The sequence below is a fragment of the Halomonas salinarum genome (assembly GCF_012062845.1).
Lineage (GTDB): Bacteria > Pseudomonadota > Gammaproteobacteria > Pseudomonadales > Halomonadaceae > Onishia > Onishia salinarum.
Window position 1 is genome coordinate 1 of the sequence record NZ_WWNB01000017.1, and the last position, 57,671, is coordinate 57,671.

Annotated in this window: 44 protein-coding genes (1 of these 44 running past the window's edge); 20 read left to right on the forward strand and 24 right to left on the reverse strand. The window is 62.8% G+C overall.

Features of this window, described 5'->3' with window-relative positions:
* Positions 1-531: 531 nt before the first annotated feature.
* Positions 532-1,821 carry an aromatic ring-hydroxylating oxygenase subunit alpha gene (locus tag HF027_RS11980; RefSeq protein ID WP_168015982.1) on the reverse strand — a complete coding sequence of 430 codons (1,290 nt, stop codon included), beginning with the start codon at positions 1,819-1,821 and terminating at the stop codon, positions 532-534.
* Positions 1,822-2,171: 350 nt separating this feature from the next.
* Here HF027_RS11980 and HF027_RS11985 point away from each other — a divergent pair, with 350 nt between their 5' ends.
* From HF027_RS11985 to purU, 8 genes are all read left to right on the forward strand, one after another.
* A complete protein-coding gene (locus tag HF027_RS11985; protein WP_168015984.1) occupies positions 2,172-3,278 on the forward strand; it encodes an FAD-binding oxidoreductase in 1,107 nt (368 codons plus the stop codon).
* Between the two features lie 344 nt (positions 3,279-3,622).
* Positions 3,623-4,663, forward strand: a complete 1,041-nt coding sequence (locus HF027_RS11990; RefSeq protein WP_168015986.1) for a GlxA family transcriptional regulator — start codon at positions 3,623-3,625, stop codon at positions 4,661-4,663.
* Between the two features lie 328 nt (positions 4,664-4,991).
* The gene (gene glyA / locus HF027_RS11995) at positions 4,992-6,287 is read left to right on the forward strand and encodes a serine hydroxymethyltransferase (protein ID WP_168015988.1); all 1,296 of its coding nucleotides are present in this window, start codon (positions 4,992-4,994) and stop codon (positions 6,285-6,287) included.
* A gap of 49 nt (positions 6,288-6,336) precedes the next feature.
* A complete protein-coding gene (locus tag HF027_RS12000) occupies positions 6,337-7,587 on the forward strand; it encodes a sarcosine oxidase subunit beta family protein (RefSeq protein ID WP_136253537.1) in 1,251 nt (416 codons plus the stop codon).
* A gap of 22 nt (positions 7,588-7,609) precedes the next feature.
* Positions 7,610-7,978: a sarcosine oxidase subunit delta gene (locus HF027_RS12005; RefSeq protein WP_168015990.1), complete on the forward strand. Its 369-nt coding sequence runs from the start codon at positions 7,610-7,612 to the stop codon at positions 7,976-7,978.
* The gene (locus HF027_RS12010; protein WP_168015992.1) at positions 7,975-11,013 is read left to right on the forward strand and encodes a sarcosine oxidase subunit alpha family protein; all 3,039 of its coding nucleotides are present in this window, start codon (positions 7,975-7,977) and stop codon (positions 11,011-11,013) included. The genes HF027_RS12005 and HF027_RS12010 overlap by 4 nt, the downstream gene beginning before the upstream one ends.
* A complete protein-coding gene (locus HF027_RS12015; RefSeq protein WP_168015994.1) occupies positions 11,006-11,641 on the forward strand; it encodes a sarcosine oxidase subunit gamma in 636 nt (211 codons plus the stop codon). Before HF027_RS12010 ends, HF027_RS12015 begins: the two co-directional genes overlap by 8 nt.
* 74 nt (positions 11,642-11,715) lie before the next feature.
* Positions 11,716-12,582 carry a formyltetrahydrofolate deformylase gene (gene purU / locus HF027_RS12020; protein ID WP_168015996.1) on the forward strand — a complete coding sequence of 289 codons (867 nt, stop codon included), beginning with the start codon at positions 11,716-11,718 and terminating at the stop codon, positions 12,580-12,582.
* A 262-nt stretch (positions 12,583-12,844) separates the two neighbouring features.
* On the opposite strand, the gene HF027_RS12025 is transcribed toward purU, so the two are convergent.
* Positions 12,845-13,618, reverse strand: a complete 774-nt coding sequence (locus HF027_RS12025) for an EAL domain-containing protein (RefSeq protein ID WP_168015998.1) — start codon at positions 13,616-13,618, stop codon at positions 12,845-12,847.
* Positions 13,619-14,174: 556 nt separating this feature from the next.
* Between HF027_RS12025 and HF027_RS12030 the strand changes: the two genes are divergently transcribed.
* From HF027_RS12030 to HF027_RS12040, 3 genes are all read left to right on the forward strand, one after another.
* A complete protein-coding gene (locus tag HF027_RS12030; RefSeq protein ID WP_168015999.1) occupies positions 14,175-14,567 on the forward strand; it encodes a DUF4168 domain-containing protein in 393 nt (130 codons plus the stop codon).
* 159 nt (positions 14,568-14,726) lie between these two features.
* Positions 14,727-16,619, forward strand: a complete 1,893-nt coding sequence (locus HF027_RS12035) for a DUF294 nucleotidyltransferase-like domain-containing protein (RefSeq protein ID WP_168016001.1) — start codon at positions 14,727-14,729, stop codon at positions 16,617-16,619.
* 25 nt (positions 16,620-16,644) lie between these two features.
* The gene (locus HF027_RS12040; protein ID WP_168016003.1) at positions 16,645-17,373 is read left to right on the forward strand and encodes a 3'-5' exonuclease; all 729 of its coding nucleotides are present in this window, start codon (positions 16,645-16,647) and stop codon (positions 17,371-17,373) included.
* A 165-nt stretch (positions 17,374-17,538) separates the two neighbouring features.
* On the opposite strand, the gene HF027_RS12045 is transcribed toward HF027_RS12040, so the two are convergent.
* The 4 genes from HF027_RS12045 to HF027_RS12060 form a co-directional block, all read right to left on the reverse strand.
* Positions 17,539-19,212, reverse strand: coding sequence for a BCCT family transporter (locus HF027_RS12045; RefSeq protein ID WP_168016005.1), 1,674 nt, complete (start codon positions 19,210-19,212; stop codon positions 17,539-17,541).
* A 50-nt stretch (positions 19,213-19,262) separates the two neighbouring features.
* Entirely contained in the window at positions 19,263-19,691 is a 429-nt protein-coding gene (locus HF027_RS12050; protein ID WP_168016007.1) for a universal stress protein, read from the reverse strand.
* 388 nt (positions 19,692-20,079) lie between these two features.
* Positions 20,080-21,768, reverse strand: a complete 1,689-nt coding sequence (locus HF027_RS12055; protein ID WP_168016008.1) for a BCCT family transporter — start codon at positions 21,766-21,768, stop codon at positions 20,080-20,082.
* Positions 21,681-22,052: a hypothetical protein gene (locus HF027_RS12060; RefSeq protein WP_168016010.1), complete on the reverse strand. Its 372-nt coding sequence runs from the start codon at positions 22,050-22,052 to the stop codon at positions 21,681-21,683. Before HF027_RS12060 ends, HF027_RS12055 begins: the two co-directional genes overlap by 88 nt.
* Positions 22,053-22,574: 522 nt before the next feature.
* On the opposite strand from HF027_RS12060, the gene HF027_RS12065 reads away from it, so the two are divergent.
* The 3 genes from HF027_RS12065 to HF027_RS12075 all read left to right on the forward strand — a co-directional run bounded on the left by HF027_RS12065 (position 22,575) and on the right by HF027_RS12075 (position 27,457).
* Positions 22,575-24,293, forward strand: a complete 1,719-nt coding sequence (locus tag HF027_RS12065) for an NAD(P)H-dependent oxidoreductase subunit E (RefSeq protein WP_168016012.1) — start codon at positions 22,575-22,577, stop codon at positions 24,291-24,293.
* An 11-nt stretch (positions 24,294-24,304) separates the two neighbouring features.
* The gene (gene fdhF / locus HF027_RS12070; protein ID WP_168016014.1) at positions 24,305-27,139 is read left to right on the forward strand and encodes a formate dehydrogenase subunit alpha; all 2,835 of its coding nucleotides are present in this window, start codon (positions 24,305-24,307) and stop codon (positions 27,137-27,139) included.
* 63 nt (positions 27,140-27,202) lie between these two features.
* A complete protein-coding gene (locus HF027_RS12075; RefSeq protein ID WP_168016016.1) occupies positions 27,203-27,457 on the forward strand; it encodes a hypothetical protein in 255 nt (84 codons plus the stop codon).
* A gap of 178 nt (positions 27,458-27,635) precedes the next feature.
* Here HF027_RS12075 and HF027_RS12080 read toward each other — a convergent pair whose 3' ends face one another.
* The 12 genes from HF027_RS12080 to HF027_RS12130 form a co-directional block, all read right to left on the reverse strand.
* On the reverse strand, positions 27,636-29,237 hold the full coding sequence (locus HF027_RS12080; protein ID WP_168016018.1) for a gamma-glutamyltransferase family protein: 1,602 nt from the start codon (positions 29,235-29,237) through the stop codon (positions 27,636-27,638).
* Positions 29,238-29,245: 8 nt separating this feature from the next.
* Positions 29,246-30,079 carry a sulfite exporter TauE/SafE family protein gene (locus HF027_RS12085; RefSeq protein WP_168016020.1) on the reverse strand — a complete coding sequence of 278 codons (834 nt, stop codon included), beginning with the start codon at positions 30,077-30,079 and terminating at the stop codon, positions 29,246-29,248.
* 270 nt (positions 30,080-30,349) lie between these two features.
* A complete protein-coding gene (locus HF027_RS12090) occupies positions 30,350-31,516 on the reverse strand; it encodes a PQQ-dependent sugar dehydrogenase (protein WP_245184777.1) in 1,167 nt (388 codons plus the stop codon).
* 86 nt (positions 31,517-31,602) lie between these two features.
* A complete protein-coding gene (locus tag HF027_RS12095) occupies positions 31,603-32,865 on the reverse strand; it encodes an alkaline phosphatase D family protein (protein WP_245184778.1) in 1,263 nt (420 codons plus the stop codon).
* Positions 32,837-33,286, reverse strand: a complete 450-nt coding sequence (locus tag HF027_RS15630; RefSeq protein WP_245184779.1) for a PhoD-like phosphatase N-terminal domain-containing protein — start codon at positions 33,284-33,286, stop codon at positions 32,837-32,839. The genes HF027_RS12095 and HF027_RS15630 overlap by 29 nt, the downstream gene beginning before the upstream one ends.
* Positions 33,287-33,450: 164 nt before the next feature.
* Positions 33,451-34,329: an AEC family transporter gene (locus tag HF027_RS12100; RefSeq protein WP_168016022.1), complete on the reverse strand. Its 879-nt coding sequence runs from the start codon at positions 34,327-34,329 to the stop codon at positions 33,451-33,453.
* 192 nt (positions 34,330-34,521) lie between these two features.
* Positions 34,522-35,451 carry an SMP-30/gluconolactonase/LRE family protein gene (locus tag HF027_RS12105; protein ID WP_245184780.1) on the reverse strand — a complete coding sequence of 310 codons (930 nt, stop codon included), beginning with the start codon at positions 35,449-35,451 and terminating at the stop codon, positions 34,522-34,524.
* 55 nt (positions 35,452-35,506) lie between these two features.
* Positions 35,507-36,121: a 2-dehydro-3-deoxy-6-phosphogalactonate aldolase gene (locus HF027_RS12110; RefSeq protein WP_168016024.1), complete on the reverse strand. Its 615-nt coding sequence runs from the start codon at positions 36,119-36,121 to the stop codon at positions 35,507-35,509.
* Between the two features lie 66 nt (positions 36,122-36,187).
* On the reverse strand, positions 36,188-37,222 hold the full coding sequence (locus tag HF027_RS12115; protein WP_168016026.1) for a 2-dehydro-3-deoxygalactonokinase: 1,035 nt from the start codon (positions 37,220-37,222) through the stop codon (positions 36,188-36,190).
* A gap of 65 nt (positions 37,223-37,287) precedes the next feature.
* Positions 37,288-38,436, reverse strand: a complete 1,149-nt coding sequence (dgoD, locus tag HF027_RS12120; protein WP_168016028.1) for a galactonate dehydratase — start codon at positions 38,434-38,436, stop codon at positions 37,288-37,290.
* Between the two features lie 52 nt (positions 38,437-38,488).
* The gene (locus HF027_RS12125; RefSeq protein WP_342448740.1) at positions 38,489-39,301 is read right to left on the reverse strand and encodes a FadR/GntR family transcriptional regulator; all 813 of its coding nucleotides are present in this window, start codon (positions 39,299-39,301) and stop codon (positions 38,489-38,491) included.
* A gap of 251 nt (positions 39,302-39,552) precedes the next feature.
* Positions 39,553-40,122, reverse strand: a complete 570-nt coding sequence (locus tag HF027_RS12130; protein WP_168016032.1) for a PRC-barrel domain-containing protein — start codon at positions 40,120-40,122, stop codon at positions 39,553-39,555.
* 372 nt (positions 40,123-40,494) lie between these two features.
* Between HF027_RS12130 and HF027_RS12135 the strand changes: the two genes are divergently transcribed.
* Positions 40,495-42,165: a multidrug ABC transporter permease/ATP-binding protein gene (locus tag HF027_RS12135; protein WP_168016034.1), complete on the forward strand. Its 1,671-nt coding sequence runs from the start codon at positions 40,495-40,497 to the stop codon at positions 42,163-42,165.
* Between the two features lie 119 nt (positions 42,166-42,284).
* On the opposite strand, the gene fhuB is transcribed toward HF027_RS12135, so the two are convergent.
* Genes fhuB through HF027_RS12150 form a run of 3 tightly spaced genes read right to left on the reverse strand, consistent with a single transcriptional unit; the run spans position 42,285 to position 45,926 of the window.
* Positions 42,285-44,291 carry a Fe(3+)-hydroxamate ABC transporter permease FhuB gene (gene fhuB / locus HF027_RS12140; protein WP_168016035.1) on the reverse strand — a complete coding sequence of 669 codons (2,007 nt, stop codon included), beginning with the start codon at positions 44,289-44,291 and terminating at the stop codon, positions 42,285-42,287.
* Entirely contained in the window at positions 44,281-45,144 is an 864-nt protein-coding gene (locus HF027_RS12145; protein ID WP_168016037.1) for an ABC transporter substrate-binding protein, read from the reverse strand. Before HF027_RS12145 ends, fhuB begins: the two co-directional genes overlap by 11 nt.
* A 14-nt stretch (positions 45,145-45,158) precedes the next feature.
* Positions 45,159-45,926, reverse strand: coding sequence for an ATP-binding cassette domain-containing protein (locus HF027_RS12150; RefSeq protein WP_168016039.1), 768 nt, complete (start codon positions 45,924-45,926; stop codon positions 45,159-45,161).
* A gap of 417 nt (positions 45,927-46,343) precedes the next feature.
* Here HF027_RS12150 and HF027_RS12155 point away from each other — a divergent pair, with 417 nt between their 5' ends.
* Positions 46,344-48,512, forward strand: a complete 2,169-nt coding sequence (locus tag HF027_RS12155) for a TonB-dependent siderophore receptor (RefSeq protein ID WP_168016041.1) — start codon at positions 46,344-46,346, stop codon at positions 48,510-48,512.
* A gap of 349 nt (positions 48,513-48,861) precedes the next feature.
* On the opposite strand, the gene fhuF is transcribed toward HF027_RS12155, so the two are convergent.
* The 3 genes from fhuF to HF027_RS12170 all read right to left on the reverse strand — a co-directional run bounded on the left by fhuF (position 48,862) and on the right by HF027_RS12170 (position 51,481).
* Positions 48,862-49,614: a siderophore-iron reductase FhuF gene (gene fhuF / locus HF027_RS12160; RefSeq protein ID WP_168016042.1), complete on the reverse strand. Its 753-nt coding sequence runs from the start codon at positions 49,612-49,614 to the stop codon at positions 48,862-48,864.
* Between the two features lie 77 nt (positions 49,615-49,691).
* Positions 49,692-50,642: a ferredoxin family protein gene (locus HF027_RS12165; RefSeq protein WP_168016044.1), complete on the reverse strand. Its 951-nt coding sequence runs from the start codon at positions 50,640-50,642 to the stop codon at positions 49,692-49,694.
* The gene (locus HF027_RS12170) at positions 50,639-51,481 is read right to left on the reverse strand and encodes an ABC transporter ATP-binding protein (RefSeq protein WP_168016046.1); all 843 of its coding nucleotides are present in this window, start codon (positions 51,479-51,481) and stop codon (positions 50,639-50,641) included. The genes HF027_RS12165 and HF027_RS12170 overlap by 4 nt, the downstream gene beginning before the upstream one ends.
* 437 nt (positions 51,482-51,918) lie before the next feature.
* Here HF027_RS12170 and HF027_RS12175 point away from each other — a divergent pair, with 437 nt between their 5' ends.
* The 4 genes in view from HF027_RS12175 to HF027_RS12190 are tightly spaced (at most 46 nt apart) and all read left to right on the forward strand, a layout consistent with a single transcriptional unit that may run on beyond the window.
* Complete coding sequence (locus tag HF027_RS12175; protein ID WP_168016048.1) at positions 51,919-53,730, forward strand: IucA/IucC family protein; 1,812 nt, start codon at positions 51,919-51,921, stop codon at positions 53,728-53,730.
* Positions 53,723-55,030, forward strand: coding sequence for a type III PLP-dependent enzyme (locus tag HF027_RS12180; RefSeq protein WP_168016050.1), 1,308 nt, complete (start codon positions 53,723-53,725; stop codon positions 55,028-55,030). The genes HF027_RS12175 and HF027_RS12180 overlap by 8 nt, the downstream gene beginning before the upstream one ends.
* A gap of 46 nt (positions 55,031-55,076) precedes the next feature.
* Positions 55,077-56,972, forward strand: a complete 1,896-nt coding sequence (locus HF027_RS12185; protein ID WP_168016052.1) for an IucA/IucC family protein — start codon at positions 55,077-55,079, stop codon at positions 56,970-56,972.
* On the forward strand, positions 56,966-57,671 hold the 5' portion of the coding sequence (locus HF027_RS12190) for an HpcH/HpaI aldolase family protein (RefSeq protein ID WP_168016054.1). The gene runs 110 nt beyond the window's last position; 706 of the gene's 816 nt are visible here — the first part of the coding sequence; its start codon is at positions 56,966-56,968; the stop codon falls past the right edge of the window. The genes HF027_RS12185 and HF027_RS12190 overlap by 7 nt, the downstream gene beginning before the upstream one ends.

Sequence of the window (57,671 nt, forward strand, 5' to 3'; positions counted from 1 at the left end):
CACGCCAGGATGTCAACGGGAAATGGGCGAGGCCCTTGGTGGAATGCCGGTGCCTCGCACATGAATCAGGCCCTGCCGCGGAGGTGGCTTGAGCAGCAAGGCCTGATCTCGGTACTTGATACGGTAAAAGGGCTTAGCCGTTCTTCATGAACCGCCGTATACCGAACGGTACGTACGGTGGTGTGGGAGGGCGCCGGGGGGAACCCCGGCCCCTACCCGATTGGGTTCTGCCTGATGGGTTGCTGTATCGCCACCTCATGAAGAGGCAAAGGTGGCGCTGGCGTCGTTGAGTGTGCTCATGCGCTGTCTGGAACGACCAGGGCGCTGTCACGACCAGGCGGGTGGCAATCGGCGCGACAGATTCAGCGGATAGCTCGCTACCCATTCGTAGTCGGGACGTTGCCTGGAGGGCGCTTCAGATGTGTTGCAACGAGCGTGCTGGTCGCTATCTGACGCTGCAATAGAAAGGCCCCGCTAGATGCGGGGCCTTGTGGGGTCTTGCGGTCACTCCTTGGGAGAGTGAGGTGAGACTCAGCTCTTGGCCGCCTTGAGGCGTGACTCGCTATGCCCCAGGTTTTCGCGCATGCGCTCGCTGTACCAATCGACGAAGTCGATGACACCGAACTCGAAGGTCTCCGAGTAGGGGCCAGGCTCATAGCTCTTGGAGTTGATGCCGCGCTGGTTTTCCTCGGCCAGACGACGGTCTTGGCTGTTGGTGGCGTCCCACACCTTGCGCATCTGCTCGGGCTGGTAGTCGACCCCTTCCACGGCGTCCTTGTGTACCAACCACTTGGTGGTCACCACCGTCTTCTGCGGGCCCAGTGGCAGCACGCGGAAGACCACGGCATGATCGCCCATGAAGTGGTTCCAGGAGTTGGGCAGGTGCAGGATACGCAGCGATCCCAGGTCGGCGCTCTCAAGGTTGCCCATCAGCTTCTGGCTGGCCCGCTTGCCGTCCATGGTCATCGACTCCGCACCGTCCAGTAGCGGGGTGCGAGTCAAACGGTTACGACGGCCGAGGCGTGTAAGCTTGAAAGGCACGCCCTGGGCTTCCCAATCGGCCTGCTTGCGTGCGACCAGTTGCTTGTAGGCCGGGGTAGCGCGGGGGTCGTCGGTGTCGTCGAACTCTTGCAGGGAGTTGAGCAGCTCCGGGTGCGCGCCATTACAGTGGTAGCACTCGCGGTTGTTCTCGATCACCAACTTCCAGTTGCACTCTTCGATCAGGCTGGACTCCACGGCGACCTTGAGGTTCTCCATGTCGTAGGGGGCCAGATAGTGATCCAGATTCGCGACGAACTCGTCGATCTCTGGGGCTTCCTCGGCCAGGCTGATGAAGATATAGCCGCCGCCGGTGCGAACGTGAACCGGCTTGAGGCCGTGGTTCGCGAGGTCAAAGTCCTTGCCCATGTCGCTGCCGGCGAACAGCAGGCGGCCATCCAGCTCGTAGGTCCACTGGTGGTAAGGGCAGACCAGCTTGGCCACCTTGCCCTTGTCGGTGACGCACAGGCGCGAACCGCGGTGACGGCAGACGTTATGGAAGGCGTGCACTTCGCCGTTGTTGCCACGCACGATCACGATCGGGTTGTCGCCGACATCAAGGGTCATGTAGTTACCCTTGCTGGGGATCTCGCAGGTCATGCCCGCGAATAGCCATTCCTTTTCGAAGATCTCCTGCATGTCGAGGGCGAACAGTCGCTCGTCATTGTAGAAGGGCTGGGGCAGCGAGTGTTGCGGCTGGCGATTGGCCAGCATTTCGGTGGTGGCCTCACGTGCCGGGGCCAGGGGATCATCCAGCAGGTGGAGGGAAGAAATGGAATCCATGGGGCGTTTCCTCATCAAGCAGGGTCAACGTATTGGTCGACCGGACAGGCGCGGTTGGAGTTATGAGGTGTAGGGCGTGAGGCTGGGCCGTGGGGGCCCGCGCCATGGCCGAGAGTTTGGGGCGGGTTGCCGGTTGGCAGTTGTCTGCCGACGACATCTTATGGTTTCCAGGCGACGAGGCCAGGGGGTGTCAGGGCAGGCACTGGATATGATAAGCATGTGTGTGTCGTAGACAGGCAAGTGAGTAGGCTTGTCGGTGGCGCAAAATTCTATCCAGGCCTCACCGGCCAAGACCCCAGTCGCGGCACTCCCTCATTGCAGCCGCCGGCACGCTCAAGCGAGAAACCACCATGTTGTCAGAATTCCTCAACCCGGTAACCACGCAGACCTGGACCAACGGTCGTCACCAGGTGCGTTGCGTCAAGGTGATTCAAGAAACCTCGGATACGCGTACCTTCTGTTTCATGGCCGAGCAGCCGGTGATGTTCTTCTTCAAGCCGGGGCAGTTCGTGACCCTGGAGCTGGAGATCGCCGGCGAGCAGATCATGCGCTCCTATACCATCTCCAGTTCGCCATCGGTGCCCTACAGTTTTTCGATCACCGTCAAGCGCATCCCTGGGGGCAAGGTATCCAACTGGCTGCATGACAACCTGAAGGCCGGCGACAAACTGGCCGTGCACGGGCCGGTCGGTCAGTTCAATTGCATGGACTTCCCAAGCGACAAGGTGTTGATGCTCTCTGGTGGCGTGGGCATTACCCCTCTGATGTCGATGATGCGTTGGTATTTCGATACCAATGCGGCCGTGGACGTGGAGTTCGTGCACAGCGCCCGCACGCCATCGGATATCATCTACCACCGTGAACTGGCACACATCTTTTCGCGTATCCCCGAGTTCAAGCTGCATATTGTCACCGAGCGCAGTGACGAGCTTGGCGAAGCCTGGTCGGGCTTCCGGGGCTACTTTAATCAGTCGATGATGGAACTGATGGTGCCGGACTTCATGGAGCGGGAAATTTTCTGCTGTGGCCCGACGCCCTACATGAATGCAGTGAAGGCTCTGCTCAGGAACAATGGTTTCGACATGAGCCATTACCACGAGGAGTCTTTCGGGGCCACCCCGCTGGATGTGCAGGAAGATGTCATCGAGAACGTCGAGCAGGCCGAGGCCGAGGCCGAGGAATTCGACTCCGCCGACCTGCTCAGCGTCGAGTTCAGTTCGACCGGCAAGAGCGTGCGTATCCAGCCCGGTGAGACGGTTCACGCTGCCGCGGCCAAACTTGGGCTGCACATCCCCAAGGCCTGCGGTATGGGTATCTGCGGTACCTGCCGGGTATCGCTCAGCTCTGGCGACGTCGATATGGACCACAACGGCGGCATCACCGAAGAAGACGTGGCCGATGGTTATATCCTCTCGTGCTGCAGCAAGCCGCGTGGCAACGTCGTAGTAGATTACTGAGCAGGCCTTCAGTCGCTATTGGTCTGGCAGCGTGTCAGGCCGCGGATGTCGCTTATGCCTCCCGATATGAACGTCGGGAGGCATACATGCGATAGGGGTAATCGTTCGATCAGTGGTCGTGTTACTGCCAGATCGTTGAGCCGTATCAATAAGGTATCGTCCTAGCGCCTCGGGCCGGCAGTCTCAGCCAACAAGCTGTGGTTGCTGCCCGGGGCGCGCTACGTTTTCGGACAGTGGCGCGGTGATACGCCTGCGTTACGCAAAGGTCTGCTCCGGATTTTGCGTTCCAAGCCGAGCTGCCGGACACTGAATGCTACGCCATCGATAGTGAAGAGTGTCGACCCATGAGTCAGTCCCGCGAAGGAGAGCCGCTGTCAGTCGGCTTCGTCCTGTTACGTCGATTCACTATTCTGCCCTTTGCGGCCTTCGTCGACTGCCTGCGCTTGGCCGCGGACGAGGGCGACCGTAGCCGTCAGCTCCGTTGCCACTGGGTCTTCATGACCAGTGCCGGGCAAGACGCCATTTCCAGCTGTGGGGCTGCTGTCACGCCCTGTACAGCCTTCCGTGTCCCTTCAGACTTTGACTACATCGTGGTCATCGGTGGAGTTCAGGACGAGCATGATTATGTCGACGAGACCGCGATCACCTACTTGCGCCGGGTGGCCGATGCTGGTGTGCCGCTGGTGGGGGTGTGTACCGGTGTCTTCGCACTGATTCAGGCCGGGCTGATGGATGGTCGTCGCTGCTGCGTCAGCTGGTATCACCATGGCGATCTCACGCGGCGTTTTCCTGCGATAGAGCCGGTGGCAGACCGCCTGTTCATCGATGATGGTGACCTGCTCACGTGTGCGGGGGGGGTTGCCTCCGCCGATTTGGCCGCACACCTGGTTGAGCGCCATCTGGGCAAGGCCTGGGCCATGAAGAGCCTGCATATCATGCTCATCGACGAGGCCCGTCGCGGTGAGCACCCCCAGCCACAGCCGGTGGTCTTCGATAAGGTCGAGGATCGGCTGGTGCGCCGTGCCATCGCCATCCTGGAGCAGCACTTGGGCGAGCCTCTCAGCGTGGATGCCCTTGCCGAGCGGCTCGGCACCTCGCGACGCAATCTGGAACGGCGCTTTCGCGAGGCGTTGGGAGTGGGGCCTCGCAAGTTCGCTCGGGATTTGCGCCTGCGTTATGGCCTGTGGTTGCTACACTACACGGCGAAGAGTATTACCGAGATCGGCGACCGCTGCGGGTTTGCCGATACTGCTCATTTCTCTCGGCATTTCCGTGACGCCTTCGGCGCTACGCCGTCGGCCATGCGCAAGTTGGCGGGGGAAGGCAATGGCGATACGGTCGATCCCTTCTTCCTGCATATCGAGGCTCGGCCGACTCGTGACTAGAGGTGGGTGGGCGACGTGTCGAGGCGGGTGGTTGGGCGTCGGCTTTTCCCTGTGGTCGGCAAAAGATACAAAATAGGCGTAAAATATAAAATCTTTTATAAACAAGTGTTTACAGCTTTCTGTCGCGAACATTACGTGAAAGATGTCGCAAACGTTCAATCTTTTGGTGTGCAGGTTGGCTTTCAATGACACCCATAGTGAGAACGCGGCGTCCAGCGCGTGACGGCTGCCCGAAGGTTGTCTGTCGCGACGATGTTGGCGTCGTTTCCAGAATGTTGCGCGTTCTCCTTTTTTATAACGTTGTGGAGCTAATCCTCAGGGTGACGAGATGAACGCGAATAACCTTACAACGACTGATCCCCAGATCGCCGCCGCCATCGCCGATGAAGTGCTGCGCCAGGAAGCGCATATTGAGCTGATCGCCTCGGAGAACTACGCGAGCCCGCAGGTCATGGAAGCCCAGGGGAGCCAGCTGACCAACAAGTACGCCGAAGGCTATCCCGGCAAGCGCTACTATGGGGGCTGCGAGCACGTCGACGTGGTCGAGCGCTTGGCCATTGAGCGTGCCTGCGCACTGTTCAGCGCCAACTATGCCAACGTCCAGCCCCATTCCGGTGCCCAGGCCAATGCCGCCGCCTTCATGGCGCTGGTATCTCCGGGTGACACCGTGCTGGGAATGAGCCTGGCCCACGGCGGCCACTTGACCCACGGCGCGGCGCCAAACTTCTCCGGCAAGAACTACAATGCGGTGCAGTATGGCCTGAATCCGGCCACTGGCGAGATCGACTACGACGAAGTCGAGCGTCTCGCCCATGAGCATCAGCCCAAACTGATCATCGCGGGTTTCTCGGCCTACTCCCGGGTCGTCAACTGGCGTCGCTTCCGCGATATCGCAGACGCCGTGGGCGCCTGGCTGTTGGTCGATATGGCCCATGTCGCTGGTCTGGTGGCCGCTGGACACTACCCGAGCCCGCTGCCTCATGCCCACGTGGTGACGACCACTACCCACAAGACCCTGCGCGGTCCGCGTGGTGGTCTGATTCTTTCCGCCAGTGGTGATGAGTCGCTCTACAAGAAGCTCAACGGTGCGGTCTTCCCGGGGCAGCAGGGTGGCCCGCTGATGCACGTCATCGCCGCCAAGGCGGTCGCCTTCCGTGAGGCCATGAGCCAAGACTTCGTGCGCTACCAGGCCCAGGTCATCGACAATGCCCGGGCCATGGCCAACGTCTTCCTCGAACGAGGCTTCGACGTGGTCTCCGGAGGCACCGACGATCACCTGTTCCTGGTCTCGCTGATCAAGCAGGGTGTAACGGGCAAGGACGCGGATGCCGCTCTGGGCCGCGCCCTCATTACGGTCAACAAGAATGCCGTGCCCAATGACCCCCAGAGCCCTTTCGTGACCTCGGGCCTGCGCATTGGTACCCCGGCGGTGACAACCCGTGGATTCGACCAGGCTGACTGCAAAGCCCTGGCTGGTTGGATCTGTGATCTGCTCGACGCTCTGGCCGAAGGTGGCGATACTACGGAGGCCGAGTCCGACGTTCGGGGCAAGGTCGCCGAGCTGTGCGCCCGCCATCCGGTCTACGGCAAAGTCGCCGAGGCTACCGAGACGTCCTACGCGTGAGCCCGATCCCCGCCGGTAGGCCGGTGGGGTCCTTTGAGGAGAAAATTCCATGCAACGATATTCAGGCTTCGGGCTGGTCAAGCACGCGCTGAGCCACCACGAGAACTGGCAGCGACAGTGGCGTAATCCCACGCCCAAGAAAGAGTACGACGTGATCATCGTCGGCGGCGGCGGCCATGGTCTGGCCACTGCTTACTACCTGGCCAAGGAACACGGCATCACCAACGTCGCGGTGATCGAGAAAGGTTGGCTGGGTGGCGGTAATACAGCCCGTAACACCACCATCGTGCGTTCCAACTACCTGTGGGACGAGTCAGCGGCGCTCTACGAGCACGCCATGAAGCTGTGGGAGGGACTCTCCCAGGACATCAACTACAATGTGATGTTCTCTCAGCGTGGGGTGCTGAACGTGGGGCATACGCTCCAGGACATGCGCGACATTCAGCGCCGGGTGAACGCCAACCGCCTTAATGGCATCGACGGCGAGGTGCTCGACGCCAAGGGCGTGCAGGATCTGGTGCCGATCATGGATTGCTCCAAGAATGCTCGCTACCCGGTGATGGGTGCCTCCTGGCAGCCGCGCGCCGGTGTGGCCCGCCATGATGCCGTGGCCTGGGGCTATGCGCGCGCCGCAGACGCCCTCGGCGTAGACCTTCTGCAGAACACCGAGGTCACCGGCTTCAAGATTCGCGATGGCCAGATCCATGGGGTTCACACCAATCGTGGCGATATCGGCTCCAAGACCGTAGGCTGCGTTACCGCCGGTAACTCCGGGGTGATGGCGAAGATGGCAGGCATCAAGATGCCGCTGGAATCGCACCCGCTCCAAGCGCTGGTCTCCGAGCCCATCAAGCCGATCCTCGATACCGTGGTGATGTCGAATCACGTGCACGGCTACATCAGTCAGTCCGACAAGGGTGACCTGGTCATCGGTGCCGGTATCGATGGCTACAACGGCTATGGCCAGCGCGGCAGCTACCCGACCGTGGAGCACACCCTGCAGGCGATCGTCGAGATGTTCCCGATCTTCTCGCGGGTGCGCATGAACCGCCAATGGGGTGGCATCGTCGACACCTGTCCGGACGCTTGCCCGATCATTTCCAAGACCAAGGTCAAGGGTCTGTACTTCAACTGCGGCTGGGGCACCGGGGGCTTCAAGGCCACTCCGGGTTCGGGGAATGTGTTCGCGGCGAGCCTCGCCAAGGGCGAGATGCACCCGATCGCCGCACCTTTCTCCATCGACCGTTTCAATACTGGCGCGTTGATCGACGAGCACGGCGCCGCCGGCGTCGCCCACTGATCCACCGCAGAGGAGACCTGCCATGTTCTATATACTTTGTCCCTACTGCGGTGAACACCGCGAGGAAGAGGAATTCCATCCGAAGGGCCAGGCACATATCGCTCGCCCGGAAGACCCGGAAAACACCAGTGACGATGAATGGGGCGATTACCTGTTCTTCCGTGACAACCCGCGCGGTGTTCACCACGAGTTGTGGGTGCACGCGGTGGGCTGCCGCAAGTTCTTCAACATTACTCGCCACACCGTGACCTACGAGATCCTTGAGGTCTACAAGATGGGTGAGCAGCCTTCGATCACAGCAGAGAACTATGCTGCCCATCAAGCCGCTGCATCAGCCGATAACGAGCGCAACGCGTCTCAGGGCAAGCATCAACAAGGAGTCAGGGCATGAGCCAGCCGAACCGACTCAAGACCGGCGGTCGCGTTGACCGCTCACGGCAGCTGACCTTCACCTTCAATGGTCAGCGTTATCAGGGCCATCCGGGCGATACGCTTGCCTCGGCGCTGCTTGCCAACGGTGTCGACATCGTCAACCGTAGTTTCAAGTACTCGCGTCCCCGCGGCATCGTTGCTGCTGGCGCCGCGGAGCCCAATGGCATCGTCCAGCTGGGTAGCACCGAAGCGGGTCAGGTACCCAACGTACGTGCCACTCAGCAGGCGCTCTACGAAGGCCTGACGGCTCGCAGCACCAACGGTTGGCCCAACGTTCAGCGCGACCTGATGGGGCTGATCGGCAAGCTGGGCGGCCAGTTCATGCCGCCGGGCTTCTACTACAAGACCTTCATGGCGCCGGCCTCCATGTGGCTGACCTATGAGAAGTACATCCGCAAGGCCGCTGGCCTGGGTCGCAGCCCCAACGAAAACGACCTGGACATCTACGACCACCGTCACCAGCACTGTGACGTGCTGGTAGTGGGTGCGGGCCCGGCGGGTCTGTCAGCGGCGCTGGCAGCCGGTCGCGCTGGCGCGCGCGTGATGCTGGTCGACGAGCAGGAAGAAATGGGTGGATCGCTGCTGTCGTCTCGCGAAAACATCGACGATGCGCCGGCAACGTCCTGGGTCGAGAAGACGCTGAAGGAGCTCTCAGAGCTCGAGCACGTGACCCTGCTGCCGCGCACCACTGCCAACGGTTATCACGATCATAACTTCGTGACATTGCACGAGCGCTGCACCGAGCATCTGAGTGACCTGGCACCGAGCGTCAACGGCCGCCGCCAGGTGCGTGCTCGCCTGCACCGGGTTCGTGCTGGCCAGGTGGTACTGGCAAGCGGTGCTCACGAGCGTCCGCTGGTCTACGGCAACAACGATGTGCCGGGCAGCATGGTGGCGGGTGCGGTTTCGACCTATATCCGTCGTTATGGCGTGGCGCCGGGCAATCGCCTGGTACTCTCCACCAGCAACGACGATGGTTATCGGGCGGCGCTGGATTGGGCAGAAGCCGGACGCGAGGTGGTGGCAATCGCCGATGCCCGCCAGAATCCGGACGGTGAGCTGGTCGAGCAGGCGCGTTCCAAGGGTATTCGTATCATTGCGGGTAGCGCCGTGATCGAAGCGCGTGGTGAAAAGCGTGTCTCCGCCGCCAAGGTGGCGAAGATCGACATCGCTGGCTTCAAGGTCGCAGGTCCGGTCGAGGAGCTTGCGTGTGACACCATCGCCAGTTCCGGCGGCTTCAGCCCGGTCGTGCACCTGGCGTCGCACACCGGCAGCCGTCCGACCTGGAATGAAGATATCCTGGGCTTCGTGCCTTCCCCGGTGAAGGGCATGACGCCCGCCGGTGGCGCGCATGGTGTCTATGCCCTCGGCAAGGTGCTCGAAGACGGTGTCGCCGCCGGTAACGCCGCGAGCGAGGCGTGTGGGTTCTCAGCTGCCAGCGTCAGCCAGCCTAACGTCAAGAATCTGCGCGAAGGCGCTGCCGTGGCGCTCTATCAGGTGCCGCACCTGAAGGCGACCCTGCGCGGGCCCAAGCAGTTCGTCGACATGCAGAATGATGTCACCTCCGCGGCGATCGAACTCGCTACCCGCGAAGGCTTCGAGTCCATCGAGCACGTCAAGCGCTATACCGCGCTTGGTTTCGGGACCGATCAGGGCAAGCTTGGCAACATCAATGGCATGGCCATCGCCGCGCGCTGCCTGGGCCGCACCATTCCCGAGGTGGGCACCACGGTGTTCCGTCCCAACTACACGCCGGTAAGCTTCGGTGCGATTGTCGGCCGTCACTGTGGCGAGCTGTTCGACCCCGAGCGTTACACCGCCATGCACCAGTGGCATGTCGAGAATGGCGCCGAGTTCGAGGACGTGGGTCAGTGGAAGCGCCCCTGGTACTTCCCGCGCAAGGTCAACGGCAAGACCGAGACCATGCATGAGGCGGTCTCGCGTGAGTGCAGCGCGGTGCGCGAGAAGGTCGGCATCCTCGATGCCTCGACGCTCGGCAAGATCGACATCCAGGGCCCGGATGCGCGTGAGTTCCTGGGTCGCGTCTATACCAACAAGTGGGCCAAGCTGGCTCCCGGCCGCGTCCGCTATGGCCTGATGTGCAAGGACGACGGCATGGTGTTCGACGACGGCACCACCAGTTGCCTGGCCGAGAACCACTTCCTGATGACCACCAGCACCGGCGGCGCCGCCACCGTGTTGGAATGGCTCGAGATCTGGCACCAGACCGAGTGGCCGGAGCTGGACGTCTACTTCAACTCCGTGACCGATCACTGGGCGACCATGACCGTCACCGGACCCGAAGCGCGCAAGCTGATGTCCGAGCTCACCGACATCGACCTGGACAAGGACAGCTTCAAGTTCATGGACTGGCGTGAAGGCAACGTGGCCGGTGTGCCGGCGCGGGTCTTCCGCATCTCCTTCACCGGGGAGCTGGCTTACGAGATCAACGTCCAGGCCAACTACGCCATGCACGTCTGGAAAAAGCTGTTCGCTCACGGTGACAAGTATGGCCTGACGCCTTACGGCACCGAGACCATGCACGTGCTGCGTGCCGAGAAGGGCTTCATCATCGCCGGTCAGGACACCGATGGCTCGGTGACCCCGGAAGACCTGGGCATGCACTGGGCGATCGGCTATGACAAGCCGAACTCCTGGATCGGCAAGCGGGCGCTCACGCGTCCCGACACCAAGCGCACCGATCGTAAGCAGATGGTGGGCCTCAAGCCCAAGGATCCCAAGGTGGTGCTGGAAGAGGGCGCGCAGATCGTGCTCGACCCGAACCATCCGATCCCGATGCCGATGGTGGGTCAGGTGAACTCCAGCTACTACAGCCCGACCCTGGAGTCAGGCTTTGCCCTGGCCGTGGTCAAGGGCGGCCACCAGAAGATGGGCGATACCGTCTATCTGCCCATGGCCGACGGCAAGGTCCATGAGGCCGAAATCGTCAGCCCCATCTTCCTCGATCCCAAGGGAGAGCGTCAGAATGTCTAACGCACAACAGTTTGATACTCGCCCGCAAGGCGAGATTCCCGTCGAGTCGCCGCTTGCCTATAGCATGCAGCGCTCGGGAACCCCGAAGGCCAAGGCCGGCACAAAAGTGACGATGCGTGAGCGCCCCTTCCTGGGTCAGCTGACCCTGCGTGGCGGTGCCATCGTGCTCGATGAGGCACTTCGCGAAGTGCTCGGCCTGGGGCTTCCCGGCGAGCCGCTGGGCCTGGTTCAGGATAAGGCCGGTGAGCGCTCGATTCAGTGGATGTCGCCGGACGAGTGGCTCTTGATCGTGCCGGGTGGCGAAGAGTTCGACGTCGAACGTCGTCTGCGTGAAGCGCTGGGCGATGCCCATTTCGCTATCAGCAACGTCGGTGGTGGCCAGACCGTGCTGGAGCTCGAAGGTGAGGCAGCCAACGAAGTCTTGAAGAAGTCGGTGGCCTATGATGTCCACCCGCGCCACTTCCCGGTGGGCAAGGGCGTGACCACGGTGTTCGCGAAAGCGACGGTGATCCTGCGCCGTCCCAGCGAAGAACGCTGGGAGCTGGTGGTACGTCGCAGCTTTGCTGACTATACCTATCGCTGGCTGCTGGATGCAGGCGAAGAGTTCGATATCGCCGTCGAGAACTGATCCTACTCTTTTTCTTACGTGCGTTTTCAGGCCGGGGCTTTTTGCCCCGGCCTGCTTCGTCAGGAGGCCCCACCATGAGCCGTAATGCCGATACCTGGATTCTTACTGCCCAGTGCCCCAGCCGGCTGGGTACAGTGGACGTGATTACCCGCTTCCTCAAGGAACATCGCTGCTATATCACCGAGCAGCAGTCCTTCGATGATCGCCACACCGAACGATTCTTTATCCGCACCGAGTTTTACCCACAGGATCCGGCGTTTGATGCCGAGGCTTTCCAGGCCGCTTTCGCCACCCGGGCTGAAGCGTTCGAGATGGCATTCGAACTGACCGCCCCGGGTACGCGGATGCCGGTAGTGATCATGGTCTCCAAGGCCGATCATTGTCTGAATGACTTGCTGTATCGCTATCGTATCGGTCAGCTGCCAATTGATATCCGTGCCGTGGTCTCGAATCACCCGGATCTCAAGCCTCTGGCCGACTGGCATGACCTGCCGTATTACCACTTCCCGATCACCGCCGACACCAAGACCGAGCAGGAGGCCAAGGTATGGCAGGTGGTGCAGGAAACCGGTGCCGAGCTGGTGGTGCTGGCCCGCTACATGCAAGTGCTCTCGAGCGAGATGTGCGAGAAACTCTCCGGACGGGCGATCAACATCCATCATTCTCTTCTGCCGGGTTTCAAGGGCGCCAAGCCTTACCATCAGGCCTACGAGAAGGGTGTAAAGCTGGTCGGGGCCACTGCTCACTACATCAACGACGACCTCGACGAGGGGCCGATCATCACACAGGGGGTGGAATCGGTGAGCCATGCCGACTACTCAGAAGATCTGGTTGCCAAGGGCCGCGATGTCGAGTGCATAACATTGGCTCGGGCGGTGGTCTACCACGTGGAGCGTCGCGTCTTCCTGAACAAGCGTCGTACGGTAGTGTTTACCCGCTAATTCTTTGATGAGAGCGATCGCAACGGGCCAGGTGGCCCGTTAGCGGTACATGATCGTCAAGTTCGTTTGGGGCTGAGAATGCCGCAAGGCCGCTGGCCAAGAGTCACCAGTTGAAGGACCGGCTGGGACCAGGCGCTAAGGGCGTTGTGGGCATCGATGTGTTGCTTGGTGGGCCGGGGCTTGTGTTTCTTGTGCGACACGCGCCTGTCTGGAAGCTGTAGCGGCTAGGATTATAGCGGGGACCCAGGGCTCAGGCCGTCGGTCAGGGCCGACGCAATGCTTTCAGCGTGCTGGCGAGTCCCGGGCTCAGCGCTTCCACTGCGGGACGCGCGAAGAAGAACCCTTGTTGCAGAACGATCCCCTGATCGCGAAGCCAGAGCGCTTCCTCTTCCCGCTCGATACCTTCCGCCATCAACTGGATATCGAGTTCTCCGGCGAGCCCGATGACGGCCCTCACCAGCGACTGACGGCGACGATCCTGATCGCAGTCTCTCACCAGTTCCCGGTCAATTTTGAGGATATCGGGCCGCAGGTCGGTCAGAAGATCCAGGTTGGCATAGCCATTGCCAAAGTCATCCAGCGCGGTAGTGAAGCCCATTGCCCGGTAAGTATCGATGATATTACGCAGGTGCTGGCGATCCTGAACCAGCTCGGTTTCGGTGATCTCAAAATTGATGCGTGCGGCAGGCCAGCCGACCCGACTGCAGGCCTCTAGGGTCGCCTGAATACAGGCCTGCGGTTCGTAGACGGCATTGGGCATGAAGTTGATTGACAGGGTCTCGCGCATGTCCAGATGGCTGGCAAGTTCGATGGCCTTGACCCGGCAGGCTTGATCGAAGCGATACATGAGCCCGTCCGTGACCTGGCCGATCACGCTACCCGCCGATTCTCCCTGAGGCCCGCGAACCAGTGCCTCATAGGCGTAAATATTTCCCGCCTCAAGATCCACGATGGGCTGAAAGGCCATCGTGAAGTCAAAGGGAAGTGGCCCTTCGCAGCGGTTACAGGAATGGTCATTTCTCGCACATCGCGCCATGTTGTCATCCATTTCTACATTGATCGGTTTATACACGCTAGGTACCAATGCAGTATCCGCCATGAGATCGACAAGCCTTCCCGCAACATGGCTTATTTCTCTTGGCTACTGCCGGAAACGATTATCGGCATATCTCGGCTTATCTTTAAAGTTTGTGCGGTTTTTCCGAGCAGCTCGTAGCTCGTCACGTCTTATCGCTTTCTTGCCCTTGGGGGGAGCGCTAGGAGGGAAGTTGGCCACTCCATGGCCCCCACATCTGCTGCTCTGCTGCGTAACATGTTGGCGCCAATCATCCTGGTGATTCAGGCCGTGGGGCTATTGCTGGTCATTCTCTTCTCGTCTCTTGTGACCTGGCTGTCAAACTTGGCTTATGGTTAAGCCTTGCGCGAGTCAGGGCCGCCAAGCAGGGGCTTGGTGGCCCCCAGCATGAAGTGGCCGAGCCTTGGGGGTCGGCCACTTCGTTACAAATCACTACACAACACAGTTGAACGGCATGGGGTCTCTGTCGTCCCATGGTTGCGACATAAATCGTTTATACACTGGAGGTACTTTCTAGATGCAACGCCTGACTGCCCTGTTAACGGCTGCGCTACTCAGCGCCGGTATGCTCTCCGCTCCCGCCATCGCGCAAGAAGACGCCTCCTCACAGGCGGCACAAGCCCAAGCGGCCGCACCGGCCACTGACTTCTCCGATGAGAAGCTGCAACAGTTCGCCGAGGCCTCCAAGGAAATCGCCAGCGTGTCTCGTGACTACACGGAACGCCTGCAAAATGCCGAAGACGAAGCCGCCAAGCAGGAAGTTCGCATGGAAGCTAATGAGGACATGGTCAACATCGTCGAGGACAGTGGCCTCGAGGTCAGCACCTTCAATGCCATTGGGCAGGCCATTCAGCAGGACCCGGAACTGATGAAGCGGGTGCAGGGCATGGTCGAGCCGCAAGCCGAGTGATGCCAGTAGCCGGCTTTTCCTGAGTCGAACGTATTATGCAAAGGCCACCTACGGGTGGCCTTTTGCATGTATGAGCGTTTTGACGCGGTGTGGCTCTTTACAGGCTCTGTCGAGCATTAGAGACTGGAGCCAATAGAAACTTGGGCCGAGGCGGTGATCATGGACGTGGAACTGTTGGATATTCGTCAGCACATGGCTGGCAATGCGCCCTTTGATACGCTGAGCGACGACCTGCTCGATGAGGTGGCCGAGTCGGTCGAAGTCGGCTATTTCCGCGCCGATACCATGATCTGCGAGGACGGCCAGGCAGTCGAGAACCTGCACTACATTCGTAGCGGTGCCGTGGAGGTTTATCGGCGCAACGGTGAGCTCTCCAACCGCTTTGGCGAGGGCGATATCTTCGGCTACTCCGACCTGCTCAGGAATCAGCGGGTGCGCTTCCCGGTCAAGTCGATCGAAGATACGCTGGTCTATTTCATTCCCGCCTCACTTTTCAAGCGCCTTTGCAACGAAGATGAACATTTCGCGGACTTCGTCGAAGTGGGGCGACCGCGGCTCGAGACGACGGTCGATCATCAGCACTACGACAACTCCATGATGACGACCCGAGTCCGCAAGCTGATCTCGCGCCTGCCAGTGATGATCGAAGCCGATTCGACCATCCAGTCAGCTGCCGCCAAGATGTGCGAGCAGAATGTGTCCTCGGTGCTGGTGTTGCAATTGGAGAAGGAAGCCTCATCGCATACCTTCGTGCTGGGGGATGGCAAGCAGTGGCGTACAGTGGGCATCCTGACCGACCAGGACCTGCGGACACGGGTGCTGGCCGCGGGGCGCGATGCTAACTTGCCGGTTGCCGACGTGGTGACGCATAACCTGATCGCTATCCAGTCCGATGAGTCGGTCCACGAGGCGATGTTGTGCATGTTACGCAACAACATTCACCATCTGCCTGTGCTGCATCGGCGGCGGCCTGTCGGGGTACTGCATCTCTCCGACATCATCCGCTACGAGACCAACAGCAGTCTGTATCTGGTCGGTAATATTTACCACCAGACCAGCCTCAAGGGCCTGGCGCGATTGAGCGATGACGTGCAGCGCAGCTTTGTGGGTCTGGTCAAGGATGGTGCGAACTCGCAAATGATCGGCAGTGCCCTGTCGACCATAGGGCGCTGTTTCAGCCGGCGCCTGATCGAGTTGGCAGAACAAGAACTGGGGCCACCGCCGGTACCCTACTGCTTCATGGTGATGGGCTCGATGGCCCGCAACGAACAGGCCATCGTCACCGATCAAGACAATGCGCTGGTGCTCGATGACAGCTTCGACCCAGAGCAGCATGATGCTTACTTCCTGGCCCTGGCTCAGCGGATCAGCGATGGGCTGGATGCCTGCGGATATACCTACTGCAAGGGCGATATCATGGCCACCAACCCGCGCTGGCGGCAGCCGCTGCGGGTCTGGAAGCAGTATTTCAGCGACTGGATCAATGACCCCAACCCTGAGCGCCTGCTACACAGCTCGATCTTTTTCGATCTGGATCATGTGTATGGCGAAGAGGGCTTTGTCGAGCAGTTACAGGACCTGGTCGCCGATAGGGCGTCGAAGAGCCCGCTTTTCCTGGCGGCCATGGCGCGCAATGCCGTCAACCGCACACCGCCATTGGGCTTCTTTCGCACCTTCGTGATGGAGAAGGATGGCAAGCAGAACAACTCGATCAACCTGAAGCGCCGTGGCACGGCGCCATTGGTCGATCTGATCAGGGTGCATGCGCTGGCTTGTGGGTCCCGAGCTCAGAATTCCTTCGATCGTCTCGATGATATCGCCAAGACCCAGCTGCTGGTCGGGCGTTCCAGCGAGCGGATACGCTATGCGCTTGAGTTCATCTCCATGGTGCGTATTCGTCATCAATCGATTGACATCGAGGAAGAGCGCGAGCCAGACAACAACATTGAACCGGAGAACGTTTCCGACTCCGAGCGGCATAATCTCAAGGATGCCTTCCAGGTGTTGAGCAACGCCCAGAAGTTCCTGAAGTTCCGCTACCCCCTGCCCTAGGGGCCCTCAACTGCTGCGAAGAGTCATGTATAAGCTTCCATTTCGTAAACACAAGGTCAGCCCGAACGCCTGGCCGGAATATCTGGCCGCTCAGGCTGACCGGGTCAGTGATCCTGCGTTGAAGCGTTTCTACGCTGCCTATGATCTCGACCCGAATACACCGATCGGTGAGGTGCCGCTGGTGGCGCTGGATATGGAAACCACGGGTCTTGATGAGCGGCGTCATGCTATCGTCAGCATCGGCCTGGTGCCCTTTACCCAGCAGCGTATCCATCTTCCCCAGCGGCGCTACTGGATAGTGAAACCCCCGCGTCCACTGAACAGACAGTCGGTCACTTTTCATCGTATTACGCACTCCGAAATCGCCAACGCACCGGATCTTGACGAGATTCTCGATGAGTTACTCGAGGCTCTGGCTGGCCGCCTGGTGGTGGTGCACTATCGTCACATCGAACGCCCGTTTCTGGACGCGGCCGTGAAGGCGCGTCGGGGGGAGGGGGTGCTCTTCCCGGTGATCGATACTATGTCGCTTGAGGCACGCCTGCATCGCCAGTCGCTCTGGGCCCGCTTCAAGCGCTGGATGGGTCGACCGCCGGCGTCTATTCGTCTTCACGACAGCCGCATGCGCTATGGCCTGCCTCCCTACCAGGGTCACCATGCGGTGGTCGATTCCCTGGCCACTGCCGAGCTATTCCAGGCGCAACTGGCGACGCATTTTGATCCCAAGACCCCGTTGCACCGTCTCTGGCACTAAAGCAGTCTGCCTTGTCCTCGCTGGATAGCCATCGCCTTCACACCTAGTCATCGACCTTATCCCTGGATTTAGCCGAACGCGCCTATAAACGACCACGGGCGGCCCAATGGGCCGCCCGTGGCGTTTTACGTGGGGTCATCAGGCTCCTGGCCTGATGACGTTTCTTCAGTTGCTTCGAGGCTCGGACATCAAGCCCTTGACGATCCCGTAGCAGCCTACCAGCAGCACGATAGTAAACGGCAGACCGGTAGTCAGGGCAGCTGTCTGCAGGGCTGCCAGGCCGCCGCCGAGTAGCAGGGCGATGGCGAGAGCCCCTTCGATCAGCGCCCAGAAGATGCGCTGCGGCTTGGGCGCGTCGACCTTGCCGCCGGCGGTGATGGAATCGATCACCAGTGAGCCGGAGTCGGATGAGGTGACGAAGAACACGATCACCAGCACGATACCGATGAAGGAGGTGAGCTGCGTCAGCGGCAGGTACTCGAGCATGTTGAACAACTGCAGTTCCAGGGCAGCATCCTGCACCGTGGTGATGCCTTGGTTCACCACCTGATCGATGGCGGTGGTGCCGAAGGCGGTCATCCACACGACCGAGGCCAGTGACGGTACCAGCAGAACGGAGATCAGGAATTCCCGCACGGTACGGCCGCGGCTGACGCGGGCGATGAACATGCCGACGAACGGCGACCAGGCAATCCACCAAGCCCAGTAAAAGGCGGTCCAGCCCTGGCTGAAGTTGGCATCTTCACGTCCGAAGGGCATCGACAGCGCCGGCAGGTTCTGCACATAGCCCAGCAGATTATCGAACACGCCAATGGCGATCATTAGCGTCGGCCCGACAGCGATCACGAACACTAGCAGCATCAAGGCCAGCAGCATGTTGAGCTGTGAGAGACGCTGAACGCCCTTGTCCACACCCAGCATGATCGAGCCCAGGGCGACTACCGTGATACCCATGATCAGCAGGATCAGCGTGGTGTTGTTATCGGGGACGCCGAACAGATAGTGCAGACCCGCGGACGCCTGGGTGGCGCCGATACCGAGTGAGGTGGTCAGGCCGAACAGGGTGGCGAAGACCGCCAGAATGTCGATCACATGGCCTGGCCAACCCCAGATGCGCTCACCCAGAATCGGGTAGAAGATCGAGCGCATGGTCAGCGGAAGGCCCTTGTTGTAGGCGAAGATCGCCAGAGAAAGGCCCACGATCGCATAGGCGCCCCAGGGGTGAAGGCCCCAGTGGAAGATGGTCGCTGCCATGCTCAGGTCGATGGCGCCGGCCTGGTCACCCGCGGCGGCGCCCAACGGCGCCCAGTCGGTCCTGACGCCATTCTCCATTGTGGTGCCGCTCATGGCGGTCCCGAAGTGCGTCAGCGGCTCCGACACGCCATAGAACATCAGCCCGATGCCCATGCCTGCGGCGAACAGCATCGCGAACCACCCCAGGTAGCCGAAGTCGGGCGTAGCGTTAGCCCCCCCGATGCGCACCTTGGCCAGTGGGGTGAAGATCAATACGACCGCCAGCACCACGAAGACGTTGGCCCCCAGGATGAAGACCCAGCTCAGGTTGGTCGTCAGGAAGCTGAACATGCTGTTGAAGATCGGTTCCATCTGGTCCTGGAGGGCCAGCGTCGCGATCACGAATATCAGAATTACCAGCGAGGAGAAGAGGAAGACCTTGCCGTGCAGGTCCACGTTGATCCCCAGAGGGGAAGCGGTGATGTTGTCCTGTCCGATCACGTAATCCGTATCGATCAGGTTAGCCGCGCCCTCGGGCGCCGGAATTCCCTCGGTGCCGGTATCATCCGGCGCCTTGGGTTTGCCGTCGTTGGGTTGCTTAGCCACTAGACGTCTCCCTTGCAGTTATCGATTGTTGTGTATTCAGACGTGGGTTACTACTCGCCGGCCCCTGGGCGTACCAGGAATACCGATGCCTTGGTGTGTGTTGCCACCTTGCCACCGTGAGAGGGCATGATGACATCCGCATGCTTGGGGGGGTGAGTCGGCATGATCACGAGATCGGCCCCAACCTTATCGATGGCCTCGATGAGATCGTTGTCGAGGTCAGCGATAGGGTCGGGACTTACGATGGTATGGGTGCTGACAGGCCGTCCGTGGACTTTGGCACGTTCCTGGGCGAAGGCTTCGAGCTTCTGGGTGAACTCTTCCGGCGTGCGAGCCACCGAGCCGGGGGTGGTGGCAGTGATGCCGACGTAACAGACTTCCGCCTCGTAGTGTTTCGCCTGGTCAGCGACGATCTTCAGCGCCGGTTCAATAACATCGAGGTGGGCTAGATCCACCGGAACCATGATCTTCTTGAACATCTTCGTTCCTCCTGCGGGGTGTAAGTGGTTGTAGTTCCTTGATGTTGCCTTGGTTTAGCGTTGGTGCCTCACAGTCTGCGCATTTGCCCGTCGAATTTCCAGTTCCGCTTCAACGCTCGATTTTCTGCTGGCCCTTACCAGATAGAAGCCGACGCTACAGGGCCCCTATCAGGTACACCCAAGAGTTTCGAGACAGTCGGCGACTGCAGGGGCCCGGCCAAGCAGGTGGCTCACCTCCAGGCCGCGACGCTGTTTTATAACCCGCAACGCTATTTTGCATGATGGTGCCATTTCATCTTGGCATTAGCCGACGTGTTATATGATCTAAAACGACCACAGGCGGCCCAATAGGCCGCCTGTGGCGTTTTGCGCAAGCACCATCCGCTCATCAAGCCCGCTGTTCCTCTGTGGCGCTCTTGGGCTCGGAGAGCAGCCCCTTGATGATGGCGTAGCAAGCCACCAGCAGTACCAAGGTGAACGGAAGGCCCGTGGTGATGACCGCTGTCTGGAGAGCTGCCAGGCCGCCGCCGAGTAGCAGAGCAATGGCGATGGCCCCCTCGATGATGGCCCAGAACATGCGCTGCGGCTTGGGTGCATCGATCTTGCCGCCGGCGGTAATGGAGTCGATTACCAGCGAACCGGAGTCCGAAGAAGTGACGAAGAACACCATCACCAGCACGATGCCGACGAAGGACGTGATCTGAGTCAGTGGTAGCTGGCCGAGCATCGTGAACAACTGCAGTTCGAGAGCCGCGTCCTTGACGCCCTGGAAGTTGTCGGTGATGAGCTGATCGATGGCGGTGCCACCGAAGGCGGTCATCCACAGCACCGAGACCAGTGATGGCACCAGCAGCACGGCGATCAGGAACTCGCGAACGGAACGACCACGGCTGACGCGAGCGATGAACATGCCGACGAACGGAGACCAGGAGATCCACCAGGCCCAGTAGAAGGCGGTCCAGCCCTGGCTGAAGTTGGCGTCTTCACGCCCGAAGGGCATAGACAGCGCCGGCAGATTCACCATGTAGGCACCCAGGTTATCGAAGAAGCCGGTCGCGATCGCAAGGGTCGGGCCGACGGCAATCACGAACGCCAGCAGCAGGAAGGCCAGCACCATGTTGAGCTGGGAAAGACGCTGTACACCCTTTTCGACACCCACAAGCACAGACATCAGTGCCACGGCGGTGATGCCCACGATCAGCAGGACCATGGTGACGTCGTTGTTGGGAATGTCGAAGAGGTAGGCAAGACCGGCAGATGCCTGCGAGGCACCCAGACCGAGCGACGTCGCCAGGCCAAAGAGGGTCGCAAACACGGCCAGAATGTCGATCAAATGCCCCGGCCAGCCCCAGATCCGCTCACCCAGGATCGGGTAGAAGACCGAGCGCATGGTCAGCGGCAGGCCCTTGTTGAAGGAGAACAGCGCCAGTGCCAGTGCCACGACCGCATAGATGCCCCAGGGGTGCAGGCCCCAGTGGAAGATAGTGGTGGCCATGGACAGTGATATCGCTGCCTCAGCGTCGCCGGCAGCGGCACCCAGAGGAGCCCAGTCGGTCCTGACCCCGTTCTCCATCGTGGTGCCGCTCATGGCGGTACCGAAATGGGTAAGAGGCTCGGACACACCGTAGAACATCAGGCCGATGCCCATGCCCGCGGCGAATAGCATGGCGAACCAGCCCATGTAGCTAAAATCGGGGGTGGCGTGGGCGCCACCAATCCTGATCTTGCCCATGGGCGTAAAAATCAGCGCGATGGCGAGTATCACGAAGATATTGGCCGCCAGCAGGAAGAACCATGACAGGTTGCCGGTCAGGAACGAGAAGACCGCATCGAAGACCGGTTCTACCTGATCCTGCAGGGCCAGGGTGATAAACACGAAGAACAGCACCACCAATGCAGAGATACTGAATACCTTGCCATGCAGGTCGACATCGAGGCCGAACCGGCGGGTCGTCAGGTTATCCTGACCGATCACGTAATCGGTATCGATCAGGTTCGCTGCGCCTTCTGGCTTGGGTACACCGTCAGAGACAGGAGTGTCCTTGTCACTGCTGGCGTTAGGGGAGTTTTTTTCCACTGGGAAATCTCCTGCTGGTTAAATGAAAGGGTGTCATCAATGGCCTGAATGATGGCGGCATCCATGTCGGCGACAGGGGCCTGAGAGGTGATGACCTTGGTGCTCACTTCCTGCCCATGCAGCCGTCCCTGTTCATTGGCAAAGGCCTCGAATGCTACCGCATACTCCTTCGGGGTCTTGGCCAATGCGCCAGGCGTAGTCACGCGGATATGACACGTCTCAGCCTGATACCACCTGGCGATATCCGCCGCCAGGTCGAAGCGTTCTGCGTGTGTCAGATCCACGCTAAGCGCCACTCTGTTGAAGATCGTCGAGACTCCTTGAGGAGTTTGTTAGCGGATGTACCTCTAGGTCACGATCTGTTTGCCTGAGTGGCGTCGATAGTCTGCGGATTTGCCCAGTGAATTGCTAGCCTGGTTCTAAACGGTAAACGTTAACGGCCTTGACGAGGTGACACGGCCGGATGGACCGGTCATCGTGAAAAGACACGATAGCGGGCGATGGCGGGTAGTGCCTGCCAACGACACGACTGCCCAGTGGCGCGAGAGTTGACTAGGCTAGACTGGAGGTAAGGGTGAAAGGCTTCGACCTGGCCAGGCTCGACAAATCGCCAAGCTCGATGATGCCGAAAGACATGTGTCGAGAGCGGCATTGCGAATTGTCTGATGAGTTAGCCGAGAGCGACCCCTACGTAGCTACCCGCTCCATGCGCGTCGAGGACGCCATTGTCGGCGCCCATGCCCGGTGCCAACATAACGAAAAGCGCCGTGACCACCGATCGCGTCCATCAGAATAATGAGCCCGCCATGACTGTTCAGACCGTGAATCCCAAGCGCCGCTTTCGCGGCACGCCCCGCGGCCGCGAGCTCGATGCCGACTGCCTGAGTGAGCTTCGCGAGCTACTCGGCAACGAGCGCGAGCATTCCGAGCTTCGCCGCCGTGATTTGTTACTCGAGCACCTGCATCGCATTCAGGATGCCCAGGGCTACGTCTCACTGCCCATGCTGCGTGCGCTCGCAGACTACATGAATCTCCCGATGGCGGAGGTCTACGAGACCGCCACCTTCTATGCCCACTTCGATATCATCCACGACGATCAGACGCCGCCGCCGGCGGTGACGGTACGGGTCTGTGACTCGCTGTCCTGCCAGCTGGCTGGCGCCGATGCCCTCAAGCAGGCCCTGACGGACGGTGCCGACCCGGAAGAGGTACGCGTGCTGCGCGCTCCCTGCATGGGCCGCTGCGAGATGGCACCGGTGGTCGAGGTCGGCCATCGCCACGTCAACTACGCGACCCAGGAAGCCGTTGAAGCGGTCATCGACACGGGGCACTTCCACCCCGAGACGATCGACTGGCAGCGGCTCGAGGACTATCGCTGTGAAGGCGGCTATGAGCTGCTCGAGCAGTGTCAGGCCGGCGCGGTGACAGTCGAGTCGCTAATGGAAGAGCTCGAACGCGCCAACCTGCGAGGGCTCGGCGGTGCGGGCTTCCCGACCTTCAAGAAGTGGTACTTCGTGCGCCAGGAAGCGGGACCGCGCTACTGCGCGATCAACGCCGACGAGGGCGAGCCCGGTACCTTCAAGGACCGCTACTACCTGGAACATGCCCCGCATCGCTTCCTCGAGGGGGCTCTGGTCAGCGCCTGGGCGGTGGAAGCCGAGGCGCTCTACATCTACCTGCGCGACGAATATCCGGGCCTGCACAAGGTGCTGCACGAGGCGATCGCCGAACTCGAGGCCGCCGGCCTGGTCACGCCGGGCTATGTGGTGATGCGCCGCGGTGCCGGCGCCTACATCTGTGGCGAGGAGTCGGCGATGATCGAGTCGCTGGAGGGCAAGCCGGGTAAACCGCGCCACCGCCCACCCTTCGTCGCTCAGCGGGGCCTCTTCGACCGCCCGACGCTGGTCAACAACGTCGAGACCGTCTACTGGATTCCGCTGATTCACCAGCGCGGCGCTGACTGGTTTGCCGGCCATGGCCGCCATGGTCGCACGGGGCTGCGCAGCTTCTCGGTGTCCGGTCGGGTCAAAAAGCCCGGCGTGCATCTGGCGCCGGCGGGCATCACGCTCGCCGAACTGATCGAGGAATACTGCGGCGGCATGCAGGACGGGCATCAGCTCGCCGGCTACCTGCCCGGTGGCGCTTCCGGCGGTATCCTACCGGCCAGCAAGGCCGACATCCCGCTGGATTTCGACACCCTGCAGGCCGAAGGCTGCTTTATCGGCTCCGCGGCGGTAATGGTGATCTCGAATCAGGACAATCTGCGGGCGGTGGCCACCAACCTGCTGGCCTTCTTCGCCGACGAGTCCTGTGGTCAGTGCACCCCCTGCCGGGTGGGTACCGAGAAGATGCTGACGCTGCTCGAGCGCCAGACCTGGGACGCCGAGGCCTTGACGCGGCTCTCCACGGTGATGGTGGATGCCTCCATCTGCGGGCTCGGCCAGGCGGCACCCAATCCGGTACTTGGCTTGCTCAAGGACTTCCGCGACGACCTCGCCGCACAGAACCTGATCGTTAAAGGGTAGGGAGATAGACCATGACGAACGAGACCTTCACCCTGACGCTCGATGGCCACGAGGTTGACGGCTACGCTGGCGAGAGCATCTGGCAAGTCGCCAAGCGCGCAGGCGAGACGATTCCGCATCTCTGCTTCAAGGATTCCGCCGGCTACCGGGCAGACGGCAACTGCCGTGCCTGCATGGTCGAGATCGAGGGCGAGCGGGCGCTGGCCGCCAGCTGCCTGCGCCAGGCCCGTCCTGGCATGGTGATCCACAGTGCCGGCTCCGAGCGTGCCCGCATCGCTCGTGAGGGCGTGTTGGAGCTGCTTGTCGTTGATCAGCCAGACCGCGAGGACAGTCCGGACCGCTCGAGTCACTTCTGGGACATGGCCGATGCCCTGGCCGTCGATGCCACCGCGGTGCGCGAGTGGATGCCGCGGCGCGAGGAGCGCGAGGCGCCCACCGTGCATCATATAGAGCCCCGCGAAGGCTCGCTGACCCACGACGCCACCCACAGCGCGATGAACGTCAATCTCGATGCCTGCATCGAGTGCAACCTCTGCGTGCGCGCCTGTCGCGAGGTACAGGTCAATGACGTCATCGGCCTGGCGAACCGCGGCTCGGCGTCGAAGATCGTCTTCGATTTCGACGACCCGATGGGCGATAGCACCTGCGTGGCCTGCGGCGAGTGCGTCCAGGCGTGCCCGACAGGCGCCCTGATGCCGGCTACCCTGGTCGACGAGACCGGACGCGGCGACTCCGAGGCCGCGGACAGCAAGGTCGATTCAGTCTGTCCTTACTGCGGGGTGGGTTGCCAGCTCACGTATCACATCAAGGACGAGGAGATCCTCTTCGTCGAGGGCCGCGACGGGCCTTCCAACCAGAACCGGCTGTGCGTCAAGGGCCGCTTCGGCTTCGACTACCCGCGTCACCCCTCGCGTCTGACGCGCCCGCTGATCCGCAAGCCAGGCATCGCCAAGGGAGTCGATCCCGATTTCGATCCGGCCGACCCGACCACGCACTTCCGCGAGGCCAGCTGGGATGAGGCGCTGGACGTCGCTGCCGGCGGCCTCAAGGATCTCAAGTCCGCCCATGGCCCTGACTCCCTGGCCGGCTTCGGTAGCGCCAAATGCTCCAACGAAGAGGCCTGGCTGTTCCAGAAGCTGGTGCGCACGGGCTTCGGCTCCAACCACGTCGACCACTGCACGCGCCTGTGTCACGCAAGCTCCGTGGCGGCGTTGATGGAATGCATCGGTTCCGGCGCGGTGACGGCCTCCTTCATGCAGGCCAGCGAGGCCGATGTGGTGATCCTCACCGGTTGCAACCCGGCGGTGAACCACCCGGTGGCGGCGACCTTCTTCAAGCAGGCCGCCAAGCGTGGCACCAAGTTCATCATCCTCGATCCCAAGGGACAGGCGATGAGTGCCTATGCCCACCAGGCTCTGCGCTTCACCCCGGGCAGCGATGTCTCCTTGTTCAACGCCATGCTCAACGTGATTGTCACCGAGGAGCTGTACGACGAGTCCTATATCCGTGAGCACACCGAAGGCTTCGAGGCGCTCAAGGAACATGTCCGTGACCTGACGCCGGAAGCCATGGCCGAGAGCTGCGGCGTGTCCGCCGAGGAAATCCGTGCCGTGGCACGGGAGTACGCCAATGCCGAGCGGGCGATGATCTTCTGGGGCATGGGCATTTCCCAGCACGTGCATGGTACCGACAACGCGCGTTGCCTGATTTCGCTGGCGCTGGCCTGTGGTCAGACCGGACGCCCGGGTACCGGCCTGCATCCGCTGCGCGGTCAGAACAACGTCCAGGGCGCGTCGGACGCGGGTATGATCCCGATGGTGCTGCCCGATTATCAGCCGGTGGGTGACGCCCAGGTGCGCTCCGCCTTCGAGGAGCTGTGGAACACCAAGCTTGAAGAAAAGCCGGGGCTCACCGTGGTCGAGATCATGGATGCCATCAAAGAGGGCACCATCAAGGGCATGTACATCCAGGGCGAGAACCCGGCGATGTCCGACCCGGATCTGGATCATGCCCGAGCGGCGCTGGCCAAGCTTGAGCACCTGGTGGTGCAGGATTTGTTTGTCACCGAGACCGCCCAGTTCGCCGACGTGATCCTGCCGGCCTCGGCCTGGCCGGAGAAGGACGGCAGCGTGACCAACACCAACCGTCAGGTGCAGCTGGGGCGTCAGGCCCTTCCGCTGCCTGGCGACGCCAAGGCTGACTGGTGGATCATCCAGGAAATCGCCAAGCGCTTTGGTCTGCCCTGGAACTATACCCATCCCCGCGAAGTCTTCGCCGAGATGGAGCAGGGCATGCCATCGCTGGATCACATCACCTGGGAGCGCCTCGAGCGCGAGGGCTCGGTGACCTATCCCTGTTCGGCGGACGATGCGCCGGGAGACGATGTGGTGTTCTCCGAGGTCTTCCCGACCGCCTCGGGCAAGGCGAAGTTCTCGCCGACCCTGCCGCTGCCGCCGGATGAGCCGATTGATCGTGACTACCCGACGGTGCTGACCACCGGCCGTCAGCTCGAGCACTGGCATACCGGCTCGATGACGCGTCGGGCGCGGGTACTCGACGATCTGGAACCGGAAGCGGTGGCCAGTGTCGCCCCGGGCGAGCTGCGCCGGTTGGGGCTGTCGCCTGGCGAGTGGCTGTCCATCACCACCCGGCGTGGCGAGATCTCCCTGCGAGTTCGGGTCGATCCGCACATGGCCGAGGGTATGGTGTTCGTGCCGTTCTGCTACGCCGAGGCGGCCGCCAACATCTTGACCAACCCGGCGCTTGATCCCTTCGGCAAGATTCCGGAGTTCAAGTATGCGGCCTGTCGATTAATGCCGGCCGAGGAGCCCGTTGCGGCGACTTGAGTCGATATATCGCCTAGGCTACGCCCTGACGCAACAGCCATGAGGCAAGAGGAGGAGGTCACCATGATGATCGTCGAACTGATCGATGGAGACGATTTCCGCAACAGGCTGGTGGACCTTGGGGTCGCGATTCCGGACGGCGCCTGCCCCGAGACCTGCGCACGGATGGCGCGGCGCAAGTACCTGGAGGTTGGCTTGCCGGGTCTCGAGGAGGTGGTCACCGAGCTGATGTCCAAGACCGATGTGATGCTGCCTTCGGTGCGCCGCGCCATCGAGGCACACCTTGTGCCCGTGCTGTCACTGCCCCGCTCGTCCTGAGCGGGCGGTGACGGTGCCTGCGAGGGCCTTGTGATAAGAAGCACGTGTGATAAGAAGCACGTGTGAACAGAGGTCTAGGCGCTTGCCTGGCAGGCGCCTAGGGTACGCGCTGGTCGTCAGCGCCTCAGATGGTGAGCGCTTGTGGCCCATGCTGGCCCCAAGCGCTACAGGCACGCGGTTAAACCGCGGCGGCACCCCCGTCGCTGCGGGGATCGTGGGCACCTTCCAACAGGCCGTCCGGATGACGCACGATGGCGCCAGCGTGGCCCATGGTGTCGCTGAACCCCTCATCGAGTAGCGTGATCTCGTGGCCGGCGTTTTCAAGGGCCTCCATTAGTGGGGCCGGGAAGCGATTCTCGAGCTTGAGCCCGGTACTTTCCTCACCCCAGGTGCGGCCCAGCAGCCAGCGAGGGGCGTTGATCGCTTGCTGTAGGTCCATGCCGAAGTGGGCATAGCGGCTATAGATCGCCGCCTGTGTCTGCGGTTGGCCTTCTCCTCCCATGGTACCGAAACTCATCACCCGACCGTCGTCGAAGCGGGCAAGTGACGGGTTCAGGGTATGAAACGGCTGGCGATAGGGCTCCAGGGCCTGCAGCGCCTGCGGGTCCAGCGAGAAACCGATGCCACGGTTCTGCCACATCACCCCACTCTGTGGCAGCACCACGCCGCTGCCGAACTCCCAGTAGACGCTTTGAATGAAGCTGACCATCCGCCCCTTTCCATCGGCGGCGGCCATCCAGATGGTATCGCCTGCCGCGGGCTCATGGGGCCAGGGCAGGGCTCTGCGTGAATCGATCTGTGCGGCCTCCCGCTCGAGTGCTTCCGGCGTGAGCCAGCCCTGCGGATCGCGTGGCAGCCGGCCGGGATCGGTCACGGTTGAGTCGCGGGCCATGAAGGCGCGTTTGGTGGCTTCCACCAGGCCGTGCAGGTGCGCAACGCCTTCCCCCTCTGTTACCCCCAGCCGCTCGAAGACACCCAGCGTCATCAGCGTGGCCAGCCCCTGGGTGGGTGGCGGCAGATTAAACACATGCGCCTCCTTGAGCCGCACCTCCAGAGGCGTGACCGCCCGGGGATGGTAGCGGGTGAAATCATCACGTCGCAGTGGGCTGCCGAGTGCCTCTAGGTCCGCGGCCATGCTCGCCGCAAGCTCCCCCCGGTAAGCATCGTCGAGCCCGGCGTGGGTCAGGTGCTCGAGCGTATCGGCGAGGCGTGGCTGTCGCAGCCGCGAGCCGACGGCGGGCGCCTGACCAGCGTTGAGGTAGGTCTCGGCGAAACCCGGTGCGGCGTTGAGCGCCGACAGGTGCTTGGCGCTGAGTGCCGCCTGGCTGTCGGTCACCGCCACGCCGGTGCGGCCATGGCCGATGGCTGCTTCGAGCAAGCGAGACAGCGGCAGGGCAGGGCCCCAGGCGGCGGCCTGGTCGAGGGCCAGTTGCCAACCGCCGAGCGTACCGGCCATGGTCAGTGCCGCGAGCGGCCCCCGTGAGGGGATGCCATCCTGCGCGCCGTAGCCGTGTTCGGCATAGAACGAACGGCTGGCCAGCCCGGCCGCCGGGCCGCTGGCATCGATGGCCAGCGGCGGCTTGCCGGGTTCATGGATCAGCCAGAAGCCGTCGCCGCCGATGCCATTCATGTGCGGGTAGGCCACCGCGATGGTCGAGGCCATGGCGACCATCGCCTCGATGGCATTGCCGCCCTCGGCGAGGATGTCACGGCCGGCCTGGGCCGCCAGGTGGTGGGGGGCGACGGTCATGCCGCCATAAGCACGGGGGGTGTGTTGCATGGGACGCCTCAGGAGAACAGCTCGATGTACATGCGCACCGCGGTGGCGAGCAGGAAGAGGGCAAACAGCCGCTTGAGCAGGGCCGGATCAATGGCGTGAGCGAGCCGCACGCCTAGCGGAGCACAGAGCATGGTCATCGGCACGATGGCAGCGAAGCCCAGCAGGTTGACGAAGCCGATCGAACCCGGCAGCCGGTCGGGCATGCCAAGCCCCGTGATCATGAAGCTCAGGGTGCCGGGAATGCTGATCACCAGGCCAAGGGCCGCCCCTGTGCCCACCGCAATGCGGATCGGGATGTTCAGCGCGCTCAGGGTCGGCACGCTCAGGGTGCCGCCGCCGATGCCCATCAGCGAGGAAATACTACCGATCACCGCGCCGATCAGGCCGCTGCCCAACCGCCCCGGCAGGCCCTCGCGAATGATGCGGGTGTGGCGGCGCATCATGTTGGCGGCGACCAGCAGGGCAATGGTCGCGAAGATCCCGCTGAGCGCGTCCCCGCTCAGGTAACCGCTGGCGATACCGCCAAGTCCCACACCGATCAACACGCCCGGGACCAGTCGCTTGATGACGCTGGCGTCCAGGCCGCCTTTCCTGTGGTGTGCCCTGGCCGACATGATCGAGGTCGGGATGATGGTGGCAAGTGAAGTGCCCACGGCCAGATGCATGCGCACCGCCTCGTCGACACCGAGCAGGGTGAAGAGATGGAAGAGTACCGGCACGATGACGATGCCCCCACCGACCCCGAGCAGCCCGGCCATGATCCCGGCGATGGCGCCGGTGGCAAGCAGGGCCGCCACCAGCCCGACAATCCCGATCAGGGATGAAGAATCCAGCAGTTCCATTGAGAGCGCTTCCTTGGTGAATCGTGAGTTGCGGTCGATGAGGCCGCATATCGATACGACAACCCGTGCGGCGTCGTGGCTAGCCTCGATCGCTTGGATGAGCCGCTTGGCGATGTCTGAAAGAAGGATACCAGCGCAATGGCAATGACTTGCAGCCCGACATAAGGCCTACCCCGCACATGGATGGCAAAGGTTACGCCTTAATGCGCGAGTATCGACGGGGGATCGAGGGGCTGCACGCGGCGGAGGTCTAAACGCCAGATGACGCCGTCAGCGATTGAGGGGGACCAGGCGAAAGAGCCCGCCATTGGGCTGATCATTGAGCAGGTAAATCAGCCCGTCCGGGCCCTGGCGGACATCACGGATGCGCCCGATCTCGCCTTCGAGCAGGACCTCGGCGTGGGACACGTCACCGTTGTCAATCGTCAGTCGTGTCAGTGTTTCACTGCGCAGGCCCCCGGCCAGGAGATCCCCTTGCCAGCCCGGAAAGCGTGAGCTGTCGACCCAGGCGAGTCCCGATGGTGCATAGCGCCCCTCGAACACATAGGCGGGATCCCGCATGCCCGGGGCATGATCGCGACCGATCGGCTGGTTGGTCACATAGTCGCGGCCAAGCGTTACCTTCGGCCAGCCATAGTTGACCCCCGCCTCGAGGCGATTGATCTCGTCTCCGGTGCGTGGTCCGTGCTCGCTCGACCAGACGCTACCATCCTGCGTTACCGTCATCCCCTGGATATTGCGATTGCCCAGGGTGTAGAGCGCCTCGGCCATGTCCGGGTCGTCGACGAAGGGGTTGTCGGAGGGGGCTTTACCGGTCGCCGTCAGGCGTAGCACGCTGCCGGCGTGATCGGCGCCGTCCTGCGCCCGATCGCTGTCACCACGGTCGCCGATGCTCAGCAGCAGGGTGTCATCGGGGAGCCAGGCCAGCCGCCCACTATAGTGGTGGTTGAGCACGGAGAAGCGATTTTGCTCGAAGATAGGTTCCACCTTGCTGAGCCGCGGACCATCCGGCGCGTCCAGGTCGAGCCTGGCTCTGGCAATAGCGGTACCACTGCCCTCGGGGCCGGCCTTGGCGTAGCTGAAGTAGAGCCAGTCATGCTCGCCGTCACTCCTCTGGCCAAAGCCCGGATGCAGGGCCAGATCGAGAAGACCGCCCTGATTGCGGGCAACGACCCGTGGTACGCCGTCGATAGGCGTGACGCTCCCGTCGGGTTCGATCAGCACCAGCCGCCCCGGCCGCTCGCTGACCAATATACGCTCATCGGGCAGGAAGGTCATCGACCAGGGCCTCTCCAGACCCTCGGCCAGACGCTCGAGGCGAAAGTCATGAGGGTCGCCGGGTACGCGTTCGGCGATCGTTTCCGCGGCCATGGCCAAAGGCAGGGGCAGCAGTGTCGTCAGTAGCAGGCTAGCCATCAGATTGATGCGTCGTCGCACGATCGGATTCCCTTTCTCGGTGCAGGCCCTTTTACCCTAGCAGGAGACTCGTGATCCGACCTGACCTGCCTCGCCCCCGGTTGGTATCAGGCCGGGTTCAGCACCTTGGAATAGAGCGCGTCGCCTTGGATATCCTTGAGCGTGACGGTAAGCGCCTCGCTCTCCGGGTCGAGATCCACCTGGCCGAAGAACTGGAAGCCTTCACTGGGTGACATGTTGGCGCGCCCTTGCGGCGGAGCCTTCACGAATTCGAGCCGGGGCCCGAAGGTGTTGTCCAGCTCACCCGGACCATAGGTGCCCGCGTGGATCGGACCGCTGACAAATTCCCAGAACGGCGTGAAGTCCTTGAAGGTGGCGCGCTCCGGCGAGTAGTGGTGCGCGGCGGTGTAGTGCACGTCGGCGGTCAGCCACACCAGGTTGTCGATGCCTTCATCACGCACGAACTTGAGTAGCGCGGCGATGTCCTGCTCGCGTCCCAGAACCGGGCCGTCGCCATTGGCGGCGTTCTCGAAGTTGTCGCCGTCGCGCACCATCAACCCCAACGGCATGTCGGCGGCGATGATCTTCCAGGTGGCCGTGCTGGCCTTGAGGGCCTGCTTGAGCCAACGTAGCTGGTCATGGCCGAGGAAGTCGCTCTGCGGCCCCGACGTCGACTGACGGTTGGCAGAGTTGGGACCCCGAAAACTGCGCATGTCGAGCATGAACATCTCGAGACCGGGGCCGAAACCGAACTTGCGATGGATGCGCTCCGGCGCCGCGAGGGAGATGCGCAGCGGCATGTACTCGAGGAAGGCCTGGCGGGCATTGGCCGACAGCACATCGACGTTTTTCTCGGTGTAGCGTGCATCCTCGAGTATCTCGCCCGGATACCAGTTGTTGGTGGTCTCGTGATCGTCCCACTGAGCGAACATCGGCACCTCGGCATTGAAACGGCGCAGGTGGTCGTCCATCAGGTTATAGGCATATTGACCGCGGTACTCATCGAGGGTCTCGGCGACCTTGGCCTTGGCAGGGGTGACGATATTGCGCCAGATACTGCCGTCATGCTGGGTGACGCGCTCTTCCAGCGGGCCATCGGCATAGATGGTGTCCCCCGAATGGAGGAAGAAATCCGGCTGCACCCGGCGCATGGTGTCGTAAAGCACTAGGCCGCCGAAGTCCGGGTTGATGCCCCAGCCCTGACCGACGGTGTCGCCGGACCACACGAAGCGCAGGGCGCGAGGTTGCTGGACACTGGGCGGCAGCACCAGTCGCCCGGCCAGTGGCTCGCTTATCGCACGGTGGTCATCAAGATCGGCAAAGCGCACGCGATAGAAGACTTCACCGCGCTGGCTGGCGCGGCCGGCCAAGCCCTGTCAGATCGAGGCGTGCTGTCAGGTCATCGGTGGGCAGGGCCGTCGGACCGCGCATAGTGAGGGCATCGCGCATTTCCGGATTGTCGGCCAGCTCGATCATCATGCGGGATGGGCGGTCGGCCTGGCTCCACAGCATGGCGCGGTCGGCGGTGACATCGCCGCTCATGACACCGGCGGGCATGCTGGGGCGGCGGCCTTCGGCCATCACGATGGCCGGTGCGCCTAGCAGGCCGCTGGCGGCCAGCAAGCCAGCCCCCGCGCCGTAGAGGCCTCGAGACAGCAGTTGCCGGCGGTCGAGGTTCAGCATTGATGAAGCACTCGCTTCACTGACAGGCAATGCGCTGGTCTCACCATTAGATCGATGGGTGCTTGAATTCGGTGTGCGGCGGATCAGGTCGGAGAAATGCTTGGACATGGTCGGGTTCCTGGGTCGTTGATCGGCGACGGTACAGAGCAACGGTCACTTTCCATGGTGACTATGACCAAACCATGTCCCTTTATTGAAGCGTTCATGAGGTATGCCTGACCTCCACGCCTTTCCCAGCAAGACGAAGAGCGCAGACACCTTTCGGGTATGGCCTAGAGGATGAAGGCCAGCAGCAGTGGCAGGTAGATAAAGGCGAGTAACGTCGAGCAGAACACCAGGCTCGCCACATAGCTGGGTTCACGCCCGGAGCGCTGGGCGAACAAATAGTTGAAGACCGCGACCGGCATGCTCATCTGGACCACCAGGATGTTCTGGGCCAGGGGGGGCAGGTCGAGCATATGGCCGATAGCGTAGGCCAGCAGTGCCGCCAGCGGGATGCGAATCAGACTGAAGGTGAGTCCACCGGTGAGGCTGCTGACGCGGATATTGGCAAGCGACACCCCCAGGGTGATCAGCATCAGCGGGATGGTGAAGCCCGAGATCAGCTCCAGCGTATTGTCGAGCCACAGGGGGAGATCGGTATCGGTGAGCAGCAGGGTCAGCGCGATGCCAATCGCATACAAGGCCGGGGTGCGGGCCAGGGTACGCACGGGTCGTCCGCTGCGGCTCGACATGGCGATGCCGAAGGTGAACTGCACCAGCGACACCGTGACCATCACGGCAATCGCGAAGGCGAAGGCCGACTGGCCGAAGGCATACAGCACCACCGGTAGGCCCATATTGCCGGTGTTGGGATACATCATTGGCGACAGCAGCACCTGCCAGGGTTTGCCGAGCAGCGGGGCCGTCAGGAAGGTTGCCAGGGCCATGGCGGCAATCACCAGCAACGTCCCCAGCATCGTCAGGCTAAAGCTCTGGGCATCGATGTCGGCGCCTGACAGCGAGGCCAGGATCAGCGCCGGGGTCCCAATGTTGAAGACCAGCTTGGTGACGAAGGGGACCGGGAAGTCGTTGCCCAGCCGCACCCACATAAAGCCAAGCCCGGCACCGATCAGTACGGGCGCCATCACGGCGAAGAGTTGGGCAAGCATCGGCAGTCCTTGTCGGTGGTGGCGTCAGTCGGCGCATTGTCATGATGTTATCCACGACCATCCCGCTTTCATCGCTCTCGTGCATGCTCTCCCGTGAACCGCCATGATATGACCTGGCGGCGTGGAAGAGATGAACGAGTGGCGGGCATGAATCCACCGCCCTGATGGTCATCGCATCGCTTTACTGGCGAGTCACGCCAGGCGTAATCGAGGCTCCTGCAGGCCCTTGACGCCGGGCAGTGACTCGGCGAGGTCTAGCGCGAAGAGGGCGCCTTCGTGGGCTTGTGGGTCAGCGAGGCCTTCTTGCGCGGTCGTTACATAGAGGGTGGTCAAGTCGGCACCGCCGAAGGCCGAGCACGACGGCTGGCGAGCCGCGAGGGCCACATGAGCGACTTCCTCGCCCTGCGGGTTGAGCCTTGCCACGCGGCTGGCGCCCCATAGAGCGATCCACATGCAGCCATCGCTATCGATGATGGCGCCATCCGGGCCGCCACCCGACTGACGCATATCGGCCCATGGTTCGGGCTCGATAAAGGTGTCGTCCTCACCGCGCTGGGGAAAACCCTCTGCATCCAGCGCCCAGCGCATTACCCAGCCGGTGGCGGTATCACTGAAATAGGCATGGCGGCCATCCGGCGAGAAACACAGCGCATTGGGAATGCTGAGGCCCTGACGAAGGCAGGTGAGCTCGCCTCGATGCAGACGATAGAGGCTTCCGGCGCCGGGTTCGGCGCCAAGCCCCATGGTCGACAGCCACAAACTGCCGTGGGTATCGACCCTCGCATCATTGCTGCGGGTGACGGGGGTATCGGCCTCGAAGGGCAGAAAGTCGCTCGTCTCGCCGCTCTGCGGATCGAAGCGCGACAGCTGGTTTTCTGCCACCAGCAGGTAGTCGCCATCCAGGGTCAAGGCCGCGTAAGACGTACGCCGGCCGAGGCGTGTGATGCGATGGTCATGACCATCGGGTCCGGCACGATGCAGTTCGCCGGCCAGGATATTCAACCAGCGCAGTTCACCGCGGCGAGCGTCCCAGCCCGGTCCTTCGCCAAGCTCACAGCCGCTATCGACGCGGACCTTGGCATGACCGAGACAGGGGGATGACGGCATCGAGGCTGCGTTCATCTAGTGCTCCTTGTGCATTTGCGAGAGGTGAACGGCGAGAGGCGAAAAGGTGGCGTCAGTCGGCCGCCTGCCAGGCGGCGACCAGCGCCCTTGCCCGTTCACCGACCTGGTCGGCGTCAAGTCCCGGTGAGTAAAGCGATGTGCCAAGCCCAGCGCCATGAATGCCGGCAGCACGCCACTCGGCGAAGTTGTCGGTGCCGATGCCGCCGACGGCATAGAGTTCGGTACCCGCGGGAAGCACGGTCTGCATCGCTTTCATGTTGGCAATGCCGACCTGGGTGGCGGGGAACAGCTTGAGACCCGAGGCACCGGCCTCAAGCGCCGCAAAGGCCTCAGTGGGCGTGACGATCCCGGGCATCGAGACCATGTCGAGCCGACGGCTCTCGCGAATTACCTCGACGTTGCAGTTGGGCGAGACGATCAGCCGACCACCGGACGCATGCACCTCGCGAACCTGGGCAGGCGTCAGCACGGTGCCTGCGCCGACGAGAATCCTGCCATTGTGATGATCGGCGCAATGCCGCGCCAGCTTCTCGACGCTCGCGAGCGGTTCCGGCGAGTTGAGTGGAATCTCGATGCGGGTGATGCCCGCGGCGATGATGGCTTCAGCTATATCGATGATCTCGGCGGGCGTGACGCCACGCAGGATGGCTACCAGGGGCAGGCTCATGTTTTCTCCTGAAAAGAGGGAAGCGCCGCGTTGCGACGCTCAACGTCATGGGGTCGGACAGCCGCGTCATGGGGTCGGATAGCCGCTAAGGGACCTGTCAGGGGCGTGGTGGATTCGCCCCAGCCCGGCAAGGATCATGTCCACGTTGGCTTCGATATCCACCGCGAATCCCAGATGCTCCAGGGCGAGCCGATAGCGCTGGCATAGTGATTCGGCGCCGATCAGCACCACCTGACTGCCGGTTGCCAGGTTGGCCGTGGCGCCGGCCAGCTCAAGGCCCAGCACCATGCCGGACAGGCGCGCGCCAAGCCATGCACCGCGGGCCGTGCCGCTGGGTAGCCTGGAATCGAGCAGGTCGCGGGCACGAATGCCGAACAGCTCGGCGCTCAGACGCCCGGGGTCCGCCAGGGCGGTATCGATGCCCTCGAGGTAGGCCGCGCGCTGCGCCTCGTCGTTGAAGCTTCCGGCCAGGTCATCGCTTTTAAGCGAGTGTCGTAGCACCGAGTCCTGGCTCAGCAGCTTGAAAAGCTCGCCGCTCATGAAGGTGGTGAAGCCACTGATGCGGCCGTCTTTCAGGCGGGCCCACTTGGCGTGAGTGCCCGGCAGGCAGACAGCGCCGTCGAACCCGGGACGGCGCGCCACCAGGCCGGCGAGCTGGGTCTCCTCGCCACGCATTACATCGAAGCCTTGCGGCGTCGGCGCCATATCCGGCTGCTGACACAGCCCGGGCACGATCTGCACATCGAGACGGGCATCCCGAGTCGGCACCGTCGTCAAGCGACTGCCGAGGTCGGCGAACACATCGGCGTCGTCGGTTAGTGGCAAGTAGGCGGCTTCCACCCAGCCCTGACGGGCGCCGGCCATGCCGCAGATCAGCACCTCGGTGCCGTTGCCCTGTGCCGGCAGCCAGTTCCCGATCACGTCGAGCAGCGCACCCTCGAACTCGTCCGGGGTGAGGCCCAGCATGCCGCGTTGGCTGCTGGTTTCGGCGATGATCCTGTCCTCGTCGTCCAGCGCCCAGGCGCGCAGGTTGCTGGAGCCCCAATCGACCGCGATCCAGCTCAGACGCTCGGCGATTGCAACGGCATGATCAGCGGACATCGTGATGCCTCCATTCTTGGGCGCCCCTTGGGGCGCCTGTATCGTCGGGGAGTGGGGGTGGTGGGTTACCACTCAGCCACAGAGCCATCCTCGTGCTGCCACACCGGGTTGCGCCAGCGATGGCCGACCTTGGCCCGTTCCTCGACGAAGGCCTCGTCGATCTCGACGCCCAGACCCGGCCCCTGAGGGATGGCGCAGAAGCCGTCCTTGATCGCAAGGGCCGACTTGTCGGTGAGGTAGTCGAGTACGTCGTTGTCCTTGTTGTAGTGGATGCCCATGCTCTGTTCCTGGATGAAGGCGTTATGACAGACGGCATCCAGTTGCAGCGAGGCGGCAAGCGTCAGCGGTCCCAGCGGACAGTGCGGCGCCAGCGCCACATCATGGGCGGAGGCCAGGGTGGCGATCTTCAACCCCTCGCTGATGCCGCCGCAGTGGGAAATATCCGGCTGGATGATGTCGACCATGCCGTCGGCCAGGAGGTCGCGGAACTGGAAGCGGGTGTGCAGACGCTCGCCGGTGGCGATCGGCGTGGCGATGCCTTCGGCGATATGCTTGAGGGCCGGCAGATGCTCGGGGGCCACCGGCTCCTCGATGAACATCGGGTGGAACTGCTCGAGCTCACGGAGCAGCATCTTGGCCATGGGGCGGTGCACCCGGCCGTGGAAGTCGATGCCGATGCCGACATCCGGTCCCACGGCTTCACGGGCTTCGGCCACGCGGGCCACGGCGTCGTCGATCTTCTTGTGGGAATCGACGATCTGCATCTCCGGCGTGCCGTTCATCTTGAAGGCGGTGAACCCCTGATCGACCAGGGCACGGGCGCCGGCGCCGACATCGGCCGGGCGGTCGCCGCCGGTCCAGGCGTACATGCGCATCTTGTCGCGCACCGGGCCGCCCAGCAGCTGATGAACGGGCACGCCAAGCTCGCGGCCCTTGAGGTCCCAGAGCGCCTGGTCGATGCCGGCGATGGCCGACATCAGGATCGGGCCGCCGCGATAGAAACCACCGCGATACATGACGTTACACAAATGCTCGATATGGCGAGGGTCCTGGCCGACCAGGTAGTCCGAGAGCTCATGCACGGCGGCCTCGACGGTAGCGGCCCGCCCTTCGACCACCGGCTCGCCCCAGCCGTAGCAGCCCTCGTCGGTCTCGATCTTCAGAAACAGCCAGCGCGGCGGTACCTGCCAGGTCTTGAGTCGGGTGATTTTCATGCGAAGCATCCTTTATGTCGGGCAATGGGCAAGAGAGCGCGGTGCGAGGCCGTCATCCGCCGGTGGGCGTCGTCCTGGTGGACAGAGGGGCTGCCTGGCTTAGCCGTCGGCCGTCGTCATTGACGCCAAGATCGGCAGCGGTGCGGGCGAGCACCTGCTCGGTGGCCTTGCGGGCGTCGTCGGGCTTTCGCAGCCGGATCGCCTCCAGCACGCGGCGGTGGCGGGCCAGGCTGTCATCCAGCGAGTCCGTATGATGGTGGGAGTGCTGAATCAGCGCGATGATCGAGGGCCGCAGAAGTAACCCCATCTGGCGCCAGACCAGATTATGGCTGGCGCGGTAGATGGCGTCATGGAAGGCGACGTCATGCTCGGTATGCTCCTCTCGGCGTGCCGGGTCACTCGCACTCGCCGACATGCCGTCGAAGGCGGCTTCGATACGCGCCAGATCCTGGGCGGTCGCCGATAGCGCCGCGAGCTCGCTGACGAAGGGCTCGGCGGAGAGCCTGAAGGCGAAGACTTCACGCACCAGCTGGGGGTGCGGTGACGCAAGCCCCGCCATCCATTCGCTCATCTGCGGGTCGAGCAGGTGCCAGTCGGCGATGTCGCGCACCACGGTGCCGCGGCCGGCGGTGCGCTCGATCAGCCCGCAGCCGCTAAGCGCGGCCAGGGCATTACGAACCCGATTGCGGCTCGCCGCGAAGTGCTGGCAGAGATCCAGCTCCCTTGGGAAGACATCTCCGCTGGCCCACTGACCGGACAGAATGGCATGCGCCAGCACATTGGCAAGCGCGCTGGCGCCGGTCGTGAGCGGTTGTGGCAGCTGTGAAAGCTGAGAAGGCGTTGCGTGAGACGACAGGGCAGTCACGGCGATCTCCAAAATATCTGACTTAACTATATAAATGTCTGACATTTTGCGCAACTGCTGGGCGGATAACCTCGGCTAGACATTGGTCGAAAAGGAAGAGAAGAGGCGCTTGTTGTCTGCGCCAGCAGGCGCTTGAGTGAGCACCTGACAGGCAGACACAACACGGCCCGGTCGATGACCGGGCCGTGGACTAGCGGATCTTGAGTTACTGGAAACTACTCAGTGTCGGTCCCGTGCCGACAATGGCCGACTTACTGGTTCTGATCGACCGCCTGCTGAGCTTCGTCACCGGCTGATTCGAGCGCGTTACCGGCACGCGTCAGGGCGTCGGCGGTGGCTTCCTTGGTGGTTTCCCAGGCGCTGCTGGCGCCTTGCTTGGTGTTGCTCCAGGCCTTGCGTGTGGCGTCCTTGGTCTCGGCCCACCAGGTCTCGGTGTACTCGGGCTGCTGGCCGACCTCGTCCTGCGTCAGGTCGAGGTGCACGACATAGGACACCTGATCGAGGCTATCACCGTTGTGCGTCTCGACGGAGAAGTCGCCGGTGTCGATCACGTAGGCCTTTTCAGCAAGGCCAAACTGGTTGTCGGTCTCGACGACCAAGGCACGTACCCGCATGTCGTCGTCGAGCAGGATATCGTCCACTTCACCGATGTTCTGCTCGGGGGAGGCCTTCAGGACGACATCGGCATCATTGAGTTCGTCGGCGGAATAGAGACCTTGCGGTGCGGCGAGGGCCGAGCCTGCGACGCTCATGCCACCGATGAGCATTGCGCCGACCATCGCGCTCTTGAGATTAGTGCCTAGCGGTTTCCGTGCTGTCATGAACGAGTACTCCAGATTGAGAATTCGTTTTCCATGGCTAGAACTATCGCCATACCTACATATCTTGAGGGCGTTGGGGGATTTTCAAGGGGCAGGGCTTGCGTTACATGGTCCTAACCTTACCTTACACTTCCCGAGCATTTTTTGCCAGTAGCGAGGCATTAGGCTTGCGAAGGCTTGTGTCGCCGAAGTCGGGGCATTAAGTAGCTAGTTGTTGGCGAGGCGGCATCTTGCTACCGGCGGACGATGGGATTGTGACGGCGCGTGGTTTCGGTAAAATACAAATGAGATCAATAATGTTTTTCATTTCCTCGTTAGTGGCATCGTCATCGACGGGATCGAAGGCTCACCGACCCAAGACAAGGATCTGCCGTGGAACTGCTTCGCGTGATCTTTCGCCACTACCGCTGGCACTTTCTTGCCGTCATGCTACTGAGTCTGGCCAGTGCCGGGCTCGGCATTGGGGCTATTGCTTTCATCAACCGCCGACTGATCGAGGAAGTGGGTGACCCCACCAACGTATTGCCCGCCTTTCTCGGCGTTATCGTTGCGCTGCTAGTCGTAACCTTGGCCTCTCAGATGGCGTTGACCACGCTTGGCCACCATTTCGTTTATGGGCTACGGGGCCGCTTGGTCAAACAGATTCTGGATACCGATGTAGAACGGCTTGAGCGGTTGGGTAGTGCCGAGCTGCTGGCGAGCCTATCAAGTGATGTGCGCAACATCACCATCGCGTTCGTTCGCTTGCCTGAGTTGGTGCAGGGCGTCGTGCTGACCATCGGTTCGGCGGTCTATTTGGGCTGGCTGTCGCCCAGCCTCTTGCTGGTCACAGCGGTGTGGTTGGCGGTCACGATTGCCGGCGGCTCCTGGCTGGTAGCGCGCGTATACCGCCACCTGGCCAAGGTGCGTGAAAGCGAGGACAGGCTGTATCAGGACTACGAAGCTGTCATCCAGGGTTGCAAAGAGCTGGCGCTTAACCGCAGCCGGGCGCGTCGCCTCTTTGACGGGCGTTATACCGAGGACGCAAGTGCTTATCGTGACCATATCATTCGTGCTGACACCTACCATTTAAGTGCCGTCAACTGGTCGAACATCATGATGCTCGGCGCCATTGGTGTCGTCTTCTATCTGGCCAATGGCCTGGGGTGGGCAAGCACTGCGGTCGCCGCGACCTATTCGCTGACACTGCTGTTTCTGCGTACACCGCTGATCCAGGCGGTGGGAGCGCTGCCAACGCTTGTGAGTGCTCAGGTCGCCTTCGACAAGATAGCGGCGCTGGAGCTGGCCGAACCCGAGGCGGACTTCGCGGTGGTCGAGCCGGCGCCGGCAGACTGGCAGACCCTTACGCTGCGTGGCGTGACCTTTACCTATACTGGCAGCCATGCCTTGCCAGGCTTCCGAGTCGGTCCACTGGACCTGAGCCTGAGACGCGGCGAGCTGGTGTTTCTCATCGGTGGCAATGGCAGTGGCAAGTCCACCCTGGCCAAGCTGCTGGCTGGCCTATATCAACCCCAAGAAGGGGAATTGCTGCTGGACGGCGTAGCGCTGAAGGATGCCCAGAGACCGGCCTATCGGCAGCGTTTTTCCGCGGTCTTTACCGATTTTCATCAGTTCACGGACCTGGTCGGCCCCGAGGGAGGACAGGCCGACGCGGCACTCGTCGAGACATGGCTTAAGTATCTTGCGATGCGCGACAAGCTGACACTCGAGGGGCAGAGGGTGACCAACCCGGAGCTATCCCAAGGGCAGCGCAAGCGGCTAGCACTGCTGATGGCGGTTGCCGAGGAACGCGACCTGCTGTTGCTGGACGAGTGGGCCGCCGACCAGGATCCTCAGTTTCGGCGGGTCTTCTACCGTGACCTGCTGCCCCAGTTGAAGGCGATGGGCAAGACGGTGTTCGCCATCAGTCACGACGACCACTACTTCGACCATGCGGACCGGCTATTCGAGATGCATCGCGGCCGGCTAAGCGAGCTGACGGGCGACCAGCGCAAACGGGTCAGCCGCGATGCGGTAGCCAGGCTCGATCGAGCGGAGGAATGAGCGATAGGCAGGGACGTCGCTGGTGAGTCACGATCTAGAGCACCGCCGCTCCGCAGCCCCTCGCGTAGAAGTCTCAATCTTGGGCTGTGTCCGATCGACCTCAACCTCCTCTCTTTCCACTATAATCGCCGTAGTCCCCACATGAAGTAGGCACCACCAAGCAATGAGGCGACCAGGCCAGCAGGAATTTCCTGTGGGAACAGCAGTTGGCGGCCCAGCCAGTCGGCTAGCACCATCAGCAATGCGCCGGTAAGTGCTGCACCAACAAGGTGCGTCTTGGCGCGGCTAAAGCCCATCAGGCGCGCCATGTGCGGGGCCAGTAATCCCACGAACGATAGCGGTCCCACCACCAGCGTGGCGGTGGCGGTGAGCAGTGCCACCAGCGCCAGCAATGCCAGCCGAGACCGGTGCAAGTCGACCCCCAGGGCAGAGGCCGTCGGGCCGCCCAGCGGCAAGATATCGAGCCAGCGGGTGAGTGGGGCGGCGGCCAGTCCTAGGACCAAGGCGGCACCGGTGACCGTCATGGCACTGGCGAGATCGACATAGTAAGTAGAGCCGGACAGCCAGGCGATGACCTGCTGGCCGCGGGGGTCGCCACCGGCCAAGACGGCGGACTTGACCGCCTCGAATAGCGCGGTGATGGCAACCCCTGTGAGCAGCAATCGCTCGGGTTGAAAGCCGCTGCGACGGTTGATCATCACCAGCACGGCTAGCGACATCAGAGCGCCCAGAGTAGCGATACCCACCAGTGTCAGGTTATCGGGTGCCGGTAACAGAAAGATGGCCCCGATCAGCGCAATGGCGCTGCCACCGCTGATGCCCAGTACTTCGGGACTGGCCATGGGGTTGGAAGTGAGGCGCTGGATCAAGGTGCCGGCAATGGCCAGCATCAGCCCACAGCTGGCGGCGGCCAGCAGGCGCGGCAGCCGCCATGAGAGCAGGTCGCTGTTACCAGGGGAGGCCCACTGCCAGCCGTCAACGCCTTGACCGGCCAGCAGGGCGATAACTGCCAGGGCAAGCAACGCGACGGCAAGCGAAGTGGCCAGGCGGCCTGGGGCGGGATGGCGGCCGCCGACCGTTCGTGCCTCCCGCGGGGGGGCGCTGCTCCCCAGGCGCAGACGCGGGATCAGCCACAGCAGCAGCGGTGCGCCGAGCGCGGCGGTGATGGCGCCGGTAGGAATCATGGTCGGCAGCAACCCGGAGAAGCGCTGCAGCAGCAGGTCGGTGACGGCCAGCAGTAATGCGCCGAGCAGCGTCGACCAGAAGAGTCTGGGCCCAAGCCGGCGGGCGCCGGCCAGGCGCACGATGTTGGGCGCCGCCAGGCCGATAAAGCCAATGATGCCGACCACGCTGACGACGCAGCCGGTGATGAAGACCGCCAGACCCAGCCCGCCCAGGCGTAGGTGCTTGAGCGAGACGCCAAGGCTGCGGGCGCCGGCTTCGTCCAGCTCCAGCAGCGAAAGCGGGCGCAGTAGCCAGGCGGTGAGCAAGGCACCCAGTGCCAGGCGTGGGGCGAGAAAGGCGGCGTCCTCCCAACCATTTTGAGCCAGCGAGCCGGCGCCCCAGATCAGCAGGCCCTTGAGCGCTTCCTGGTGAAAAAGCAGAAGCACCATGCCCAGCGCGCCTAGATAGAGGTTGACCACCAACCCGCCGAGCACCACCACCATCGGTGAAAGTCCGCGCCGCCAGGCAAGCGAAAAGACCAGCCCCATGGCCAGGCCACCGCCGGCCAATGCCACCCATTCACGGCCCAGCATCAGCAGGCTCGGTGCCATCAGGCTCGCGGCCATCAGTGCCAGGTTAGCGCCACTGGCGACCCCCAATGTGGTAGGGGCCGCCAGTGGGTTGCGCAGCACCTGTTGCATCAATACACCGGCCAGTGCCAGGCCGCCGCCAGCCAATAGCGCCATGCTGACACGAGGCCACCAGGCCATGTGCAGCACCAGACCGACCGTGCTGGTATCCGGCGCACGCAATAACGCCATCAGGCCGTTGGCCAGCCCGGGGCTGGCGTGCAGATGCATGATGGCCAAGGCGACCACTATCAGACCGAGCAGCAGGCAGGCACGGCCCGGTGTCAGCTGTCGAAGTGGCGGACGAGAACGAGGCAGGGTGTCAGCTGGCATCGTCTTTCTCCAGAGCGGTCACCAGCAGGTCGGCGAAGCGCCGGGCGGAAGGTAGGGCGCCAAAGCTCCATACCGGGTCAAGAATGAGAGGGTCGCCCTGGCGCTTTAGCAACGCTTGCCACAGGCCACTGCCCTCAAGTGACGCCCGCACGCCCGCCGGAAAGGGCTTGACGACCACTAGCTGGGCGTCCAATTCGATCAGGGCTTCCAGGGGCGCTAGAGAGAATCCCCAGGCATTGGTATTGCCGTTCCAGGCGTTGCTCAGCCCCAAGCGCTCAAGGACGGCCTGATAGAGGCCATGGTCACCGAAAACCCGAACATGTCGGGCATCCATGAACTGAACCATCAGCAGTGGCCGGGTATCTGAGTTCAGCCGTTGCTCAAGCGCTGCCAGGTGTCTCTCGGTCTCATGGATCAATTGTTCAGCTGCGTGGGGGCGTTCGATCAAAGCGGCCACCGCATGCGTCAGCTCGCGCATTTCACTCCAGGTGTCGCGCCCGGGGCGGTAAAGCGACAGCGTATCCACTGGTGCAATTCGCTCGAGGCGCGGGGCGAGGTTGGCAAACATCGGCGAGATCAGGATGCGGTCGGGAGCAATGTCTGCCAATAACTCCAGGTTGGGCTGAGTGCGCAGCCCAAGGTCGCTGACCGAGTCAGGCAGCGTAGGCTCCCTGACCCAGGCCTGATAGGCATCGACCTGAGCGGCCGCCACCGGCGGATGATCCAAGGCGACAAGCGTTTCTGCCAGGGTCCAGTCGAGGGTGGCCAGGTGAGGTGGAGCCGCGAGGGAAGCGGTGGCGAAGAGCAGGGCCAGCGGCCCGATGAGCCCGGCAAACAGGCGGCGATGCAACATGGGGCTTCCTGCGGCTAGTGAGCGATGGCGACGCGGTGCTTGCCACTGGGGTGAGGCATGACATGCATGGGGATACCGTAGATATCCTTGAGGGTGTCACCGTTCATGATGACATCCGGTGGGCCCTCAGCGAGTAGACGTCCACCGTGCAGAGCCACGAGTCGGTCGCAGTAGCGAGCGGCCAGGTTGATGTCATGGAGCACGATGACGACACCGAGTTTGAGTTCCTGGCTTAATTGGTGAATCAGTTCCAGCACTTCGACTTGATGCGCCACATCCAATGCCGCCAGTGGCTCATCAAGCAGCAGGTAACGGCTGTTTTGGGCCAGCAGCATAGCGAGCCATACCCGTTGACGCTCACCGCCGGATAGGGTGTCGATCAAGCGATCAGTGAAAGGATGAGTGTGGGTGAGCGACAAGGCTCGCTCGATAGCGAGGTCGTCCTCGCGACCGTGGCGGCCCAGCAGGCCGCGCCATGGATAACGCCCGAAGCCGACGAGTTCGCGACCGGTGAGATTCTCGGCGGAGGGTGGGTGCTGAGGAAGGTAAGCCACCTGGCGGGCGAAGGCGCGGTTTGACCATGTCCCAAGCGGTTTGCCATCGAAGCGAATCTCGCCCTGGCTGGGTGACTGCTGGCGGGCCAGTAGTTTGAGCAGGGTCGACTTGCCCGAGCCATTATGGCCGATAAGGCCGTGGACCCGGCCCTCCGCGAAGGCCAGGTCGAGGGGCTGCAGCAGGCACTGGCCATTGACCTCGAAGGAGGCGTCACGTGTTTCGATCATGGGAGGCTCTGCTCGCGGAAGGCCACCCCTGGGGGCGGTGAGAGTTTTCGCAAATCGTATGTCAAACAATAATAATTATCAATGCTATCGGTTGGTTCGGGTGCTGATATGGCCTGAGTGGAAGCCCCACCCCCAAGGGGGTCTCGATCTTCCGCTACTTCCAGGCCCTGGGGCTTCATGCCGCGGTGGGGCGTGGGATGCGCCTCTCCGGTAATTGCGGCATCGGACTTAGGCATGCCGTAACAGGCTATTCACGGCGGTGACCCTTTGGTCGACGCTGCATCGATTCACAGGCGAGCGGCAGCGGACACTTTTAGCTGAGATAAGTTCCTATTTGGGTTGTTGTTATTAATGCGAGTCATTATCATGCGCATTCCCGTGCATAAGACTCCATAATAGCCAGAGGCTTACTTCCCTATGTCTCCATTCGCTTCTCGCCGCGTGGGGGCCGACCCCCTCGCCCAGGCCGTGCGCCGCGCGATCGGCCTCGCCACCTGCGGTAGTCTCATACTGGGCTCGCCCACCCTGCTGGCCCAGCAGTCCGAGTCCGCCGGAGAGCTCCAGACGGTCACCGTCGAGGCCGAGGCGCTGTCGCTCGTCACCGAGGGCTCGGACGACTATCGGGTAGCGCAGACCAGCACTGCGACCAAGCTCGACCTGACACCCCGCGAGACGCCGCAGTCCGTCTCCACGGTGACCCGGGCCCAGATCGAGGACTTTAACCTCGATACCCTCAACGATGTCCTGGAAACCACCCCCGGGGTGACGGTGGAGAGGCTCGAGACAGACCGTACCTACTTCACTTCGCGGGGCTTCGAGATTTCCAATTTGCAGGTTGATGGCCTGCGTCTGCCCATGCCTTATAACAATGTGCATGGTGACATCGATACCGCGGTCTATGATCGTGTCGAGGTGGTGCGTGGCGCCACCGGCCTGATGTCCGGTTCGGGCAATCCGGCAGCCACTGTCAACTTTATCCGTAAGCGTCCCACAGCGACGCCGCACGCCTCCGTTACCGGCAGCCTCGGCAGCAATGATCACCGCCGCCTGGCGTTGGATGTCTCCGGTCCCCTCGACGACGAGGGCCGTGTACGCGGCCGCCTGGTGGCCGCGGGTCAGGACGGTGACTCCTATCTGGATCGCCTGCATCGGGAGAGGGGCGTGCTTTACGGCGTTATGGAAGCCGACCTCTCGGACAGCACCCAGCTGGCGCTGGGGCATACCTGGCAGCAGAACAACACCGACAGCAACATGTGGGGCGCGCTGCCGCTCTATGACTCGGCCGGCAACCCCACCGACTATGATCGCTCGACCTCCTCGGCCCCCGACTGGTCGTATTGGAACGGCGAGACACAGCGAAGCTTCGTCGAGCTGACTCAGCGCCTCTCCGACGACTGGTCGATCAAGGGCACGGTGACACACCTGGATATGGTCTCCGATACCAAGCTGTTCTATATCGGTACCGTGCCGGATGCTGATACCGGGCGGATTCCCAACAGCTTCTATTTGAGCAAGTACGATCGGCACCTGGAGCAGTGGGTGGCGGACCTGCACGCCAAGGGCAATGTCGAGGCGTTCGGACGTACTCATCAACTGGTCGTCGGGTCGGACTGGAGTCAGAGCCGCAATCAGCAGAGTTCCCTCTACGCGGCTGCATCGGAGGACTTGCCACCCTTGGACGATTGGGACGGCGACTACCCAGAGCCTGACTTTGGTGACCCCGACTTCGTCAACGATGCCACCGTCAAGGAGCGTAGCCTCTACGGCGCCGGCAAGCTGGATCTGGCCGAACGCTGGACGGCCGTGGTCGGTGCGCGGATGAGCTGGCTGGACGCCGTGGGTGATCAGTACGGCAGCTCGCAGGACACGACCCTCGACAACGAGCTGACCCCTTATGCCGGTTTGATCTACGACATCGACGATCAGGCCTCGCTTTATGCCAGCTATACCGAGATCTTCAGTCCTCAGACCGAGATGGATCGTAGTGGCCAGTATCTCGACCCCATCGAGGGGGCCAGCTACGAGCTGGGACTGAAAGCGGATGTCTTCAACGGTGGCGCCGATGCGGCCCTGGCGGTGTTCCGCACCGACCAGGCCAACGTTGCCCAGACGGATGGCAAAATCAACGGGCGCGATGTCTACAAGGCGGCCGACGGCATCACCAGCGAGGGCCTGGAGATGACCCTGGCTGGTGAGCTGGCTCCGGGCTGGCAATCCAGCGCCGGCTATACCTATCTGGAGGTTGAAGATGCTGAGGGTGAGGCCACCAATACTTACATCCCGCGCCACCAGGTACGGGCGACTACCAGCTACCGGCCGGCCTCTCTGGACGCGCTCAAGGTCGGCGCCCGGCTTCGCTGGCAGGATGATATCGAGCGTGAACGCGACAACGCCGATGGCAAGACCCGCCAGGATGCCTATGCGCTGGTCGACCTGATGGCGAGCTACGACTTCAATGACAGCCTGACCGGCTCGTTGAACGTCAACAACGTCACCGATGAAAAATACCTGACCAGCCTGAAGTGGGATCAGGGCTTCTACGGCGCGCCGCGCCACGTCATGGCCAACCTGACCTGGAACTACTGAGCACAGGCGCTGGATAAGACGAATGAAGGGGCCATCCCGGTAACGGGGTGGGCCCTTTGCGTTTCAGCGCTGAGGTCAGGAGCGGCGCTGCTCATTGTCGATCAGCGATAGCTCATCCACGGGCCGGTTCTTGGCACCGAGCGTGCTCTGGGTAACGCGTTTCTCCCAACCTGGCGCACTCTCCTGCACATGCATGACCGGCAGACGTGAAGCCGCCCGCCGCTAAGCGTCAACAGGATAGTGTCGAGGAGCAGAGGACTCGGCTGATACTTTGGCGGGTCCCTATCCGTTCTAGATCGCCGGCCGAGAGCCGCCGGGAGGGTGTGGGGCTTAAGGAGACGGTCATTATCTAGCCCGCTGCCTTCTCCGGCAGGGGGCAGTTGCCGCAGTAGCCGAGTTCGGGCAGCCGGTAACGCAGGCAGCACAGGCGCCGGACTCGCCGGGGCGGGGAGGCCGCCGTCTCGCCTTGAGGTTCGGGCTGAAAATAGCGCACCGGCTGATAAAGCGGGTTGCGCCGCCCACCGGGGAGGGTACGCGCGGCAAGCAGCCGATGGCCTTCCTCGACGGCGCTCGGCTGCGCCATGGGGTGCGTTGCCAGCGCGCCGAGAAAGTGCTCGAAGGTGTTGCCGACATTGCTCCAGAAGACCTTGGCCGAGGCCCCGGAGCGGGTCGCCAGGTCGCTGATCAGCGGGGTCAGGTGATCGTCGATCAGCGTCGAGAAGCGCATCAAGCCGTCAAGCGACGTCAGCGGGCGCCCAGTGTGAGCAAGTTGCAGGCGTTCGGGGTGGCCCGCGGGAGTGAGATGCACGCCGACCTCGTCACATCCCACCGGTAGGTCGCGCTCGAGCAACAGGTTGGCGGCCAGATAGGGGGCCAGCAGTGCACCGAAATGCCATTTGGACCATAGCGAGATCAGGGCGCGCCGGTCGCCTTGCCCCTGAGGATAGCCATAGCCCGCTCCAAAGCGTACTAGCTCGGCTTCGAAGCGCGCGGGTCTCAGCAGGTCACACAGTGACACCGCCGGCGCTTTGACCGGCCCGACCCGCGGCGGCAAAAGGCCATCCAGCGGGCCGGTGTAGAGCGTGTCGAGAAACGGGGGCATGGCGATCTTCTCATCATGGCGACCAATAATCCGGTCATATTATGATGAATGAAAATCATTATCAAATGAAGCGGGCGTCAGGCGATATGGGTGGCGCGCCAGACGCGGCTGGGCTGGGCGCCGTCGCGCTCGTAGTCGGCACAGGTGTCGTGGCGGATCAGTTCGCTCTGAAGACAGCTCACCACCAGTCGCCCCTCACGCTCCCCTGCCTGCCAGTGGACCGGCAGCGTCTGGCGCGGGCCCTCGTGCTGCTCGAGGGCCTCTTTGACCCGTACCCGGGCGTGGAGGCCGCGGGCCGCCAGCCACTCGAGTGCGGCTACCTGGGCGCATTGTGCGACCGGGGTCAGTCGTGAGTCGCCGCGGTAACAGGGCAGGTAGGGGCGATCGTCCTGCTCGGCCTCGAGCAGCCCCGGCACGTCGTCTGGGTTGAGACGGCCGTACTTGCGCAGGGCGGGCAATACCAGGGCGCTGGTAGCCAGCCGGCAGCCGCCCAGGTGGGTGCTTTCCCAGACCTCGAAGGGCAGGGACTCGCGGGTCACGGCCTCGGCGAGGGCGCGATAGCTGGCATAGCCGAACTTGGCGCAGCACTTGTCCTTCTTGCCGTGGGTGCAGCACAGGATCATCGGCAGGGCGACGTACTTGCCTCCCCAGGCCGCCAGCGAGTCACCGCGGGAGAAGGCGGAAAGAAAGGCTTCCAGCTCGTCCCGCGCGACCCGATATTCGCGTCGCTCCGGCATCAGGAAGACGCGATGGCGCTCGGCGTCCTCGCCCCGGCGGTGAATTAGGTTGACCCGCCGCCCCGCCTCGGCCATGGCTTCGAGCTGCGTGGCCACGGTATCGGGCATGTCGCTGGCGCGACGCAGGCTACGCTGCCACTTGGGCCGGGGCCAGCTGATCAGCAGGTTGCGCTCCGCGTGGGCGGCGCTGCCCACCAGCGGATCGCCAATCGCCTGGCTATCTTGCGCGCAGAAGCGCCGGGCCGGGCGAGTGTCGGCGGCCGTCTGACGATGGTCGGGAGTCGCGGTCATGGCAGCTGTCCTTCCCGTGGGCGTCGCGGCGCCTTGGTCGTGTTGAGCCGTGGCACACAGACCGGTTGCCCGCTGTGCGGGTCGCGGATCACGTGGGCATCGAGGTCGAACACCGCCTTCAGGTTGGCGGCGGTAAACACCTCGGCCGGTGTGCCGGAGCGCTCGATTCGGCCGTCGCGCATCATGACCAGTTGATCGGCATAGGCCGCTGCCAGGTTCAGGTCGTGCAGCACCAGCAGCAGGGTGCGACCGTGCTCGTGGGCCAGCCGCGAGAGCAGGTCCAGCAGGTCGACCTGCACTTTGAGGTCCAGAAAGGTGGTGGGCTCGTCGAGCAGGATCAGGTCCGTCTCCTGCGCCAGCACCATGGCGATCCAGCAACGCTGTCGCTGGCCGCCTGAGAGCGCGTCGACGCTGCGCTCGGCGAAGTCGGTGACATCGGCATAGGCCATCGCCTCGCGGATGGCGCGGGCATCCTGCTCGGCATCCTGTCGCCACAGACGCTGGTGAGGAAAGCGCCCCATGCCGACCAGTTGCCGGACCGTCAGTCCTTCCGGGGCGGAAGGACCCTGGGGCAGGATGCCCAGGCGCTGTGCCACCTGCCGCGTGTTGCGGTGGTGAATATCCTCGCCATCGAGACAGACGCGCCCGGCACTGGGCGTATGGGTGCGCGCCAGCGTCTTCAAGAGTGTCGACTTTCCGCTGCCGTTCGGGCCGAGCAACACCGTCAGCTTGCCTTCGGCCACCGCCAGATCAACGCCGTCCAGCACGCGGCGGGTGTCATACCCGGCGTGCAGGCCTTCGCCTGTCAGGCGAGACGGCTTGGCGGGTGTTGAGGGCATGGGAAGACTCGGTAACGTGATATCGATGCAAAACCGTAATACAAAAAATTCTCATTTTCAAGTCAAGAGGCCCCCGCAGGCGGGCGGTTCGGCGTTTGGTAGGTAGGCGCAGACCAACGAATCGAGCAACGAGCATGGACAGGTCATCAGTCAATCTATATGGTAATTATTCTCATTCGCATGTGTTGTTTGGTCGAATGAGACTGAGGTGACAGACAGCAGTTACCCATCGACGCGATACGCATAACCCATATAACGACGTCACCAAAAACAACGTCGCGAAGTGATGAGAAGTGACTAGCGAGGGACACGCGGATTCACCGGGCAACAACGACCAACCGGCGACGGTGCCAAGTCTCCAGGCGAGGATTGCGCCGACAGCGCACTCGGTTACCCGGCAGGTGAATCTTTACAGGACGCATTTTCGCGGAGGCACCATGAGCGACGCTCGTCCCTCTCGTCTACCCGACGAGATCAGCCGACATGCATCCATGCATGCATTGCTGAACTGCATCATCAAGGAAGTGGCAATACCTAACGACACCCTGTCCTATCGCTTTCCCATCCGGCGCGAAGGCCTGCACGAACTGCGACATGGCATACCGCTTCTGATCGAGTGGTCGGCATCGCTTGCGCTGTTCGTTCTGGTGGACCGCCGCTCGGTCATCGGCAGCCATTTCTACCTTTCCGACGTCTATCTCTTAGAGGCTGAAGCCGCGGGGTGGCATGCTCCCTCATTGGCCGAGTTGATCGCCGCGCTGCTGGCACATTGCCAGTGGCATGACGGCAGGCTCAATCAGGCGCTGTGCGATCAGGTCGTGCAGAGCCAGGACGTCATGACCACGATCGTTGCCCATGCCGCGCAGCGGCCCCGGCTGCATCCGCTGACGGATTATCGTTGCAGTGAGCAGGGCCTATGGTTCGGCCACCCGAATCACCCCACCCCCAAGGCCAGGCACTGGCCGTCTCACCTGCTGCAGGACAGGCCCGCCTACGCGCCGGAATTCTGTGCCACTACGGCGCTGCATCAGTTTTCCTTTCCTGCGACAGGATTGAGTGTTCAGGCCAATCGCTTGCCTACCCCGGACGTGTTGGCGCAGGTGGCAGACCAGCGTCATGCCGAAGACGGCGATCGCGTCGTGCTCAGCATGCACCCGGTTCAGGCAGACCTTTTTCGCAAGGATGTCCGGGTAGCGGAGCAGATCAAGGACGGCATCATCGGCGATCTTGGGCCGAGCGGGTGGCACGCCGCGCCGACCGCATCGATGCGCACCTGGTACATCGACGGTCATCCCTGGGTCCTCAAAGGGTCGCTGAATGTGCGCATCACCAACTGCGTGCGCAAGAATGCCTGGTACGAGCTGGAAAGCACGCTGGTCATCGATCGCATCATGCATCGTCTCACCCAACAGCAAGATGCCGCGCTTCAGGCGCTGTGCGTGGCGCAGGAGCCGGCCACGGTGCACTGGACGCCGGTTGCGGGCGATGAGGCCGATCAGCGCTGGTTCCGCGAGCAGACCGGCATGATCCTGCGCGAGAACTTCTGTCAGCGCTTCACGCCGCAGCGCTGCCTGCTCAGCGCCACGCTGTTCGCCCGCGATGCCCAGCTGGTACCGATGGTGCTTTCCTACATCAAGGCCCCGGGTTCTGAAGAGGCACAGCATGCACTGCCCGCGGAACGCCAGGTTCGGGAGTGGTTCCAGGCCTACCTGAAGACGCTGGTGGCCCCGGTCATGGGGCTGTTCTTTCGACACGGCATCGTCATGGAGCCCCACCTGCAAAATTGCGTACTGATCCACGAAGCGGGCATGCCCCGGCAGATGCTGTTGCGCGACTTCGAGGGGGTCAAGCTGACGAAGGACAAGGGCGTCGACTGGCTCGCGGGCGAATCACTGCCTGCCCGTGTCAGGGAGTCGATGACCTATAGCCGTGAGCAGGGCTGGAACCGCATCGCCTATTGCCTGCTGGTCAATCATCTTGCCGAGGCGATTCTGGCGCTGAGCTGGCAGCGTCCGGTACTTGGCGATGCGTTATGGCAAGACACCCTGGACGAGCTTCGCCGGGTGCGACAGACGCTGGGCGTCCCGGCCCCCGAGCTGGATGCGCTGCTGGCGGGGGGCGAGCTGCCCTGCAAGACCAACTTCACGCTGCGGCTGATGGCAAAGGCGGATCGCGAGGCTCAGTACGTGGCCTTGCCCAACCCGTGGCATGCCACCCAGGGCACGAGCCGGGAGGTGGCCTATGGCTGAGCCGCTCGCGATTCCCGAACGTATTCACAATGCCATCACGGCTCATCGGCAGGCGTGCGATGAGCCCATGGCGGCCTTCTTCTATGACTTGCCGGCGCTTTCCGCCCAGGGCCGAGCCTTGAAAGCGGCCTTGCCACCCGGCGTCGAGCTCTACTATGCGATCAAGGCCAACAGCGAGGCGGCCATCATCGACACCCTGGCGCCTATCGTCGACGGGCTGGAGTTGTCGTCCGGTGGCGAGATCGAGCGGGCCTGCGCCTGTTCGACACCGCGCCCTTGGGTGCTCTCAGGCCCCGGCAAGCTGGATACCGACATGCGAGAGGCCATGATGCGAGGCGTCGAGGCCTTCCATGTCGAAAGCCTCGGTGAGGTGGAGCGCCTACAGGCGGTCGCGGCCTCACTGGATAGCCACCAGCCCGTGCTGCTGCGCATCAATCCCGCCTTGCCCGCGGAGTTCTCCAGCCGCCTGCGCATGGCCGGCACCGCCACGCCGTTCGGCATCGACGAGGCGCAGCTCGATGATGCGGTGCAAGCGGTGGACGCCGCCCCGAACCTCAGGCTGGTGGGCTTTCATGTTCACGCCATGTCGCACCAGGCCTGCGAGCGGCGACACCTGCGGCTGCTGGCCACCTATCTCAAGCGTTGGCCCCGCTGGCGAGCGCTGGCGACTGACCCTGAACGGGTCACCCAGCTCAACGTCGGGGGCGGCATCGGCGTCAACTATCGCCGGCCGTCCGAGCAGTTCGACTGGCCCTTTCTGTGCCAGGCCCTGCGGCGGCAACTGGCGGCGATGCCTGAGCCACCGCGGGTGCGCTTCGAGATCGGCCGCTTCCTGTCCGCCTTCTGTGGCTACTACGCGATCGAGGTGTTGGATACCAAGATCAGCCATGGCGAGGGCTTTCTGGTCTGTCGTGGCGGCACTCACCAGTTTCGCCTGCCCGCGGCCCAGGGGCACGACCATCCGGTCATTCACCTGCCCCGCGACCCCCAGCGGGCCGGTGAGGGCGAGCGCCGACCCTGGACCCTGGTCGGTCAGTTATGTACCCCCAAGGACGTGCTGAGTCGCCATCAGGAGCTGTCCGGCGTGGCGGTCGGCGACCTGCTGGTGCTGCCGTTGGCCGGCGCCTATGGCTACAACATCTCGCATGCGGACTTTCTTTGTCACCCGCGTCCCGAGCAGGTCTTTGTCAGCGACTCTAGTGATGCTCTCGACGCTCCCGGTGGTCTCGACGTACGCGGCTCCCCAAATCGCAGTGAACGCGAGTCGAAACGCCAGCGACCCGCCGAGACAGTGAGGTGAACCATTGCGTGCGCCGACCCCTTTTCCCGGTATTGAAGGTATTCTCATGTCATCCCATGAACGTGTCAGGCCGCTGGTCGCGGCCGGCGACGATAACGCCGATGCGTCGTCCACCATCGCTACGCCCTTTGCTCATGCCTCGGCCTGGCGTCATCACGCCCGTATCGAGCAACGTGTGGTCGGCCAGCTATTGCAGACCCTGCTCTACGAGGACGTGCTGCCCTATGAGACCGTCGCCGCGCCGGAGGCGGACGCCAGCGGCACTACGATCTTTTCCCTGACGCTTGGCGAGCGTCGCTATCGGGTCAGCGGCTGGCAATGTCACAGCTTCCGGCTGATCCGCCTCGCGCATGCTTCTCTGATAGTCGAGGACAAGGAGGATATGCAGGCGTCGGTGAGCCTTGAGAAGTTCCTTGAAGACCTGGAGGTAGCGCTTGGTGATGGGGCGATCCAGCCCGGCTTCGTCAATGAGCTCACCCAGACCCTGATCAAGGACGTGCAATCATCGGCCTGGCCGCTGTCGCTTGACGAGGCCCCCCAGACGCTGAGCGCCGATGCTCTGGAGCAGTACTTCACCGACGCGCACAGCTATCACCCCTGCTACAAGTCACGGCTCGGCTTCTCACTGCGCGACAACCAGCGCTACGGACCGGAGTTCGCCCAGCCGTTGAGGGTCGCCTGGCTGGCGGTGCCCAGGCACCTGGCGCATCGTGGCGCTGTCGGCGGCGAGGCGCTCGCCGAGCGGCTGGCCGACGAGGCCGGTCCGCGCGTGTTGGCGAGCCTTGATGACTACCTCGCCCGGCGCCAGCTGGCGCGTGACGAGGTGGTGTTGATGCCGGTGCACCCCTGGCAATGGGAGAACGCGCTGGTGGCAGCGCTCTACCCCGAGCTTGCCAGCGGCGAGATCGCCTGGCTCGGTGAGGGCGAGACGGTCTACACCGCCCAACAGTCGATTCGCACCCTGGCCCCACAGGACACGCAGCGCCCCTATCTCAAGTTGGCGATGAACATCACCAACACCTCAAGCACACGCATTCTGGCGCGTCATACGGTCGCCAATGGGCCGATCATCACCGAATGGCTGCAGCGGCTCATTGCGACCGACGAGGCGGCCAGGGCCGCGGGCTTCGTGATCCTTGGCGAGGTGGCCGGCGTGGCGCTGGACGAGCGCGCCTTCCCAGACAGGCGTTATCACGCGGTGTACGGCAAGGTCGGTGCCATCTGGCGTCAGAACATCGGTGCCTTCCTCGACGACGGCGAGCGAGCCGTTCCCTTCAACGGGCTGAGCCAGTTCACTCGCGACGCCGATGGGCTGCCTGCCAGTCCCTTCATCGCGCCCTGGGTCGAGCGCTACGGTCTGGACGCCTGGACCCGGCAGCTGGTGCATGTCGCCACCTGGCCGATCATCCACCTGCTGTTCGCCGAAGGCGTGGGAATGGAGTCCCATGGCCAGAACATCGTGGTCATTCATCGCGACGGTTGGCCACTACGGGTGGCGCTCAAGGACCTTCACGATGGTGTGCGCTTCAGTCCCGCGCACCTAGCTCGCCCCGAGCTGGCGCCGGCCCTGGAGCCCATACCCGAGCGCCATGCCGCCCTCAATCGCAACTCCTTCATCGTGACCGATGACCCGGAGGCGGTTCGCGACTACTCCTGCGACGCCTTCTTCTTCATCGCCCTGGCGGAAATGGCGATCTTCCTGCAGCGACATTTCGGACTGGACGAGTCCCACTTCTGGGCCATGGCGGCGGATGAGGTCAAGGCCTACCAGCGTGCCCATCCACAGCACGAGAGGCGTTATCGCTGTTTCGATGTTTTCCCCCCCCGCTGGGAAGTGGAAGCCCTGACCCGGCGTCGCCTCTTTGGTGACGATGATCCCCAGGTCGAATATGTTCCCAATCCGTTGGCGGCCTTCGCGCCGGACGAGGAGGCCGCATGCTGAGGACCAACCGACTCAAGTGGGCGCTGGCCGAGGGGCGAGACGTCCACGGCATCATGGCCTCGATGCCGACCGCCGCCTCCATCGAACTGATCGCCGAGGCGGGCTTCGATTTCGTGGTGATCGACACCGAACACGTGCTGATCAACCCGGAAACCGTCGAGCACATGATCCGTACCGCCGAGGGCTATCGGCTGACGCCCCTGGTACGCGTGGCGGATGCCGACCCCAAGACCCTGTTGCGCCTTCTCGACGGCGGCGCTCAGGGCATCGTGCTGCCTAACGTGGAAGACGCCGCGACCCTCGAGCGCGCCATGGTCGCCTGCAAGTACGCCCCGCAAGGTGAGCGCAGCCTCAATGCCGGGCGGCCCGGCGCCTTCGGCAAGGCCTCGCTCGCCGAGTACGTCGTCGAGGCCAACCGGGAGGTCATGATGATCGCCATGATCGAGAGCCGCCAGGGCGTTGCCAACATCGAGGCGATCTGCGCGGTGCCGGGCCTCGACATGGTGCTGGAAGGGGCGGCGGATCTGTCCCAGTCGCTGGGCGTGACCTGGCAGCCCGAACACCCCGATGTCGTAAAGGCGCTGGAGCGGGTTCAGCGCGTGGCAAGCGAGCAGAAGGTGCCCTATTGCGCCTTCCTGCGTCACGCGGCGGCCAAGGCCCGCTGGCAGGCCCGTGGCGTTGGCGCCTTCATGCTCGGCG

What these genes read in the sequence shown, in the direction of transcription:
- HF027_RS12080 (WP_168016018.1), bottom strand. Translation starts at nt 29,237, where the DNA reads ATGCAACACACCCCCCGTGCTTATGGCGGCATGACCGTCGCCCCCCAC.
- HF027_RS12065 (WP_168016012.1), top strand. Translation starts at nt 22,575, where the DNA reads ATGACTGTTCAGACCGTGAATCCCAAGCGCCGCTTTCGCGGCACGCCC.
- HF027_RS12185 (WP_168016052.1), top strand. Translation starts at nt 55,077, where the DNA reads ATGTCATCCCATGAACGTGTCAGGCCGCTGGTCGCGGCCGGCGACGAT.
- HF027_RS12155 (WP_168016041.1), top strand. Translation starts at nt 46,344, where the DNA reads ATGTCTCCATTCGCTTCTCGCCGCGTGGGGGCCGACCCCCTCGCCCAG.
- fhuB (WP_168016035.1), bottom strand. Translation starts at nt 44,291, where the DNA reads ATGCCAGCTGACACCCTGCCTCGTTCTCGTCCGCCACTTCGACAGCTG.
- HF027_RS11980 (WP_168015982.1), bottom strand. Translation starts at nt 1,821, where the DNA reads ATGGATTCCATTTCTTCCCTCCACCTGCTGGATGATCCCCTGGCCCCG.
- HF027_RS12050 (WP_168016007.1), bottom strand. Translation starts at nt 19,691, where the DNA reads ATGTTCAAGAAGATCATGGTTCCGGTGGATCTAGCCCACCTCGATGTT.
- HF027_RS12165 (WP_168016044.1), bottom strand. Translation starts at nt 50,642, where the DNA reads ATGACCGCGACTCCCGACCATCGTCAGACGGCCGCCGACACTCGCCCG.
- dgoD (WP_168016028.1), bottom strand. Translation starts at nt 38,436, where the DNA reads ATGAAAATCACCCGACTCAAGACCTGGCAGGTACCGCCGCGCTGGCTG.
- HF027_RS12010 (WP_168015992.1), top strand. Translation starts at nt 7,975, where the DNA reads ATGAGCCAGCCGAACCGACTCAAGACCGGCGGTCGCGTTGACCGCTCA.
- HF027_RS12025 (WP_168015998.1), bottom strand. Translation starts at nt 13,618, where the DNA reads ATGGCGCGATGTGCGAGAAATGACCATTCCTGTAACCGCTGCGAAGGG.
- HF027_RS12105 (WP_245184780.1), bottom strand. Translation starts at nt 35,451, where the DNA reads ATGAACGCAGCCTCGATGCCGTCATCCCCCTGTCTCGGTCATGCCAAG.
- HF027_RS12085 (WP_168016020.1), bottom strand. Translation starts at nt 30,079, where the DNA reads ATGGAACTGCTGGATTCTTCATCCCTGATCGGGATTGTCGGGCTGGTG.
- HF027_RS12145 (WP_168016037.1), bottom strand. Translation starts at nt 45,144, where the DNA reads ATGTTGCATCGCCGCCTGTTTGCCGGGCTCATCGGGCCGCTGGCCCTG.
- HF027_RS12180 (WP_168016050.1), top strand. Translation starts at nt 53,723, where the DNA reads ATGGCTGAGCCGCTCGCGATTCCCGAACGTATTCACAATGCCATCACG.
- HF027_RS12110 (WP_168016024.1), bottom strand. Translation starts at nt 36,121, where the DNA reads ATGAGCCTGCCCCTGGTAGCCATCCTGCGTGGCGTCACGCCCGCCGAG.
- HF027_RS12130 (WP_168016032.1), bottom strand. Translation starts at nt 40,122, where the DNA reads ATGACAGCACGGAAACCGCTAGGCACTAATCTCAAGAGCGCGATGGTC.
- HF027_RS11990 (WP_168015986.1), top strand. Translation starts at nt 3,623, where the DNA reads ATGAGTCAGTCCCGCGAAGGAGAGCCGCTGTCAGTCGGCTTCGTCCTG.
- HF027_RS12015 (WP_168015994.1), top strand. Translation starts at nt 11,006, where the DNA reads ATGTCTAACGCACAACAGTTTGATACTCGCCCGCAAGGCGAGATTCCC.
- HF027_RS12040 (WP_168016003.1), top strand. Translation starts at nt 16,645, where the DNA reads ATGTATAAGCTTCCATTTCGTAAACACAAGGTCAGCCCGAACGCCTGG.
- HF027_RS12150 (WP_168016039.1), bottom strand. Translation starts at nt 45,926, where the DNA reads ATGATCGAAACACGTGACGCCTCCTTCGAGGTCAATGGCCAGTGCCTG.
- purU (WP_168015996.1), top strand. Translation starts at nt 11,716, where the DNA reads ATGAGCCGTAATGCCGATACCTGGATTCTTACTGCCCAGTGCCCCAGC.
- fdhF (WP_168016014.1), top strand. Translation starts at nt 24,305, where the DNA reads ATGACGAACGAGACCTTCACCCTGACGCTCGATGGCCACGAGGTTGAC.
- HF027_RS11985 (WP_168015984.1), top strand. Translation starts at nt 2,172, where the DNA reads ATGTTGTCAGAATTCCTCAACCCGGTAACCACGCAGACCTGGACCAAC.
- HF027_RS12030 (WP_168015999.1), top strand. Translation starts at nt 14,175, where the DNA reads ATGCAACGCCTGACTGCCCTGTTAACGGCTGCGCTACTCAGCGCCGGT.
- HF027_RS12115 (WP_168016026.1), bottom strand. Translation starts at nt 37,222, where the DNA reads ATGTCCGCTGATCATGCCGTTGCAATCGCCGAGCGTCTGAGCTGGATC.
- HF027_RS12175 (WP_168016048.1), top strand. Translation starts at nt 51,919, where the DNA reads ATGAGCGACGCTCGTCCCTCTCGTCTACCCGACGAGATCAGCCGACAT.
- HF027_RS12000 (WP_136253537.1), top strand. Translation starts at nt 6,337, where the DNA reads ATGCAACGATATTCAGGCTTCGGGCTGGTCAAGCACGCGCTGAGCCAC.
- HF027_RS12100 (WP_168016022.1), bottom strand. Translation starts at nt 34,329, where the DNA reads ATGCTTGCCCAACTCTTCGCCGTGATGGCGCCCGTACTGATCGGTGCC.
- glyA (WP_168015988.1), top strand. Translation starts at nt 4,992, where the DNA reads ATGAACGCGAATAACCTTACAACGACTGATCCCCAGATCGCCGCCGCC.
- fhuF (WP_168016042.1), bottom strand. Translation starts at nt 49,614, where the DNA reads ATGCCCCCGTTTCTCGACACGCTCTACACCGGCCCGCTGGATGGCCTT.
- HF027_RS12035 (WP_168016001.1), top strand. Translation starts at nt 14,727, where the DNA reads ATGGACGTGGAACTGTTGGATATTCGTCAGCACATGGCTGGCAATGCG.
- HF027_RS12005 (WP_168015990.1), top strand. Translation starts at nt 7,610, where the DNA reads ATGTTCTATATACTTTGTCCCTACTGCGGTGAACACCGCGAGGAAGAG.
- HF027_RS12075 (WP_168016016.1), top strand. Translation starts at nt 27,203, where the DNA reads ATGATGATCGTCGAACTGATCGATGGAGACGATTTCCGCAACAGGCTG.
- HF027_RS12170 (WP_168016046.1), bottom strand. Translation starts at nt 51,481, where the DNA reads ATGCCCTCAACACCCGCCAAGCCGTCTCGCCTGACAGGCGAAGGCCTG.
- HF027_RS15630 (WP_245184779.1), bottom strand. Translation starts at nt 33,286, where the DNA reads ATGTCCAAGCATTTCTCCGACCTGATCCGCCGCACACCGAATTCAAGC.